Genomic DNA, 55543 nt, shown 5'->3' on the forward strand with positions numbered 1-55543 from the left:
CTGAGTTGTTCCAGCAGTTTGTTGCGCGATTCGCGGCTGTCGAGGATGCCGGCGTTCTTCACATTGGCGGGCAGTTTGGGCGGCCAGGGGTGCTGATCATCGAGTTCGACGGCCACCAGCAAGGCTCCATCGCTTTGCATCTCGCTGACGCCGCCGCTGACGTGATGCAACTGTTCGGGGGCGGCATCGTTGACCCCAAGCCGTTCGCTGCTGGGCATCAGGCGTTCGCGCAGTTGGGCGTAGCCGGGCAGGTTGAGGTCCAGGCGCAATGCCGCACGTCCGATTTTCCAGCGCCACAGGCAGAACAGGGCAAGGACCGCTCGGGGCAACAGGCCGTAGACCAGCAGCACGCCCACCAGCCAGGCGGCCCAGGCTTGGCGGGCGCTTTCGATATTCAGGGCGGAGTCGCCGCTGGCGCGGATCATGTCGACGGTCGGCACGTTGAAACCGAGCAAAGCGGGCAGGGTGCCGAGGGCCTGGGTGACAGCGATGAAGGTGTCGGCACCGAGGATGGTGGTTTCCCACACAAAGCCGTAACGCCGGGTGGCGAGCAGCATCAGCAACATCAGCATGGCGCTGAGCAACGCCAGTGACCACAGGCTGTTGACCAGGACGCCGACGGCCCAGCGATTGAGCTTCTGGCGCTGTAGCAACAGCAGCAGCGCCGGCGCCAGTTGCGCGGCCTTGGCGTCGCGGGCGAGTTTTTCACTGAGCCACAGCCACAAGCGCCCGAGGCTGGCACTGTGTTCGCCGGCAAACACCAGGCCCAGGGCCCAACTGAGCAGCAGGATCAGGTTCAGGCCGAGCAGGCTGCCCAGGGCCCAGAACACATTCACCGGGGCGAGGCCGTTGCCCAGGGCGGCAAACGCCAGGCCGGCGCCGCTGAAAATCGCGACGATCGCCAGCAGCACCAGGGCCAGGCGTGCGCCTTGCTGCCAGCGTGTGAGGGCGCCGGTCAGGCCATCGCGTTCGGCCAGGTGCAGCGCGCGATGCACGATGCGCGTCGGCAGGTCGCCACCGGCCGTGCGGGCCAGGCGGTTGGCTTCGAGATCTTCCAGAGGGCCTGCGTGTTCTTCACGCAGGCGTACGGTTTCGGTCAGCCAGAGGTTGTGCAGCGGGTTTAGTGCAGTCACGCGCCATCCTGTTGTGTTCGTGAGGTTGGAGCATAACCGCTGTGCACCCTGTTGGGGAAAGCTGCGCGGGGCTCTGGTATTCTCGTCGGCATGAAAAAAACTCTCCCTTTAAGCCTGATCGCAGCCCTCGGTGAAAACCGCGTGATCGGCGTCGACAACAGCATGCCCTGGCATTTGCCGGGGGATTTCAAGTATTTCAAGGCCACCACCCTGGGCAAGCCGATCATCATGGGGCGCAAGACCTGGGATTCCCTGGGCCGACCGTTGCCGGGGCGGCTGAACATTGTGGTCAGTCGTCAGACCGACCTGGTGCTCGAAGGTGCGCAAGTGTTTGCGTCACTGGAGGCGGCGATAGCGCGCGCGGAGGAATGGGCCAAGGCCCAGGGCGTGGACGAGCTGATGCTGATCGGCGGCGCGCAGTTGTATGCCCAGGGGCTGGAGCAGGCGGATCGCCTGTACCTGACCCGGGTGGCGTTGAGCCCTGAAGGGGATGCGTGGTTTCCGGCGTTTGATGCGAACCAGTGGAAGCTGGTGTCGAATGTGGAGAACCCGGCCGAAGGGGATAAACCGGCTTACAACTTTGAAGTCTGGGAGAAAGCTTAAAAGCATCGGGGGCAAGCCCCCTCCCACATTGGACCGCATTCTTCTGTTGGAACTCGGTCAACTGTGGGAGGGGGCTTGCCCCCGATAGCGCTCTATCAGACCTGCGCTAACTCAGCATGCTCATCGGCATCGAGCAACGCCTTGTCCGTCTGCCCCATGATCTGGCTGGTAATCGCCCCCGCCGTCATCGAGCCATTCACGTTCAGCGCCGTACGGCCCATGTCGATCAGCGGCTCCACGGAAATCAGCAGCGCCACCAGTGACACCGGCAAGCCCATGGCCGGCAGCACGATCAATGCCGCGAAGGTCGCACCACCGCCCACGCCCGCCACACCGGCCGAGCTCAGGGTCACAATCGCCACCAGCGTCGCGATCCACAGCGGGTCCAGCGGGTTGATGCCGACGGTCGGCGCGACCATCACCGCCAACATCGCCGGATAGAGCCCTGCACAGCCGTTCTGGCCGATGGTTGCCCCAAACGAAGCGGCGAAACCGGCAATGGACTGCGGGATACCCAGGCGGCGTGTCTGCGCTTCAATACTCAAGGGGATCGAGGCGGCGCTGGAGCGGCTGGTGAAGGCAAAGGTCAGTACCGGCCACACCTTGCGGAAAAAGCGCAGCGGATTGACCCCGGCCAGCGACAGCAACAGGCCATGCACCACAAACATCAGGCCCAGGGCCAGGTACGACACCACGACAAAGCTGCCGAGCTTGATGATGTCCTGCAGGTTGGAGCTGGCGACCACCTTGGTCATCAGCGCCAGAACACCGTACGGGGTCAGCTTCATGACCAGGCGCACCAGGCGCATCACCCAGGCTTGAAGGGTGTCGATGGCGTTGAGCACCTTCTGGCCTTTTTCCACGTCGTCCTTGAGCAGTTGCAGCGCGGCAACCCCCAGGAACGCGGCGAAAATCACCACGCTGATGATCGACGTCGGCTTGGCCCGGGCCAGGTCGGCGAACGGGTTGGCCGGCACGAACGACAGCAGCAATTGCGGGATATTCAGGTCGGCGACCTTGCCCGCGTAATCGTTCTGGATCACTTGCAGGCGCGCCATTTCCTGGGTACCGGCGACCAGCCCTTCGGCGGTGAGGCCGAACAGGTTGGTCAGGCCGATACCGATCAGCGCCGCGATCGCGGTGGTGAACAGCAAAGTGCCGATGGTCAGGAAGCTGATCTTGCCCAGGGACGAGGCGTTGTGCAGGCGCGCCACGGCACTGAGGATCGAGGCGAACACCAGCGGGATCACGATCATTTGCAGCAGTTGCACATAGCCGTTGCCGACCAGGTCGAACCAGCCGATGGAGGCCTTGAGTACCGGGTGACCGGCCCCGTAGATGGCGTGCAGCACCACACCGAACACCACGCCAAGCACCAGGGCGAACAGGACCTTCTTGGCCAGGCTCCAGTTCGTACGGCCGGTTTGTGCCAGGCCCAGCAGCAGGGCCACGAACACCAGTAAGTTGAGAATCAGGGGAAGATTCATTGAAGCTCCGTTGAGAAGGCAGCCAATCGCGTGAGCCTGCGATTGCGAACCGGGAAGCCTAACAGCTTGAAATATATTGATTTAATACCGATATGGAATGGTGACTGTCGTTTTTGGAATAAGCGCTTGACGCTCTGGCGTACGACCCTGGCGCGATCAGGATGCACACGGTCGGGCTCGACACGGGAACTGTCACAGGGATTTGTTAGCGTCGATGTTTTTCACTCAGGAAGAAACGCTTATGAAGCTCGCGCCGAAATTGCTTGCCGCCGCGCTTTGCCTCGGACTCGCCAGCCAGGTATTCGCCGCCACCGAGTTGAAACACTGGCCGGCGCCTGCCGCCAAACAGTTGAACGAGATGATCGCCGCCAACGCCAACAAGGGTAACTTCGCGGTGTTCGACATGGACAACACCAGCTACCGCTACGACCTTGAAGAGTCCTTGCTGCCGTACATGGAAAACAAGGGCCTGATCACCCGCGACAGCCTCGATCCGTCGCTCAAGCTGATGCCGTTCAAGGACACCGCCGATCATAAGGAAAGCCTGTTCAGTTACTACTATCGCCTCTGCGAAGTGGACGACATGGTGTGCTACCCGTGGGTGGCCCAGGTGTTTTCCGGGTTTACGCTCAAGGAGCTCAAGGTCCAGGTCGACGAATTGATGGCCTCAGGCAAACCCGTTCCCGTCAGCTATTTCGAAGGCGATACGGTGAAAAAGTCCGAGGTGCAGCCACCGAAAGTCTTCACCGGCCAGGCTGAGTTGTACAACAAGCTGATGGAGAACGGCATCGAGGTGTACGTGATGACCGCCGCCTCCGAGGAACTGGTGCGCATGGTCGCTGCCGATCCGAAGTATGGCTACAACGTCAAACCCGAGAATGTGATCGGCGTGACCACCCTGCTCAAGGACCGCAACACAGGCGAACTGACCACCGCGCGCAAACAGATTGCCGCCGGCAAGTATGACGAGAAGGCCAACCTCGGCCTGGAACTGACCCCGTATCTGTGGACCCCGGCGACCTGGATGGCCGGCAAGCACGCGGCGATCCTCACCTATATCGACGAATGGAAAAAACCGGTGATCGTCGGCGGCGACACGCCAACCAGCGATGGCTACATGCTGTTTCATGACGTGGATGTGGCCAAGGGCGGCATTCACTTGTGGATCAACCGCAAGGACAAATACATGACCCAGCTTAATGGCATGATCGCCAAGCACGCGGCGGCGCAGGCCAAGGAAGGGTTGCCGGTAACGGCGGACAAGAACTGGGTGATCGTCAAGCCGGAAGACATTCAGTAACAGGCTGGGCGCAGTAAAAAATGTGGGAGGGGCTTGCGCTAATAACGCTTTTTGTAGGAGCGAGGGGGCGCCTAGCTCTTGCTCGCGAAAAACTCACAGGCACCGCGTTCATTCAGGAAGCGCGCGTTATCGTTGACGTTTTTCGCGAGCAAGCTCGCTCCTACAGACGGCGGTTTACGCCCTTTCCTGATTTTTCAGGCAATTCAGTGCTGGGTATTTAAAAAGTACCTATAAAATCAATGCCTCGAGCGTGAAGTGTTCAATAATTTGCAGGCATCAAGCACTCTTTGATAAGCGTATTCTACTGCGTCGGCGTTATATTGGTCCGCGCCTGCCAGTTGATTGAATAATAAAGGCGTGAAGTTTTTCTGATCGTTATACGAAAACACCGTATAGGCTTCGTTAAGCGAGTGGCCTCCGCTGAAGGTGAGATAGGCCGCCGTCAGGGTTTTCGCATGCTCCATGGAAAATACCTTGCCTTCCTCGATCAGACTTTTAAATAAGTAGTTCAACACGTTGGTGCTGCCGGACATGCCGGTGCCTATTGCACGCTCAGCGTGCAGCGCGGCTCGATTGTGGGGAGTTATTTTCTGTGTGGTAAGTTGGTAGCAGTCAATCGGCCTGATGCCCTTGGTGCCCTGCAGGCGGGTCGGTTGCTGTGGTGCTGACTGATAAGGTAGCAATAGCCCGTATCGATCGCTGCGAAAGTTGCTGTTTTCAAGAGATTCAATCCGCTCTCGCTGGTTCTCGATGACATCGATATAGTGCTGCGTTGCCACCTCCGCCAGTGGCCGTAAATTGGGGGCCACCAACATATATTTCACTGCCAGCGACAAGGTCAATGGAATCGCATAAGGGTCGCGACTTTGCAGCATGGCGGTAAATTTTTGCGTATCGAAGGCTCGCAGGAATTCTTGAGTTTCCTTGATCTGTTCGCGCCATCCGGGTGGGTCGTCGCGCATCCTCTGATGGATTTCCGCGCACAGCGCGAGTTGCATGGCAGGTGGATAACTATTGAAGTCCGTTAGAAGTTTTTGCGTCAGCAATTCGTTGATGTGGTGCGATTGTGCCGTGGGATTATTAATTACATATTCTGAAAACGCAGTGTCGAAAAGCCGTCCATAGTAATTGTCATTGCGTTTGGTAATATAAAATTCCTTTTCCAGGGTATTTGATATCTCCTCTATTCTCGACAGCAACGCCTGGTTTTTTTCCGGTTCGAATGACAGGTCGCGCTGAAGCTGCGTTATAAGGTTTTGCGTAATGTCTCTTGAACTCCTGTTATCCAGCCAGCTTACTTTAAGGTGCTCGATGATGGGCGTTTTGATCGAGGTATCCAGTTCCGACTCTGCAATCGCAAGGGTCAACGCCAACAGCACTTCCTTGGGCGTCCTTATCAGCTCTTGCGCAGGCTGTGGGCGCTGAGTCAGTGGCGCAGTGATTGAATTGGAGATGTCTGTAAAGTTGCTGTTGGACAAGTGCCTGGGTTGAACTTTAGTGATCATGCCTCGGCTGTCTACCGTGACCATTTCCCTCATCCGAAACGCAGTTTCAGGGCTTATGGTTTTGCCGAGCAAGGTGTTGGCCATTTCGTCAGGACGTAAACGCCTGGTGCTGTTTTCAGAGCGCTGAGGTGCAGAGGGGGCGTAGTCCTGGGCCCGAAATTCTGCTGGAGGAACGCCGTCCGATATTTTCATCGCACCACCCTTTGGTTAAATCGATCGTCTCGCTTGGTGGGCGATTCGGTAAAAGGGTTCCAGATGGCAGTGCAAGGGACGCGGCGCGTCAGGCGGGGTAAAAAAATGCCCCGTGGGTACGGGGCATTTTTCAGGGGCAGCGATAGAGCGAAGGCAGATTAGACTTACAGCCCATCCAGCATCGCCTTGTTACGCACGGCGCCCTTGTCGGCGCTGGTCGCCAGCAGTGCATACGCCTTTAACGCGGTGGTCACCTTGCGTGGACGTTTCTCCACCGGTTTCCAGCCCTTCTTGTCCTGCTCGACCCGGCGCGCCGCCAGTTCTTCATCGCTGACCAACAGGTTGATCGAGCGGTTCGGGATGTCGATCAGCACCTTGTCGCCATCCTGCACCAGGCCAATCGCGCCACCGGCAGCAGCTTCCGGCGAAGCGTGGCCGATGGACAGGCCCGAAGTACCGCCGGAGAAACGGCCGTCGGTCAGCAACGCGCAGGCTTTGCCCAGGCCTTTGGATTTCAGGTAGGACGTGGGGTAGAGCATCTCCTGCATACCCGGGCCGCCTTTGGGGCCTTCGTAGCGGATGATCACGATGTCGCCTTCTTTCACTTCGTCGGCGAGGATGCCGCGAACCGAGCTGTCCTGGCTTTCGTAGATCTTGGCGCGGCCTTCGAAGACGTGGATGGATTCATCCACACCGGCGGTTTTCACCACGCAACCGTCGAGGGCGATGTTGCCGTACAGCACGGCCAGGCCGCCTTCTTGCGAGTAGGCGTGCTCGACGCTGCGGATGCAGCCGTTTTCACGGTCGTCGTCCAGGGTGTCCCAACGGGTCGACTGGCTGAACGCGGTCTGGGTCGGGATGCCCGCCGGGCCGGCCTTGAAGAAGTGATGCACCGCTTCGTCGTCAGTCTGGGTGATGTCCCACTTGGCAATGCCTTCGGCCAGGGATTTGCTGTGCACGGTCGGCAGGTCAGTGTGCAACAGGCCGCCACGGGCCAGGGAGCCGAGGATCGAGAAGATCCCGCCGGCGCGGTGCACGTCTTCCATGTGGTACTTCTGGATGTTCGGCGCGACCTTGCACAGCTGCGGCACGTGGCGTGACAGGCGGTCGATGTCGCGCAGGTCGAAGTCGATCTCGGCTTCCTGGGCGGCGGCCAGCAAATGCAGGATGGTGTTGGTGGAACCGCCCATGGCGATGTCCAGGGTCATGGCGTTTTCGAACGCCTTGAAGTTGGCGATATTGCGCGGCAACACCGACTCATCGTTCTCGGTGTAGTAACGCTTGCACAGATCGACGATGGTGCGGCCGGCCTGCAGGAACAGCTGCTCGCGGTCGCTGTGGGTGGCCAGTGTGGAACCGTTGCCCGGCAACGCCAGGCCCAGGGCTTCCACCAGGCAGTTCATCGAGTTGGCGGTGAACATGCCGGAGCACGAACCGCAGGTCGGGCAGGCGCTGCGCTCGTATTCGGCGACTTTCTCGTCAGACGCGCTGGAATCGGCGGCGATGACCATGGCGTCGACCAGGTCCAGGCCATGGGAGGCAAGCTTGGTCTTGCCGGCTTCCATCGGGCCGCCGGAGACGAAGATCACCGGGATGTTCAGGCGCAGGGCGGCCATCAGCATGCCGGGGGTGATCTTGTCGCAGTTGGAGATGCACACAATGGCGTCGGCGCAGTGGGCGTTGACCATGTACTCCACGGAGTCGGCGATGATCTCGCGGCTCGGCAGGGAATACAGCATGCCGTCATGGCCCATGGCAATGCCGTCATCCACGGCGATGGTATTGAATTCCTTGGCCACGCCACCGGCGCGTTCGATCTCGCGGGCGACCAGTTGACCCAGGTCCTTGAGGTGGACGTGGCCGGGTACGAACTGGGTAAACGAGTTGGCAATCGCGATGATCGGCTTCTTGAAGTCGTCATCTTTCATCCCCGTGGCACGCCACAATGCGCGCGCGCCGGCCATGTTGCGGCCGTGGGTGGATGTTTTCGAGCGGTAATCAGGCATTGGAGCACTCCGGGCGGCTAATCGGTATCAAAGGGGAGTGAGCTTCTATTGACGTCTGGAACACTCAGAAAATGGCCGTGTGTCCGGAAGTTGCCACTCGCGTCGCGGGATCGCCGCGTGCTTGGGCCTCGAGCTCATAAACCCGCCGGGGGATGACTGGCGATGAATAGGGCCGATTCTACACCGCTGACGGCTGGAGGGAATGGCCGTCTACCTGTAGGAGCGAGCTTGCTCGCGAAGATCGTCGACGATAACGCAGCGCTATCAGGTAGCCCGTGGCGTCTATTTGTTTTTCGCGAGCAAGCTCGCTCCTACAAGGACGGACATATCCAGAACAATTGTTTGAGGGCTGATTGGCGCTTCAGCTCCTACCGTTTCTCTTCCAATCACAGAAGAGGACGAAGGAATGTCCACTCAGCAAAATGCTTATCGGCTGCGTAAAGGGCGCTATTCAGAATCGGGCCGTATCTACTTGCTAACGGCTGTCACCCATCAACGGCAACGCATTTTTCAAGACTGGCTTATCGGTCGCTTGCTGGTCCGCGAATTCAGAAAGGCTCAGGAAGATGGAGATGCAACGTCACTGGCCTGGGTGGTCATGCCCGACCATTTCCACTGGCTGGTGGAGTTGCACAACGGCGATTTGCCCAGGCTCATGCAGCGAACCAAATCGCGAAGTGCCCGTGCAGTCAATAAGGCAAGACAGTCCTTCGGAGTGCTTTGGCAAAAAGGCTATTTCGACAGGGCGCTGCGTCGTGAGGAGGACTTGAAGGCAATGGCTCGCTACATCGTCGCAAACCCACTGCGCGCAGGCTTGGTCGAGCACATTGGCCAATACCCGCTATGGGACGCCATCTGGCTATAAGGCACCTCTACCTGTAGGGGCGAGCTTGCTCGCGAAGAACGTCAACGATAACGCAGCGCTATCAGGTAGCCCGTGGCGTCTATTCGTTCTTCGCGAGCAAGCTCGCTCCTACAAGGGGAAGGCGTCAGCGATGGATCCTGGCATTCGTCAGCCAACCCCACAGGCTCAAAACAATGAAGCTGACAGCAATGGTCATCAGTAAATGGGCACCGGTTTGCGCGAGGGCGGCGCTGCTGACGGCGGCGGTGAGGAACATGATGCTGTTACCCGCTGATGCCGCCGTCCCCGCGCTGCTTGAAAACAGCAACATCGCCGCCGAAATGGCGGCCGGGCGCACCAAGGTCACGGCCAGGGCGCTGATCAGCATCGGTATCAGCAGGGTCACGCTGGTGATGGCTTGCAGGCTGACGATCAGCGTCAACAACACACCGGCGCCGAGCAACAAGCCGAGGCCGATATTGATCTGCCGTGACAGCGGGATGCGTTTCTGCAGGTAGGAAGCCACCAGGCCACCCAGCAGATAGGCGACGCCGTACACCATTAACACGAGCGCGTACTCGTATTCAGAGAGTTTCAGCGCATCCATGAAGATCAGCGGTGTCACACTGATCAAGGCGAAGTAGCAGGCGAACACCAACGCTGCAATCCACCAGTAGCGCAGGAAATCGTGGTTGGCGGCGACGGCCTTGAGTGTGCCGACGATGGACACCGGTGCTCGATGCGTACTGGCGGATTTGGTGGGCAGGATGCACTGCGCATGGATCAACATGCCCGTAGCCATCAGCGCGAAGCCGTAGAAGCTGCCTTGCCAGTCGAACGTGGTTTGCAGCCAGGAGCCGATCAGCGGCGACAGCGCGACGAACGAGCCACTCAAGGTCATGTAATACAGACGAACGCGGGCGCGGTCTTGCTCGTCGAACAGGTCTTCCACCAGCGCATGGCCCAGCACAAAGAAACCACAGCCCATGGCTTGCACTGTGCGAAACAATAGGAACGTCAGGTAGTCCGGTGCCCATGCACAGCCTATCGCGCCGAGGATGGAAAGCAGGATGCACCCGAGCAGGACTTCCTTGCGCCCCCATTTATCCGACAATGGGCCGGCGATCAGTTGCGAGATCGAAAACACCAGGGTGAACAGGCTGATGGACAGCGCGATGTCTGCGCTGGGCGTGTCGAATTGGGCAGACAGGGCAGGGAACGACGGGAGCAGGATATTGATCGGGAAGAAGCTAATCAGGGAAATGCAGGTGATGAGGGTGAAGCGGGAGAGCGTGGGCCCAGACATTGTTTTTGTTTTCCGGAGTAAAACCAGAAACCGATACTAGCCTGCGAAAAATGGAATTCAATCAGAAGTGCTGTGAGCCATTTCCTTTAATGGTGTGAGCCATCACTGTAGGAGCGAGCTTGCTCGCGAAGAGCGTCAACGATAACGCGGGGTATTTGATACTCCGCGGCGTTCTCGGGTTTTTCGCGAGCAAGCTCGCTCCTACAAGGTGGTCGGCGTCAGCTATTGGGCAACAACCGGCACGTAATGCTCTTGATATACCGCGTTTCGACAATCGCCGGGTGCACCGGGTGGTCCGGGCCCTGGCCGCCGCGTTCGAGCATCTGGATATTACGGTCCAGGTGGCGGGCGCTGGTGAGCAGGATGTTCTGCAGGTCGTCTTCGGGCAGGTGCATGGAGCACGAGGCGCTGACGAGGATGCCGTCCTTGCTGAGCAGGCGCATGGCTTGCTCGTTCAGACGGCGGTAGGCGCCTTCGCCGTTTTTCATGTCTTTTTTGCGTTTGATGAAGGCCGGTGGGTCGGCGACGATCACGTCGAAGCGTTCTTCGCTGGCTTTCAGTTCTTTCAACGCTTCGAAGACGTCGCCTTCGATGCAGGTCATCTTCTCGGCCACGCCGTTGAGCGCGGCGTTGCGCTCCACGCCGTCGAGGGCGAAGGCCGACGCGTCGACGCAGAACACTTCACTGGCGCCGAAAGCGGCGGCTTGCACGCCCCAGCCGCCGATGTAGCTGTACAGGTCGAGCACGCGCTTGCCTTTGGCATACGGCGCCAGGCGTGCGCGGTTCATGCGGTGGTCGTAGAACCAGCCGGTTTTCTGGCCCTGGATCACCGGGGCTTCGAATTTCACGCCGTTTTCTTCCAGCGCCACCCATTCCGGCACCAGGCCGAACACGGTTTCGACGTAGCGGTTGAGGCCTTCGGCGTCGCGCGCGGCGGAGTCGTTCTTGAACAGGATGCCGCTGGGCTTGAGCACCTGGGTCAGGGCAGCGATCACGTCCTCTTTGTGGGCTTCCATGGTCGCCGAAGCGATCTGCACGACCAGGATGTCGCCGAAACGGTCGACCACCAGGCCCGGCAGCAGGTCGGAATCGCCATAGACCAGGCGGTAGAACGGCTTGTCGAACAGGCGATCGCGCAGGGACAGGGCGACGTTCAGGCGGTGCACCAGCAGCGACTTGTCCAGCGGCAACTTGATGTCACGCGACAGCAGGCGGGCGCAGATCAGGTTGTTCGGGCTCATGGCCACGATGCCCAGGGTCTTGCCGCCGGCCGCTTCCAGGATAGCCTGGTCGCCTGCCTGGAAGCCGTGGAGTGGGGTGGCGGCCACGTCGATTTCGTTGCTGTAGACCCACAGGTGGCCGTTGCGCAAACGACGATCGGCGTTGGCTTTGAGACGCAGGCTTGGCAGGGACATGACGTCGCTCCGGAAAAAAGAGCGGGAGTATACCGTGTTGTGCATTGCTTGGCGGCGCCGCCGGACATGTGGGAGGGGGCTTGCCCCCGATAGCGGTGGGTCAGTCAGCTCATCTTTCACTGATATACCGCAATCGGGGGCAAGCCCCCTCCCGCATTTGATCGAGTTTCAATCGGGCATTTGGGTGTCGGCCCGGTCTGCTTAAAGGGTAGAATCCACACCTAGCCCAGAGTGTGTACTTATGTCCCAAGAGCTTTCCGCCGAACAGATCCAGCAGGTCCTGCAAGGCATCAGCGTACCGCCCCAGCCGCAAATCATGGTGGATTTGCAGATGGAGCAGTACATGCCCGACCCGGACCTGGAAGTGATCGCCCGGTTGATCGCCCAGGACCCGGGCCTGTCCGGCGCATTACTGAAGATCGTCAACTCGCCGTATTACGGCCTGAGCAACAAGATCGCCTCGATTCAGCGCGCGGTGAACCTGTTGGGCAGCCGCTCGGTCATCAACCTGATCAATGCGCTGTCGATCAAGGGCGAGATGAGCGACGACACCATTGTCACGCTCAACCGCTTCTGGGACACGGCCCAGGATGTGGCCATGACTTGCCTGAGCCTGGCCAAGCGCACCGGCTCCCAGACGGTTGACGAAGCCTATGCCCTGGGCCTGTTCCACGACTGCGGCGTGCCGCTGATGCTCAAGCGGTTCCCGAACTACATGACGGTGCTGGAGCAGGCCTACGCCAATGCCGGTCCGGATTGCCGCGTGGTCGACACCGAGAACAACGCGTTCAACACTAACCATGCCGTGGTGGGTTACTACACCGCCAAGTCCTGGCGCCTGCCGGAGCATGTCACTGACGCCATCGCCAATCACCACAACGCCCTGGCGATTTTCAGCGATGAGTCGTCGCGCAACCCCGTCCTCAAGAACCTGCTGGCGATCCTGAAAATGGCCGAGCACATCTGTTCGTCCTATCGCGTGCTGGGCAACCAGACCGTTGACCATGAGTGGGATGCGATCAGCCCTCTGGTGCTCGATTACGTGGGCCTGTCGGACTACGACTTCGAAAGCATGAAGTTGTCGATCCGCGAACTGGGCGCGCACTGAGCCTTTCTTCCCGAGGTACACATGCCTGAGTTACCAGAAGTCGAAACCACCCGGCGCGGGATTGCCCCTCACCTGGAGGGCCAGCGCGTCAGCCGAGTGGTGGTGCGTGAGCGTCGCCTGCGCTGGCCGATCCCCGAAGACCTTGATGTGCGCCTGTCCGGGCAGCGCATCGTGCTGGTGGAGCGGCGCGCCAAGTACCTGTTGATCAACGCCGAAGTGGGCACCTTGATCAGCCACCTGGGCATGTCGGGCAACCTGCGCCTGGTGGAAGTGGGCATGCCTGCGGCCAAGCATGAACATGTGGACATCGAGCTGGAATCCGGCCTGGCCCTGCGCTACACCGACCCCCGGCGTTTTGGCGCAATGCTCTGGAGCCAGGACCCGCACAACCACGAGCTGCTGATCCGCCTGGGGCCCGAGCCGTTGACCGCGCTGTTTGATGGCGAACGCTTGTTCCAGCAGTCCCGTGGACGGTCGATGGCAGTGAAGCCGTTCATCATGGATAACGCCGTGGTGGTGGGCGTGGGCAATATCTATGCGACCGAAGCGCTGTTTGCGGCGGGGATCGATCCGCGTCGTGCGGCGGGCGGTATATCGCGGGCGCGTTACCTGAGGCTGGCGATCGAAATCAAGCGCGTGCTGGCTGCAGCGATCGAGCGGGGCGGTACCACCTTGCGCGATTTTATCGGCGGCGACGGGCAGCCGGGGTATTTCCAGCAGGAACTGTTCGTGTATGGCCGAGGCGGCGAGGCGTGCAAGGTCTGCGGGACCGAGTTGCGCAATGTGCTGCTGGGGCAGCGGGCGAGTGTGTTTTGTCCCAAGTGTCAGAGCTGATTGCTGTGTGATGGCTGATATCGCCATCGGGGGCAAGTCGAATCGTCGCACCGCCCCTCCCACATTCTGAATGTATTCACAAATCAAAGTGTGGGAGGGGGCTTGCCCCCGATGAGGCCTTTACAGGCGCTAAAGAACCTCAATCCTTACCGGTAATCTTCCGATACTTCTCCATCAACTGCTCTTCAGTCTCCGGATGCGCCTCATCCAGCGGAATGCAATCCACCGGGCACACCTGCTGGCACTGGGGTTCGTCGTAGTGGCCGACACATTGCGTGCACAGGTTGGGATCGATCACATAGATCTCTTCACCCTGGGAAATCGCAGCGTTCGGGCACTCGGGTTCGCAGACGTCGCAATTGATGCAATCGTCGGTGATGATCAGGGACATGAAAACTCCTGCCAGGGCTGTCAGCCAGGGCATTGAAAACGAATGCGCGCAATTGTGCCGCATTGGCGCCCGCAGTGCGAGCGGGCGCCGAGTGAGCGGTCTTACTTCTTGAAGCGCAGGGTGAGCGCGTCCGCGACGGCCGGGTGCACGAACTTGGTGATATCTCCGCCTAAAGCGGCGATTTCGCGCACCAACGTCGAGGAAATGAACGAATAACGTTCCGACGGCGTGAGGAACAGGCTTTCCACGTCCGGCGCCAATTGGCGGTTCATGTTGGCCAGCTGGAATTCATATTCGAAATCCGACACCGCGCGCAGGCCACGCAGGAACACATTGGCGTTCTGCTCCTTGGCAAAGTTCGCCAGCAGTGTCGAAAAGCCCACCACTTCCACATTAGGCAGGTGCCGGGTGACTTCACGTGCCAGCTCCACGCGTTGCTCCAGGGGAAACAACGGGTTTTTCTTGGGGCTGGCGGCAACCGCGATGATCACATGGTCGAACAGGCGAGAGGCGCGTTCGACCAGATCGCCATGGCCTTTGGTAATCGGGTCGAAGGTACCTGGGTACAACACTCGGTTCATCGCGTCGTCCTGGCGGAGTCCGTTGGGGAATCGGATGGTATCGCAGCCATCCCGGTCGGCCAAGTCGACTTATGGAGATAAATGCCGTGAATCGAACGGTTTTTCACGCTGTTTTCAGACGTTCGGCCAAGGCTGACGCCAGTTGGGCGCTCAATCCATACACCGACAACTGGGGATTTGCCCCAATGCTGGTGGGAAACAGCGAGCCGTCGTGAATCGACAGGTTGCGCAATTGGTGGTGGCGCCCAAGGCTGTCGGCCACCGCGTTTTTCGGGTCTTCGCCCATGGCACAACCGCCCATCACATGGGCGCTGCCCAGGGTGGTCCGATGCAATTGGAGGTTCAACCCGTCAATTACGCTGCGCGCCTCGGCCAAGGTGTTCACGTAGCGGGCGTCGTGATGCAGGGGCTTGACCGAGGTGGCGCCCGCCGCGAACTGAATCTCGGCCATGCTGTGAAAGGCCCGGCGCAGGCCGTCCCAGGCATAGGGCGAGACCTGATAGTCGAGCACCGGCGTACCGTCACCGCGCAGTTCTACTGCGCCGCCAGGGCTGTCGGGGTGAAACCCGTCGCGCAACAGCGCGAGCATGGCGTGGGTATGGGGCAATCGGCTCATGTCCAAGGCATTCTGCGCCCCGTAGCCGCCAAACAAGGTACTCGCCAGGCCTGGATGTAAGGGCGGTGCTTCTAGCTTGTAGGACATTTTACCGGTAGTGCCGTCCTGCCACTGGAAGTGGTCGGAATAGATCGACTGCGGCGCCCCGTAGAACGGATTGATCACCTCGTCGAACAACCCGGCGGAGAAATTCACCAGGTGCAGGAAGGTGCGCTTGCCCAGCCGTGAATGCGGGTCGGGCGCGTCCGAGCGCATCAGCAGTGCCGGGCTGTTGATGCCGCCGCCCGAGAGTACGTAATGCCTGGCCTTCACGCTGATCGTGCGCCCGGTAGGGGCTACGCAGCGTGCGTCCATGGCCACGCATTCCAGGCTGCTGATCGTGTCGCCGCTGTAGTTGAGGCGCTCGGCTCGGGCCAGGTAGAGCAGCTCGCCGCCTTTGTCCAGGGTGGCGGGGATGGTGGTCACCAGCATCGACTGCTTGGCGTTGACCGGGCAACCCATGCCGCAATAACCCAGGTTGAAGCAGCCGCGCACATTGCGCGGGATCACGTGCCAGCTGTAGCCGAGCTTTTCGCAGCCTTTGCGGATCACGTCGTTGTTGGCGTTCGGCGGCAGGGCCCACGGCGCAATACCCAGGCGCTGTTCCATGGTCTCGAACCACGGCGCCATTTCGGCGCTGCTATGGCCCTTCACCGCGTATTCGCTGGCCCAGTGGGCGAGGGTGGCATCGGGGGTGCGAAAGCTGGAGGTCCAGTTGATCAGCGTGGTGCCGCCCACTGCCCGGCCCTGCAGGATGGTAATCGCACCGTCCTTGCTCATGCGCCCGATCCCTTCCTGGTACAGGCTGGCATAGGCTTCGTCTTCCAGCAGCTTGAAATCGCTGCTGGTCTTGAGTGGGCCTTCTTCGATCAATAGCACCTTGTAGCCGGCGGCGCTGAGAATTTCCGCGGTGGTGCCGCCACCGGCGCCGCTGCCGATGATGGCCACGTCGGCTTCCAGGGTCAGGTCGCTGTCGAGGGCGGCGCCATTGTGGGTTTTCCAGCCACGGGCCAAGCCGTCGCGGAACAGATCGGGTACGGGCATCAGGGTCGTCTCTTTTTTATTGTGAGGGATGCAGATCAGATCTTCGGCGGGCCGGGGTAGCCGCAATGGGCCCAGGACTCGGGCCGGAAGTACCAGGCCATGATCACCAGCTTGAGCAGCGAGCCCTGGCCCATGCGCAGCAGGTTCAGGTAGCTGTTTTCCCAGCGGTGCAGGAAGTTGCGGATCTGCTCGCTGCCGGCGTTTTCCCAACTTCCCCAGATGCCGGTCAACGGTCCTCGGGTAATGCCCAGGCTCAACACGTCGAACAGCTGTTGGGTGAGCTTGAACATTTCCGGCGACAGGTGCTGAAGGCTGTAGTCGAGCTTTTTCAGGGTGTCTTCCAACCCGGCGCTGACGACCTGCGGGCTGGCTGCGCCTTCCAGCAGCACCGGGATGACCGCGCGCAGGAACGGCAAGTCACTGGCGCGCAACATTGCAAAACCGCTGGCCGGCGTGCTGCTCGAGCAACCGCTGAGGCTGGCGCCCAGCCCGGCGGTCGCCAGGAAGGCGCTGGCGCACAGGCCGATTTTCAAGACGCCGCGCCGCGACAGCGCAGGTGTTTCAGTCAGGCTGGGGTTCATTGTCTTTATTGTCCCGGTGGTGGCGGTTTCAGCGGATAAACAGCTTCTGGATCAACGTCTGGATGGATTTCCCGTAGGGCGGGTAGATCAACTTCGCCGCGTTCAGACGCTGTTTGACCAGTACGCCCTTGGCCTTGCTGAATGTCAGGAAACCTTCGCGACCGTGGTAATGACCCATGCCGGAGGGGCCGATGCCACCAAACGGCAGGTCATCCTGGGCCACCTGCAGCAGGGTGTCGTTCAGGCACACGCCGCCGGAGTGGGTCTCGTGGAGCACACGGTCCTGTTCGCTCTTGTTGTAGCCGAAGTAATACAGGGCCAGTGGACGCGGGCGCTGGTTGATGTAGGCGAAGGCCTCATCAATGCCGCGATAGGGCACGATCGGCAACAGCGGACCAAAGATCTCATCCTGCATCACCGTCATCTCGTCACTCACATTCAGCAGCAGGCTGTGAGGCATGCGCCGTGCCTGGCCCTGGTCGTACAGCGCAATCAGGGTGGCGCCCTTGTCGGTGGCATCCTTGGCGTAGGCATTGAGCCTGGCCAGTTGCCGTTCGTTGATGATGGCCGTGTAGTCCGGGTTGTCGGTCAGGGTCGGATAGAACCCGCGAATCGCCTCGGAGTAAGCCTCGACGAAGCCCTCCACACGATCCTCCGGTACCAGCACATAGTCGGGTGCCACGCAGGTTTGCCCGGCGTTCAACGCCTTGCCGAAGGCGATACGCTCGGCAGCATCCTTGAGCGGCACATCGGCGGAAACGATGGCTGGCGATTTGCCGCCCAGCTCCAGGGTGACCGGCGTGAGGTGTTCGGCGGCCGCACGCATCACATGTCTGCCGATGCTGGTGGCCCCGGTGAACAGCAAATGATCGAAGCGCAACGTGGAAAACGCCATGCCGACTTCGGCTTCGCCGAGCACCACGCACACCAGGTCCTCGGGGAAGATTTTCGCCAGCAATGCCTTGAGCAGTTCACCGGTGGCCGGCGTGGACTCGCTGAGCTTGAGCATCACCCGGTTGCCGGCGGCCAAGGCGCCGACCAGCGGGCCGACGGCCAGGTACAGCGGGTAGTTCCAAGGCACGATGACGCCCACTACACCCAGCGGCTGGTAGATGACTTTGGCCGACGCGGGTTGAAAGGCAATGCCTACAGCGCGGCGGGAAGGTTTCATCCAGCCTTTGAGGTGCTTGCTGGCGTAGTGAATACCCTGCAGGCTGGGCATCAGCTCGGCGAACAGGGTTTCGTCCGCGCTGCGATGGCTGAAGTCCTGGCTGATTGCGTTGATCAGCGCCTGGCGTTCGTTGCTGAGCACATCGCGCAGGGCCTTGAGCCATTGACGGCGTTGCGCGGCCGGCGGCATCGGGTTGGCGGCGTAGGCGCGACGTTGCGCTTCGAACAGGTCCTGGAGATGATCCAGCGCCTGGGATTCTGGCAGGTAGGCAACGTTGGCAGACATGGCGCGATCCCGTTTGTTATAGGTCTGCCTGGATTTTTAGAGTCATTGCTCTAAATTGTCAAATAAACATTGCAGTAACATCTGGATTTAACCTGACCGGCATAGGCCGTAAGATGCCCCATCCCGTGTTTGGAAGCTGATCCCTATGGCACCACGAGTAAAGACCAGCGAGCGCATTGTGCAAACCAGCCTGGAGCTTTTTAACCAGCAGGGCGAGCGCAGTGTCAGCACGAACCATATCGCCGCCCATATGGAAATTTCCCCGGGCAACCTGTACTACCACTTCCCCAATAAGCAGGCGATCATCGCCGTGCTGTTCCGCGAATACGAAGCGTTGGTGGACAGTTTCCTACGCCCGCCCCAAGGGCGCGCGATGAGGGTGGAAGACAAACGTTTCTACCTGCAGGCCGTACTGGCCGGCATGTGGCGCTACCGCTTCCTGCACCGCGACCTTGAACACTTATTGGAAAGCGACCCGGAGCTGGCCACTGGCTACCGACGGTTTTCCCAGCGCTGTCTGATTCAGGGCGGAGCGATCTACCAGGGCTTTGTCGACGCAGGCATTCTCACAATGGACCCGGTGCAAACCGAAGCCCTGACCCTTAATGCCTGGATTATCCTCACCTCCTGGGTACGGTTCCTGTGCACCACCAATGAAAACTCCACTCATTTGAGCGCCGAAGCGATAAAGCGTGGGGTATACCAGGTGCTGGTGTTGGAGGCGGGTTTCGTCACGCCCCAGGCCAAAGCCGCGGTGGATGCGTTGTTCAAAGAGTTTTACGTGCCATTGAACCAGGCACTGGAAGAAGTGAAGTAGGACCTTTCCCCTTTGTATGCACAGGAGTCAGTCATGCCGCTTGCCCAATTGATCAGCCCCCAGGCGTTGGCCGAGCGCCAGCAGTCGGCCGGGCTGGTGATCCTCGATTGCCGCTTTGCCCTGGAAGACCCGGATTACGGGCTGTGCAGCTATGCCGAAGGGCATATCGAAGGGGCGCAATATGCCGACCTGGAGCGCCACCTCAGCGGCAAGGTGATCAAGGGTGTGACCGGCCGTCATCCGTTGCCTGCGGCGGACACCTTCGCCGAACAGCTGCGAGCTTGGGGCATCAGTGCCGACACCGACGTGGTGCTGTATGACGACGGCGCCGGTGCCTATGCCGCCCGTGCCTGGTGGCTGCTGACCTGGCTGGGCAAGCGTGATGGCGTGTTTATTCTCGATGGTGGCCTCAAGGCCTGGCACAGCGCCGGTTTCCCCTTGAGCCTGGATGCGCCAGTGACTGAGCCGGGCACCTTCACCGGTATGCCGGATAATCGGCTGGTGCTGGATGCCGAGCATGTGCAAAAACGCCTGGGTCAGCCCGGCCTGACCTTGATCGACGCCCGCGCCCAGCCGCGTTTTCGTGGTGAAGTAGAGCCCATCGACTCGATTGCCGGGCATATTCCCGGTGCGCAGTGCGCGGCCTTCAATGAAAACCTGGGCAGTGATGGGCGCTTTTTGCCGGCTGAACAGCTCAGGCAGCGTTTTGCCGCGCAGTTGCAGGGGCGCCCGCCGGAAGAATTGGTGGCGTATTGCGGTTCGGGGGTAACGGCGTGCCATAACCTGTTTGCGCTGAGCTTGGCGGGGTATCCGTTGGGCAAGTTGTATGCGGGGTCTTGGAGTGAGTGGATTACGGATCCCAAGCGGGAAGTGGCAACAGGCGACTGAGCAATTGGCCTGTGAACTCAATCAAAATGTGGGAGGGGGCTTGCCCCCGATGGCGGTGGATCAGTAACAGATGTACTGACTGACACACCGCTATCGGGGGCAAGCCCCCTCCCACATTTTTACCTATGTTGTGCCAGTAGCCATTGGGGGATGCGGCGTTCCAGATAGTAGCCGGGGCGTTTCAGCGAACCCTCTACAAACCCCACATGCCCACCCTTGGCCAACAACTCAAACTCCGTACAGTCTGATAGCTCACTGGCTTCGGGCAGGCTGTGGGCAAACACAAACGGGTCATCGGCGGCCTGGATAATCAGGGTTGGCGTGCGTATAGCGCCCAGGTAGTAGCGACTGGAGGCGCGGCGATAGTAATCCTCAGCACTCAAGAAACCATGCAACGGCGCAGTCACTCGCCCATCGAAGTCCCAGAACGTGCGCATCTTCTCCAGGGAGCCCAGTGCCTCCAGGGTTTTCAGCCCTTCCTCACGGCCATCCTGCAAAAACTGGCGTTGCTTGACGCGGATATACGCCAGCATCTCGCGCATGAAATGCTTCTGGTAGATCCGCGAAAACCCCAGTCCGATACGATCCGCGCATTGGTCCAGGCGAAACGGCACCGACACTGCCGCCGCGCCTTGCAGCCCCGAAGCCGCACCGGTTTCGCCCAAATGCTTGAGCAACACGTTGCCGCCCAGGGAATAACCCACCGCATAGAGGGGCGCCAAAGGTCGCTTGGTGCGCAGATGAGCAATCGCCGCCGCCAGGTCTTCGCTGGCACCGGAGTGATAGCTGCGAGCCAACAGGTTCGGCTCGCCCGAACAGCCGCGCCAGTTCAATGCCGCGCTGGCCCAGCCTTGCGCGGCGAGGACTTTTTGCAGGCCGGCGACGTAAGGCGAATTGGACGAACCGGTCAGCCCGTGCAACACCAGCACCAGCGGCGCTTGCGCGTCGTGGGGGCCGTGCCAGTCGAGGTCGAGAAAGTCGCCGTCTTCCAGCCACAGACGTTCGCGTTGGCGCTCGATGTGGGTGGTCGGGCGCCACAGCGGCCCCCACAGTGTTTGCAGGTGGGGGTTGCCGAGGCCGAAGGCGGGTTTGAAGCGGTCCACAGAGGGAGTCATGAAATACTCGCTGCCGGACGAGCTTGCCACGCCCCCCGTAGGAGCGAGCTTGCTCGCGAAAAACGTTAACGATGACGCAGCGCTATCAGGCAGCCTGTGCCGCCTGTTCGACCTTCGCGAGCAAGCTCGCTCCTACAGGGCGCGGTGCCACAGCGCGTAATACACCCGCCCGGATTTCTGCTCCCGGTGCAGGCGCCAGCTGCCCGGCAGGCCGAGCGTCGACGGCGCGGTCTCGCTTTCAGTGTAGATCCACGCATCCGGCGCCAGCCACTGGCGTTCTTCCAGCAACGCACACACGGTCGGCAGCAGGTTCTGGTTGAACGGTGGGTCGAGGAACACCACGTCGTATTCGCTGGCGGCCTGGGTTTCCAGGTAGCGCAAGGCGTCGGCGGTCTGGACCTGGCCATTGGTGCAGCGCAAGGTACCCAAGTGTTCCTTCAGGCTGGACACCGCCACATTGCTCGCATCCAGCGCCTGTGCCTGGGCTGCGCCACGGGACAGCGCCTCCAGGAACAACGCGCCACTGCCGGCAAACGGGTCGAGTACCTTGGCGCCGCCGATGTACGGCGCCAGCCAGTTGAACAGGGTTTCGCGCACGCGATCCGGGGTCGGACGCAGGCCCACGACATCGGGGAAGCTCAGCTTGCGGCTGCCCCATTCACCGCCAATGATGCGCAGTTGGCCCACACCGTTATGCACGTTGTGGACAGGTTTTTTCGGGCGAGATGAACTGGCCATTAATGCTCCGGAACCCCGAGCGGCTGCTCGGCGGGTTTATCAGTGGGGGGCGGTAGTGGCTTTTGCGCAATCGTCGGGCCGGCGGTCACGATGACCATCTTGTCGGCGCTCAAGTGTTTGTTCATTGCAGCCTTGACCTGCTCTACGGTCAGGGCCTGGGATTGTTTCATGAAATCTTCCAGATAGCTCAGCGGCAGGTTGTAGAAACCCATGGCCCCCAACTGCCCGACGATATCGGCGTTGCTGGCGGTGGACAGCGGAAAGCTGCCGGCCAGTTCGCGCTTGGCGTCATCCAGTTCTTTCTGGGTGGGGCCGTTTTTGAGGTAGCCAGCCACCACGTCTTCGACCAGACGCAGGGTGCCGCCGCTCATTTCGGCGCGGGTCTGCAGGTTGATCATGAACGGGCCGCGCACCTGCATCGGCGAGAAACCGGAGTACACGCCGTAGGTCAGGCCGCGTTTTTCGCGCACTTCGCTCATCAAGCGGGTGCCGAAGCCTCCGCCGCCGAGAATCTGGTTGCCCAGGGACAAGGCTGCGTAATCCGGGTCTGCACGGTCGATGCCCAACTGGGCGAACAGCAGGTGGGTTTGCTTGGAGGGAAACTCGATACGGCTCAGGCCGGCCTTGGGCTCCGTCGGCTGGGCAATCTTCGCCAGGGCCGGGCCCTTGGGCAGCGCGGCAGAAACCTTGGCGGTCATGGCTTCGGCTTCGGCACGGGTCAGGTCGCCGACCACCGCGATCACCGCATTGCCCGCCGCGTAGGCCTTGGCGTGGAAGGCCTGCATCTGTTGCACGGTAATCGCCGGAACGCTTTCAGGCGTGCCTTCGCTTGGGTGTGCGTACGGGTGGTCGCCGTACAGGCGCTTGAACAGTTCGATGCTCGCCAGCTTGGCGGGGTTCTGTTTCTGGTATTCGAAGCCGGCCAGGATCTGGTTCTTGATGCGCGCCAGTGAATCGGCGGGGAACGTCGGCTTGCCGATCACGTCATCGAACAGCGCCAGTGCGGCCTCGCGCTTGTCGCTATCGCTCAGGCTGCGCAGGGACACCAGGGCCATGTCGCGGTAGGCGCCATTGCCAAAATCGGCGCCCAGGCCTTCAAAGCCGCTGGCGATCTGGCTGACGTCCTTGCCCGGCACGCCTTCGTTGAGCATGGCATTGGTCATCAAGGCCAGCCCCGGCACGTTGCCGTCCTGGCTGCTGCCGGCGGCGAACAGGATGCGCACGTCGAACATCGGCAATTCATGGGCTTCGACGAACAGCACCTTGGCGCCTTCGGCGGTGGTCCAGGTCTGCACATCGAGCTTGCGGTTGGTCGGTGCTTTACCGTCCAGATCAGCCAGCGATTGCAGCTTGCTGGCCGATTGAGCCTTGTCCAGCGCCGGGCTGGCAACCGATTCGCTCGGGCGCAGGAAGTACACGGCACTGGCCGCGCAGAGGGTAACGGCGATCAGGCCGGGCAGAATCAGGCGGCTGCTTTTGCGGTCACTCATGAGCGGTCTCCTCGGGCAAAACATGGGCGACGCTCAGACGTTCGCGGGTGAAATAGGTGCGCGCAGCCTTTTGGATATCTTCCGGGGTCACGCTTTGCAGGTCGGCAAGCTCAGTGTCCATCAGCTTCCACGACAGACCGACGGTCTCCAGCGAGCCAATGGCCGTGGCCTGGCTGGTGATGGAGTCGCGCTGGTAGACCACGCCCGCTATCACCTGGGCGCGGATGCGCTCGAGTTCTTCGGCGGTGGGCGGCTTGGCCTTGAGCTCTTCCAACAGGCGCCACAGGCCGGCTTCGGCTTGGGCGACGGTCTTTTTCTTCTGCTGGTTAGGCGTGGCGCTCAGCATGAACAGGGTATCGCCGCGGGTATAGGCGTCGTAATTGGTGGAGGCGGCGGAGACCAGTTCTTCACCGCGCTCCAGCTGCTCGGAGATACGCGCGCTGTAGCCGCCGTCGAGCAGGGCCGAGATCAGGCGCAGGGCTTGTACCGAGCGCTTGTCCTCGGCAGTCGCAAGGCCCGGCACGTTGAAACCGAGCATGACGCTTGGCAACTGGGTTTGCACGTGCAGGGTCAGCAGGCGCTCGCCGGGCTCGGCCAGCTCCAGCGGAATCTTGGCGGGCGGGACGTCACGCTTGGGGATCGGGCCGAAGTAGCGCTGGGCCAGGGTTTTCACCTCGTCCGGCGTGACATCGCCGACCACCACCAGGGTGGCGTTGTTCGGTACGTACCAGGCCTGGTACCAGTGGCGCAGTTCCTCGACCTTCATGCGTTCCAGGTCGGCCATCCAGCCGATGGTTGGCGTGTGATAGCCGCTGGCCGGGAAAGCCATGGCCTTGAAACGTTCAAAGGCCTTGGACATCGGGTTGTCGTCGGTGCGCAGGCGGCGCTCTTCCTTGATCACCTCGATTTCGCGGCTGAACTCATCGGCCGGCAGGCGCAGGCTGGCCATGCGGTCGGCTTCCAGCTCGAAGGCCACGCCCAGGCGGTCACGGGCCAGCACCTGGTAGTAAGCGGTGTAGTCGTCACTGGTGAACGCGTTTTCTTCGGCGCCCAGGTCGCGCAGGATCAGCGAGGCTTCGCCGGGGCCGACCTTGGCGCTGCCCTTGAACATCATGTGTTCCAAGGCGTGGGACAAACCGGTCTGGCCCGGGGTTTCGTAGCTCGAGCCCACTTTGTACCAGACCTGGGAAACCACCACCGGCGCACGATGATCTTCGCGCACGACGACCTTGAGGCCGTTGTCGAGGGTGAATTCGTGGGTGGGTTGTGGATCGGCAGCCAAAGCTGAAAGGGGCAGACAAACTGTGCTGAGCAGCAGGCCTGCGGCGCGGCGGGCTAGAGCATTCATTCGTTTTTTAACCTGTTGGACTGCCCGCTTGGTCTTAGCGTCGGCGGGCGAGGAGGTGCTAGGATACTGATCCGACTCAGGGACGGCCACTGTGGCTGTCCTGTTAAGGCTCTATTTAGGCCTTCAAAATGTTGCGCATGAACGAGCTGGCTAAAAAACAGTCTGTTACGCATCGAATTTTATTTACCGAAGCGCCCCTTGGCGCGTCGCTACCTTGAGATAGCCGTCTCCATGTTTGGTTCCAACGACGACAAGAAGACCCCAGCTGCGGCTGGCGAGAAGAAAGGCCTGTTCGGATGGCTGCGCAAAAAACCGCAGGAAACCGTCGTCGAACAGCCGCAGGTTCAACCCGAACCTACCCCTGAGCCTATAGTAGAAGCCGAACCGGTTGCCGAAACGCCGGCACCGGTGGTGTTGCCTATCGCGGAGCCGGTGTTGCAGCCGGTGGTCGAGGCAGAACCTGCGCCTGAACCTGAACCCGAGCACAAACCGTGGCTGGAGCTGCCGGTAGCCGAGGAGCCGGTGGCACTGGTTGAGGATGTGCAGGCTGAACACGTGACGCCGCCCATTCCTGTGGCGCCGCCGGTAGAGGTTGTCGTCACGGCGCCCCCAGCAGTCGAAATGCCTGCTGAAATCCCTGCTCAAGTGCCAGCTGTAGCTGCCGTGCCTGCGGTCATCGAAGAGCCCGCCGCACCCGCCGAAACCAGTAAAACCGGCTTCTTCGCCCGCCTCAAGCAGGGCCTGAGCAAAACCAGCGCCAGTATCGGCGAAGGCATGGCCAGCCTGTTCCTCGGCAAAAAGACCATCGATGACGAGCTGCTGGAAGACATTGAAACCCGCCTGCTTACCGCAGACGTGGGCGTCGAAGCCACCGCCGTGATCATCCAGAGCCTGACCCAGAAAGTCGCGCGCAAGCAGTTGACCGACGCCGACGCGTTGTACAAGTCTCTGCAGGCCGAGCTGGCCGCCATGCTTAAACCGGTTGAAGCGCCGCTGGTGATTACGCCGAAGAAGCCTTTCGTGATCCTGGTCGTGGGCGTCAACGGCGCCGGCAAGACCACCACCATCGGCAAGCTGGCCAAAAAGCTGCAGGGTGAGGGCAAGAAAGTCATGCTCGCCGCCGGCGACACCTTCCGTGCCGCTGCCGTCGAGCAGCTGCAAGTGTGGGGTGAGCGCAACAAGATCCCGGTGATCGCCCAGCACACGGGGGCCGACTCCGCTTCGGTGATCTTCGATGCCGTGCAGGCCGCCAAGGCCCGTAACATCGATGTGTTGATCGCCGACACCGCCGGTCGCCTGCACACCAAAGACAACTTGATGGAAGAGCTGAAGAAAGTCCGCCGCGTGATCGGCAAGCTCGACGCCGATGCCCCCCATGAAGTGCTGCTGGTGCTCGACGCCGGTACCGGCCAGAACGCCATCAGCCAGGCCAAGCAATTCAACCAGACGGTGCAACTGACCGGCCTGGCCTTGACCAAGCTGGACGGCACGGCCAAGGGCGGTGTGATTTTCGCCCTGGCCAAACAGTTCGGGTTGCCGATTCGTTACATCGGCGTCGGTGAAGGCATCGACGACCTGCGCACCTTTGAAGCCGAACCCTTTGTACAGGCACTGTTTGCCGAGCGGGAGCGTTCATGATTCGATTCGAACAGGTCGGTAAACGCTACGCCAACGGGCATGTGGGCTTGCATGAGCTGAGCTTTCGAGTACGGCGGGGCGAGTTTTTGTTCGTCACCGGTCACTCCGGCGCCGGTAAGAGCACCTTGTTGCGTCTGCTGCTGGCGATGGAGCGTCCCACCACCGGCAAGCTGTTGCTGGCGGGCCAGGACCTGGCCACCATCAGCAATGCGCAGATCCCCTTCCTGCGCCGTCAGATCGGCGTAGTGTTCCAGAACCACCAGTTGCTGTTCGATCGCACGGTATTCAACAACATCGCCTTGCCCCTGCAGATCCTCGGGCTGTCCAAGGCCGAGATCGTCAAGCGGGTGGATTCGGCCCTGGAGCGCGTGGCGTTGTCGGACAAGACCGACCTCTACCCCGGCGACCTGTCCACCGGCCAGCAACAGCGCGTGGGTATCGCCCGCGCCATCGTCCACCGTCCGGCCTTGCTGCTGGCGGACGAACCCACCGGTAACCTCGACCCGCGCCTGGCGGCCGAGATCATGGGGGTGTTCGAAGACATCAATCGCCTGGGCACCAGCGTATTGATCGCCAGCCACGACCTGGCCCTGATTGCCCGTATGCGTCACCGCATGCTGACCCTGCAACGCGGCCGCCTGATCGGCGACGGGGAGGCCGGCGTATGAGTGCGACACGCAGTCCTAAAGTATCCGAACGCGTGGCGCCGAAACCGGCCGACCCGCAACCGAAAAAGAAAAAACGCGACGATGACGACGGTCCGGACTTCGGCACCCTGTTGCGTGCCTGGATCGAAAGTCACCGCGCCAGCTTGCTCGACAGTCTGCGCCGCCTGGGCAAGCAGCCGATCGGCAGCTTTTTCACCTGCCTGGTGATGGCCGTGGCCCTGAGCCTGCCGATGGGCTTGTCGTTGCTGCTCAACAATGTCGAGCGCCTGGGCGGTTCCTGGCAGCGCGCAGCGCAGATTTCGCTGTACCTGAACCTGGATGCCAGCACCCAGCAAGGCGAAGCGCTGCGCGACGAAATCAAGAACATGCCGGGCGTGGCGGAGGCCGAATACATCAGCCGCGACCAGGCGCTTGAGGAGTTCCAGCAACAATCCGGCCTGGGCGAGGCGCTCAAGGAGCTGCCGCAGAACCCGTTGCCGGGCGTGGTGCTGGTGACGCCGGACGAAGTGGACAAACCGGCCCTGGAAGCCCTGCGCCAGAAACTTGCAGAGATGCCCAAGGTGCAACAGGCGCAACTTGATCTAGTCTGGGTAGAGCGCCTGGCCGCGATCCTCAAGCTGGGCGACCGCTTCGTGTTCGGTTTGACGGTGTTGCTGGTGTCTGCATTACTTTTGGTGATAGGTAATACCATTCGTCTTCATATTGAAAACCGCCGCACCGAGATAGAAGTGATTAAACTGGTCGGCGGCACGGACAGCTATGTGCGTCGTCCTTTTCTGTACATGGGCGCGCTTTATGGCTTCGGTGCCGGGGTTTTGTCCTGGGGATTGCTGGCTTTTGGCCTGGACTGGCTGAACGATGCGGTTATCGGGCTGGCCGGCTTGTACGGCAGCGATTTTGCCCTGGCCGGCGTGCCGGTGGCCGATGGCCTGAGCCTCTTGCTTGGCGCGGTGCTGTTGGGGTATATCGGTGCGTGGATTGCGGTCGCACGGCATTTACGTGAGCTGGCACCGAAGTAGTTAATGTCAGGGTAATGTAGTTTCGTTTGTATTGACCTTGTCAGCAGTTTAGGGAACTTGTCCTACGGTTCCCCGGTCAATTTTCGCAGTGCTGAACTGCACGAGTTATGTGAGTCGGAGGTTTTTTCGTATGACCACTTCTTTGCAACCTGCTTATGCCTTGGTCCCGGGTGCGAACCTGGAAGCCTATGTGCACACGGTAAACAGCATTCCGTTGCTGACGCCCGAGCAGGAGCGTGAACTGGCCGAGAGTCTCTACTATGAGCAGGATTTGGGGGCGGCTCGGCAGATGGTGCTCGCCCACCTGCGTTTTGTCGTACATATCGCCCGTAGCTATAGCGGCTACGGCCTGGCCCAGGCTGACCTGATCCAGGAAGGCAACGTCGGCCTGATGAAGGCTGTAAAGCGTTTCAACCCCGAGATGGGTGTGCGCCTGGTGTCGTTTGCCGTGCACTGGATCAAGGCGGAAATCCACGAGTTCATCCTGCGCAACTGGCGCATCGTGAAAGTGGCGACCACCAAGGCCCAGCGCAAGCTGTTCTTCAACCTGCGCAGCCAGAAGAAACGCCTGGCGTGGCTGAACAACGAGGAAGTCCACCGCGTGGCCGAAAGCCTCGGCGTGGAGCCCCGTGAAGTGCGCGAGATGGAAAGTCGCCTGACCGGCCATGACATGGCCTTCGACCCGGCTGCCGAGGCAGACGACGACAGCGCCTTCCAATCGCCGGCCAACTATCTGGAAGACCACCGGTACGACCCGGCGCGTCAACTGGAAGATGCCGACTGGAGCGACAACTCCAATCACAACCTGCACGAAGCGCTGGAAGTGCTGGACGACCGCAGCCGTGACATTCTCTACCAGCGCTGGCTGGCGGAAGAAAAAGCCACGCTGCACGACCTGGCGCAGAAGTACAACGTGTCGGCCGAGCGGATTCGTCAGCTTGAGAAAAGCGCGATGAACAAGCTGAAGTTGTCGATCGCTGCCTAACGCTACTGGCAGCACTGGGTAAAAAATGTGGGAGGGGGCTTGCCCCCGATAGCAGAGTGTCAGTCATTACATACAGTGACTGGTCCATCGCTATCGGGGGCAAGCCCCCTCCCACAGTTGTTTTGTATTGTGTCAGTTGGACCAGGGGGCCTTGCGGGCGTTGTTCAGCTCAAGCAGGTAGCCATCGCCACCCAACTGACTCATCTGCTGGCGAATCCACGCCGCCCGCCGCGCTACATAGGCGGTCGGGTGGCTGGCACTCCAGACTCGCGGGTTAGGCAACACCGCTGCCAGATAGCTGGCCTGTTGCCGTGACAGCCCCTTGGCGCTCACGCCAAAGTGATGCCGCGCCGCCGCCTCTGCGCCAAACACGCCCTCATCCCACTCCACGCTGTTGAGGTACACCTCAAGAATGCGCTGCTTGGGCCATAGCACTTCGATCAACCCGGTAAACCAGGCCTCCAGGCCCTTGCGCAGATAGCTGCGGCCGGCCCACAGGAACAGGTTCTTCGACACCTGCTGGCTCAATGTACTGGCGCCCCGGATCGAACCGCCACGTTCGTTGTGCACGATCGCTGCCTGGATGGCGCCAAAGTCAAAGCCCCAGTGCTGCGGGAAACGCTGGTCTTCACCGGCCATCACCGCCACTTTGAGGTCATCGGAAATCTCGTCCCACGGCACCCAGCTGCGCTGCAGGTCAATGGGCTCGCCGTCGATCCACGATTCGATCTTGCGTTCCACCATCAGCGCGGTGAACGGCGGCGGTACGACGCGAAACAGCAGCACCAGCAGCACACTGCCGATGGCGAACCATTTCACCACGTTGAGAAAGCGTTTGAAGAAGATACGCAGCATAGAGATGGCTTGGCCGAACCCGTTGAGCGGGCCATTATACAGACCCTGCCCGATGAGTCTGACTGGAGTTCCTCATGCTGCGTAGCTTTCTGATGCTGGCTGCCTTTTTCGGTTTCACCGGTGTCGCCCTGGGCGCCTTCGCCGCCCACGGCCTGAAGAACCGCCTGAGCGCCGATTACCTGGCGATCTTCCACACCGGCGTGACCTATCAACTGGTGCACGCCCTGGCCTTGTTTGGGGTGGCCCTGCTGGCCGCGCATATTCCCGGCCGACTGGTCACCTGGGCGGGCATTTCGTTTGTCGTCGGTATTTTGCTGTTCTCCGGCAGCCTGTATGTGTTGACCATGACCGGCATCAGCAAACTGGGCATCATCACCCCATTTGGCGGCCTGGCCTTCCTGCTCGGCTGGTTCTTCCTGGGCTTGACGGCGTGGCGCTTGCAGGTTTGACCGCTTGACGCCTGGAGCTGACCTTCAGGTGCCAATCGCGTTAGAATGCCGGCCCCTAAAAACGATGGCGGCCCGTGGCATGCGCATTCAGTTGAACGGCGAACCCCTTGAACTGCCCGACGGTGAAACCGTTGCGGCCCTGCTGACCCGCCTGGATTTGACCGGGCGTCGTGTCGCAGTGGAGCTCAACCTGGATATCGTCCCGCGCAGCCAGCACGAAGGCACCGCGCTCAGCGAGGGTGACCAGGTCGAAGTGGTCCACGCCATCGGCGGCGGCTAGTCGCGCCGGCGGTAACGCATTCTGCAGAACCTCACCCCATTACGAGGATTTCCCATGAGCATCGTTCGTAGCGACAAGCCCTTTGTCCTGGCCGGTCGTACCTACCAGTCCCGTCTGCTGGTTGGCACCGGCAAGTACCGCGACATGGAAGAAACCCGTCTGGCCATCGAAGCCTCGGGCGCCGAAATCGTTACCTTCGCCGTGCGCCGTACCAACCTCGGCCAGATCGCGGGCGAGCCGAACCTGCTTGAAGTGCTGTCGCCGGACCGTTACACCTTTTTGCCGAACACCGCCGGGTGCTATGACGCCATCGAGGCCGTGCGCACCTGTCGCCTGGCCCGCGAGCTGCTCGACGGTCACAACCTGGTGAAGCTGGAAGTGCTGGCCGACCAGAAAACCCTGTTCCCGAATGTGATCGAAACCCTCAAGGCTGCCGAGACTCTGGTCAAGGAAGGCTTTGACGTGATGGTCTACACCAGCGATGACCCGATCATCGCGCGCCAGCTGGCGGAAATCGGCTGTATCGCGGTGATGCCGCTGGCCGGCCTGATCGGCTCCGGCCTGGGTATCTGCAATCCGTACAACCTGCAGATCATCCTTGAAGAAGCCAAGATCCCGGTGCTGGTGGACGCGGGCGTGGGCACGGCCTCCGACGCCACCATCGCCATGGAACTGGGCTGCGACGCGGTGCTGATGAACTCGGCCATCGCCCATGCCCAGCAACCGATCATGATGGCCCAGGCCATGCACCATGCAATCGTCGCGGGCCGCCTGGCCTATCTCGCCGGGCGCATGCCGAAAAAACTCTATGCCAGCGCCTCTTCGCCGCTGGATGGTCTGATCAAGTAAGAGCTATTGATGACTGAATCAAACGAAACGCCGAACACCCTGGAAGCAGGCGACGAGTCCAAGCACCGCCGCATCAAGAGCTTCGTGATGCGCGCCGGCCGCATGACCGAAGGCCAGCAAAAGGGCCTGGAGCAAGGCACGCCGCTGTTCGTATTGCCGTTGGCCGACGCGCCGGTGGATTACGACCAGGTATTCGGCCGTTCGGCCCCGCGTTCCCTGGAAATCGGCTTTGGCATGGGGCACTCCCTGCTGGAAATGGCGGCGGCCGCGCCGGATCAGGATTTCATCGGTGTGGAAGTGCACCGCCCAGGCGTCGGTGCGTTGCTTAACGGCGTGCTGACCCAGGGCCTGACCAATCTGCGCGTCTACGATTGCGACGCGATTGAAGTGCTCAACCGCTGCATCGCCGATAACAGCCTCGACCGGCTGATGCTGTTCTTCCCCGACCCCTGGCACAAGGCCCGTCACCACAAGCGTCGCATCGTCCAGGCTTCCTTCGCGGAACTGGTGCGCAGCAAGCTGAAAGTGGGCGGCATCCTGCACATGGCCACCGACTGGGAACCCTATGCCGACTACATGCTGGAAGTGATGAACGTCGCCCCCGGCTACCGCAACCTGGCCGAAGACGGCAAATGCGTACCGCGCCCTGCGGAGCGCCCGATCACCAAGTTCGAACGCCGTGGCGAGCGGTTGGGGCATGGGGTGTGGGACTTGAAGTTCGAGAAGCTGGCTTAACTCACCCCTGACTTGAAATGCAATCAAATGTGGGAGGGGGCTTGCCCCCGATAGCGGAGTGTCAGTCGACATCTATGTGACTGATCCACTGCTATCGGGGGCAAGCCCCCTCCCACATTGGTATCTGTGTTGGGCTGAGGTCAGCGGCGGTCGGCGACTACGCCAATCAACACCAGCACCACCACCAAAACCGGCGCCAGGCTGTAGTTATTGAACTGGCTCAGCCCCCGCACAATCCACGGTGTGGCATAGATCAGCGCCGCGCCGCTGCCGATCATGCACAGCAGGGCCATCAAGGGCACGCGCAACGCACCGGCGATGCTGCCCAGGCGAGCTTCGACCCAGCCCTTGATATCGGCGCCGAACAGCACCAGCAGACAGCCGACCAGGGCCAGGGAGATTTCCGACAGGTTGCTACGGCTCCAGCGGGACACGGTGGCGAGCAGGTCGAGTACCAGATCCATTTGATTTCCTTAAAAAGCGTCAGCTCAAAAACGTCTGCAACAGGTCATTGAGAAAGAGTTGCCCGCGGTCGGTCGCCGCCAGGCGTGACGGTTCGACCTGCATTAAGCCACTTTGTTCTGCCTCGCGGCGGCCTTCGTCAAGGCTCGCCAGGTCAAGCCCGGTGCGCTCGGCATAGAGCCTGGCATCCACCCCTTCGGTGAGGCGCAGGGCGTTCATCAGGAATTCGAACGGCAGCTCTTCGTTGGTCAGCTCTTTCGCCCCGGCCTGGAAGCTTTTGGCCGGGTTGAGGTAGTCCTTCGGTGCGCGGGTTTTCCAGGTGCGCACGATGCGCCCGTCCGGGTGGCTGAGCTTGCCATGGGCACCGGCGCCGATACCGATGAAATCGCCAAAGCTCCAGTAATTGAGGTTATGCCGCGCCGGCCGCCCCGGTTGGGCGTAGGCCGACACTTCGTATTGTGCGTAACCGTGCTCGGCAAGCAGCGCCTGGCCGGCTTCCTGGATATCCCACAGCGTATCGTCTTCGGGCAGCGCGGGCGGCTGGTTCCAGAAGACGGTATTGGGTTCCAGGGTCAGCTGGTACCAGGACAGGTGCGTCGGCTTGAGCGCAATGGCTTGGCGCAGGTCGCCCAACGCATCGTCCAGGGATTGGTTGGGCAAGCCGTGCATCAGGTCCAGGTTGAAGTTGTCGAACCCGGCCTGGCGTGCCATATCCGCTGCACGTACGGCTTCGTCGCCATTATGAATGCGACCCAGCGCCTCGAGTTTTTCCTGCTGGAAGCTCTGGATGCCGATGGACAGGCGATTGATCCCCAGCTTGCGATAAGCGACGAACTTCTCTTGTTCAAAGGTGCCCGGGTTGGCTTCCAGGGTGATCTCGATATCGTCGGCAAACGGGATGCGCGCTTGCACGCCTTCGAGCAGGCGCCCCAAGGCTGCGGCGCTGAACAGGCTGGGGGTGCCGCCGCCAAAGAAGATCGAACTCAGCGCTCGGCCGTAAACGGCGTGCAGGTCCTGGTCGAGGTCCGCCAGCAGGGCGTCCACGTACTCTTCTTCCGGCAGCACGTTGCTTGCGGTATGGGAGTTGAAGTCGCAATACGGGCATTTGCGCACGCACCACGGAATGTGAATGTACAGCGCCAGGGGCGGCAGCACCTGCAGAGCCGCCCGGGGTGTTTGCGCGCCACCGTGGATCAGCGGCTGCGCAGAGGTGTTCTGGGTCATTTCAGGCCCAGACGCTGGCGCAGCAATGCCATGGCGCGGGCGCGGTGGCTGATCTGGTTCTTGTCGGCCGGGCTCAGTTCGGCGCTGGAGACGTTGCGCTCCGGTACCCAGAACAGCGGGTCATAGCCAAAGCCATGCTCACCGCTGGCCGCATGCAGAATGCGACCGTGCCACAAGCCTTCGCACAGGATCGGCAGCGGGTCATCGGCGTGCCGCACCAGCGCCAGCACGCAGACGAACTGCGCGCCACGGTCGGCATCGGGCACGTCCTTGAGGGCGTCGAGCAGCTTGGCGTTGTTAGCCGCGTCGCCCTTGCCATCGGCGTAGCGTGCGGAATAGATGCCCGGCGCGCCGCCGAGGAAATCCACCGCCAGGCCCGAATCATCCGCCAAAGCCGGCAGGCCGGAGATCCGTGCAGCGTTGCGTGCCTTGAGGATGGCGTTCTCGACGAACGACAGGCCGGTTTCCTCCGGCTCTACCTGGCTGAACTCGCCAATGGAGCGCAGTTGCACGGACTCACCGAGCATGGCCTGCAGTTCCTTGAGTTTGCCGGCGTTGTGGCTGGCCAGTACGAGTTGGGTAAGGTTCATCATTCGGCCGGGAACAGTTCTTGGTTGAATTGGAAACCATGGGCCTTGCCACCGGTTTCAACGTTGATGGTGAACGTCTTGTATTCCCGTTGCGTCACCGAGTAGGGCGCGAGGTAGCTGATGCCGCCTTTCTCTTCGATTTGCTTGAAGGTGAGGATTTCGCTCTTGCCGCCCAGGTCCTTGATGGTACCGGTTACCTGGGCTGCGACCGGGGTGACGCCCTTGATCACGGTCACATTGATCAAGCCCTTTTCCTTGCTGCGCACGATGCCGACGTTCTGGGCGGTCTCGGGTGGCAGGAAGCTGGAGGTGAAGGTGTTGTAATGAACGGTGATATCGCCGAAGTCTTTTTTGCGGTTAGCGTCGATAGCGTCCGCAGCCATGGCGTTGGCGCCCAGGCAGGCGGTCAGTAGAAAAACAGCCAGACGATTCATGAGCGTCCCTCTTGATAATGATTAGACGGCAATCTTGTGGTCGGTCAGGCCAGGACTGCTGACCCGGTAGATACCAATTTCGCCCAACAGGTTGGGCCATAGCTTACTCGCCCAGCCGTGGCGGTGCTGTTGATCGACGGCAAGGCGGTTGATGACCTTGGCTTCACGCTCGCCACACAGGGCTTCGAAGTCTTCGAAGGTGCAAAAGTGGATGTTCGGCGTGTTGTACCAGGTGTACGGCAGGAAATCCGACACCGGCATGCGGCCTTTGGTGGCCAGGTACCAGCGGCAGCGCCAGTGACCGAAGTTGGGGAAGGTGATGATGCACTGGCGGCCGACCCGCAGCATTTCATCGAGGATACGGTCCGGGTAGTGCACCGCTTGCAGGGCCTGGGTCATCACCACGATGTCGAAGCTGTTGCTGGCAAAGTTGCCCAGGCCCTTGTCCAGGTCCTGCTCGATCACGTTGATGCCCTTGGCCACGCATTGGGCGATGTTGTCCGGGTCGTTTTCCAGGCCGTAGCCGGTGACTTGCTTGTTGTCGCGCAGCCAGCTCAGCAACTCGCCATCACCGCAGCCCAGGTCGAGCACGCGGCTGCCGGCGGGGATCCAGTCTTGGATGATTTCCAGGTCGGCTCTCATGGCGTTCTCCAAAAGCGTAAGCAATTCATATAAGCGCGATTCGGTTCATGTAATTGCTGAACGCCTGCAGATAACGGGGGATCGGAATCAGGAAGGCGTCGTGGCCCTGCGGCGCATCGATCTCCAGGTAGCAGACGTCTTTCTTGGCGGCCATCAGGGCGTCCACCAGCTCACGGGAGCGCGCCGGTGAGAAGCGCCAGTCGGTGGTGAATGACATCACGCAGAACTTGGCCGTGGCGTGCTCGAAGGTTTTCGCCAGGTCGTCGTCATGGTTCGCGGCCGGGTCGAAGTAGTCCAGCGCCTTGGTCATCAGCAAGTAGGTGTTGGCGTCGAAACGCCCGGAGAACTCCTCGCCCTGATAACGCAGGTAGCTTTCCACCTGGAACTCGACGCTGTGGAAGTCGTAGTTGAGCTTTTCGCTCTTGAGCCCACGGCCGAATTTTTCGCCCATGGAATCATCGGACAGGTAGGTAATGTGCCCGACCATCCGTGCCAGCATCAGGCCGCGCTTGGGGATCACGCCGGCTTCCTGGAACGAACCACCGTGGAACTCGGGGTCGGTGAGGATGGCCTGGCGCGCTACTTCGTTGAAGGCAATGTTCTGCGCCGACAACTTGGGGGCCGAGGCGATAGCCAGGCAATGACGCACGCGATCCGGGTAGGTGATGGTCCATTGCAGGGCTTGCATGCCGCCCAGGCTGCCGCCGATCACGGCCGCCCACTGGTTGATGCCGAGCAGGTCCGCCAGACGCGCCTGGCTGTGCACCCAGTCTTCCACGGTCAGCACCGGGAAGTCGGCGCCGAACGGCTTGCCGGTTTCCGGGTTGAGGCTGCTGGGGCCGGTGGAGCCGTTGCAGCCGCCGAGGTTGTTCAGGCTGACTACAAAGAACTTATGGGTGTCGATAGGTTTGCCGGGACCGATGCAGCTGTCCCACCAGCCGGGCTTGCGCTCGTCGACGCTGTGGAAGCCTGCGGCGTGATGGTGGCCGGACAACGCGTGGCAGATCAGCACGGCGTTGCTCGCCGTGGCGTTCAATTGGCCGTAGGTTTCGTAGATCAGGTCGTAGGCTGGCAGCGAGCGGCCACAGGCCAGGGCCAGCGGTTCGCTGAAGTGCGCCACTTGGGGCACGACCAGTCCAACGGAATCGGGGGGGAAGGCAGTTGGCATCGACCCTGCTCTCGTTTAAATGAGGCGTAAGTCTAAAGAGCGGGGGACCCAGCGGCAAGCAATGGTCTGCGCGCATTGATCGTTCCCACGCTCCGCGTGGGAATGCAGCCGATGACGCTCCGCGTCGCACCCCGCATGGGGGGACGCAGAGCGTCCCAAGAGGCATTCCCACGCAGAGCGTGGGAACGATCATGCGGTCAGATCAGGCCGAACAGCTCTTTAGGCATGAACGCATAGAACGCCAGACGCGGAATCACCCAGCTCTGAATCAGCTGGATCGCGATAAACGCGAAGATCGGCGAGATATCCAGCCCGCCCAGGTTCGGGATCAGGCGACGGAATGGTGCCAATACGGGCTCGGTGATCTGATACACCAGCTCGGCACCCGGGCTGCGGCTGCCCGGTGCGACCCAGGAGAGGATCACGCTGATGATCATCGACCAGAAGATGATCTTCAAAAACAGCGAGAAAATGCCGATCAGCGCCCATGGCAGCAGCAGCACCGTAAAGGCCTGGTAGCCGTTGAGCATCAGGATCACCACAAACAGCAGAATCTGCAGCAGCAGTGCCAGTACCAGCGACGACATGTCCAGCCCGAACAGGCTCGGGATCACGCGGCGCAGCGGCTTGAGCAGGGGTTGGGTGGCCTTGACCACGAACTGGCACAGCGGGTTGTAGAAGTTCGCCCGCACCAGTTGCAGGATAAAGCGCATCAGCACGATCAGCAGGTACAGGCTGCCCAGGGTCTGGATGATGAAGACGGCAGCGTCATTGATTCCGAGCATGTTTGATTACCTTGGTAAGGGACGACTATTTGCCCAGTTGTTCGGCCATCTCGGCTGAACGATGTGCCGCAGCACCCAGTGCTTTTTCCACCAGGGCTTCAAAGCCCCCGGCCTGGAACGATTCGATGGCGGCTTGCGTGGTGCCGCCCGGAGACGTTACGCGACGGCGCAACTCGGCCGCATCCACCTCGCTGGACACCGCCATCTTCGCGGCGCCCAGGGCGGTCTGCTCGGCCAGTTGCTCGGCAACGTCGGCGGGCAGGCCCAGTTTCACCCCGGCGGCGGTCATGGCTTCGATCAACAGGAAGAAGTACGCCGGGCCACTGCCGGAAACGGCGGTGACCGCGTCCAGTTGCTGCTCCTGTTCGAGCCACAGGGCGATGCCCACGGCGGATAACAGTTGCTGGGCTTGATCACGCTGCGCGGCGCTGACTTCGGCGGTGGCGTACAAACCGCTCACGCCCTGGCGCAATAACGACGGGGTATTCGGCATGCAGCGAACGATCGGTTGGGCGCCGAGCCAGTTGTTCATGCTGGCGCAGGTGATGCCGGCCGCGATGGACACCACCAGTTGATGGGCCTGCAGGCTCGGGCGCAGGCTTTCGCACACGGCTTTCATGGCCTGGGGCTTGACCGCCAGCAGGATCACGTCGACGCCTTCGATGGCCTCGGCGTTGTCGGCAAAGGTTTCAATGCCGTGTTCGGCGCTGACACGGGCGCGGGTCTCGGCGCCCGGGTCGCTGGCGCGAATCTGCGCAGCGTCCAGGCCCTTGGCCCGCAGGCCGCCGATCAGGCTGGCCGCCATGTTACCGGCGCCGATAAAGGCAATACGCATGTCTTTCATGACAGGTCCTTAGCTAAATGAACGTCAGCCATTTCACGGCTGGCCGTAGTCACGGGCGCCAAACAGCGCGGTACCGATCCGCACCCAGGTGGCGCCTTGAGCGATGGCCGACTCGAGGTCGTGGCTCATGCCCATGGAAAGTGTGTCCAGTGGCAGGTTCAGGCTGCCTTGCAGCTCGCGCACCGTGGCGAACGCGGCATCCTGCGCAGCGCGATCTTCAGTCGGTTCGGGGATCGCCATCAAGCCCCGCAGCTTCAGGCGCGGCAGGGCGCTGATGGCGTTGGCCAGGGCCGGCAGGTCGGCGGGCGTACAGCCGGACTTGCTGGCTTCGCCACTGACATTGACCTGAATGCAGATATTCAGCGCAGGCAGGTCGGCAGGGCGTTGTTCGGACAGGCGTTGTGCGATTTTCAGGCGGTCCACGGAATGCACCCAGGCGAAGTTCTCGGCGATCGCGCGAGTCTTGTTCGATTGAATGGGGCCGATGAAGTGCCAACTCAAGGGCAGGTCGGATAATTGCGCCTGTTTGCCCAGGGCTTCCTGCAGGTAGTTTTCACCAAAATCATGCATCCCCGCGGCATAGGCTTCACGTACCGCTTGCGCCGGTTTGGTCTTGCTCACGGCCAGCAGGTGGATGCCGCTTGCGTCACGCTGCACGGCGTCGGCGGCGGCGCGGATGCGCTGGCTAACCAGGCCGATGTTGTCTGCTATCGTCGACATTCAAGTTGCGCCCGTGGATATGGAGTCCGCGGCATTCTACTGGAAATGGAAAGCCCTATGGATATCACTGAATTACTGACGGCCAGCGTGCGCCGTGGCGCCTCCGACCTGCACCTGTCGGCCGGCCTGGCGCCGATGTTGCGCATCGATGGCGAGGTCTGGCCGCTGGATGGCCCGGTGCTGGCCGGGTCGCAGGTAGCGGATTTATTGAGCCCTTTGCTCAACCAGCACCAACAAAAGGATTTCGAAACATCTCTTGAAACAGACTTTGCCTTCGAACTGCCCGGCTTGGCGCGCTTTCGCGTGAATGTGTTCCAGCAGGCGCGGGGCGTGGGGGCGGTGTTTCGCACCATCCCCAGCGACATCCAGAGCCTGGAAAGCCTTGGCCTGGGTGAGGTGTTCCAGCGTATCGCGCAGCTGCCGCGCGGCCTGGTGCTGGTGACCGGGCCCACCGGCTCGGGCAAGTCCACCACCTTGGCGGCGCTGATCGATTATCTGAATCGGCATCGACGCCAGCACATCCTTACGCTGGAAGACCCCATCGAATTTATCCACCGGCCGAAAATGGCGCTGATCAACCAGCGGCAGGTGCATCGCGATACCCACAGCTTCTCGGTGGCGCTGCGCTCGGCATTGCGCGAAGACCCGGACGTCATCCTGGTGGGCGAGCTACGTGACTTGGAAACCATCCGCCTGGCGCTGACGGCCGCTGAGACGGGGCATCTGGTATTCGGCACCCTGCACACCACTTCGGCGGCAAAGACGGTAGACCGGCTGGTGGACGTGTTCCCGGGCGGGGAAAAGGCCATGGTCCGCTCGATGCTGTCGGAGTCGCTGCAGGCGGTGGTGTCCCAGGTGCTGGTCAGGAAGATCGGCGGCGGACGTGTCGCGGCTCACGAAATCATGCTGGGCACGCCGGCCATTCGTAATCTCATCCGTGAAGACAAAGTGGCGCAGATGGTCTCGGCGATCCAGACCGGCGGGGCGCTGGGGATGAAAACGCTGGATATGAGCTTGAAGGCGCTGGTGAGCGAGGGGCTGATCAGCCAAGAGGAGGCGCGAGGGAAGGCGAGGGTGCCGGCAGACATTTGAGATTCAGCAAACAATGAAACCAAATGTGGGAGGGGGCTTGCCCCCGATAGCGGTGTATCAGCCAATGAATCTGTTGACTAATACTCTGCCATCGGGGGCAAGCCCCCTCCCACATTTACTGCATTTCAGCCTCGAATCAGCGCTGCACGATCCGCAGGGTGTTGTTCTGCTCTTTGGGCAGCACCCGCTTGGCGATCACGTAGTTCTTGTCCCAGAACGGCTTTTTCAGTGTATCGATGCTCACCGACTTGCCACGACGCGGCGCGTGGATAAAGCGGTCGTTACCCAGGTAGATGGCAACGTGGTTGACCTGGCGGCTCTTGAGCTTGAAGAACAGCAAATCGCCCGGCTTCAGGTCTTTGCGATCAACTTTCAAGCCGTGGCCGGCCGCCATGGCGTTGGACGTACGCGGTAAATCCACCGCCTTGACGTCGTTGAACGCATATTTTACCAGGCCGCTGCAGTCGAACCCTTTACTTGGGCTGCTGCCGCCCCAACGATAAGGAGTACCGAGCACGTTCACGGCGCGGCTGAGGACATTGCTGCTCTGCTTGGTGTTCACGGCCAACTGGGTGGAAAGCACTTTGCCGTGGGCCTTGCTCAGTTGAGTCGGGCGGCTGACGGTGGGCTTTGCCGATTTGGCGGTGCTGGGTGTGCTATGGACTTTAGGGGTAAAACCGTTAACGTTTGGAAGACGTTGCTCACGATTGGTGGCGTGGGCGGCCAGTGGCATTAATAGGCAAATGGTTAGCCATGTCTTGATAAATGGTCGCATTAGGCGTGGCTCATATGGGTTTGCGCGCAACTTTATAACAGCTTTTTGTGCTGTTCTCAGGCCGTTTGTCGACTGAACCTTGGGGTCAAATTCGGAAAAAACGCGACGATTAGCCGCAATTGTCCGACACAAGTCAGGTGGCATAAGGGTTTGAGGGCAGAACGATACCATTTACCGTGCGTCGGGCGCCCGTAAAAAAGTCACAAAAAAAATGAACAAATTTATCTATTGAGTGAAAAGAGGTCCTTCATGAACACCTATCAACAGGTTGCTTCGCAGCAAGACACCCACAGCAAGGTGATCGGTTACCTGCTATGGATTTTCGGTTTCACCGGCGCGCATCGCTTCTATTACGGCAAGCCGGTCACCGGGACGATCTGGTTTTTCACCTTCGGCCTGCTGGGTATTGGCTGGCTGATCGACCTGTTCCTGATCCCGGCCATGGACCGTGAAGCCGACCTGCGTTTTACCGCCGGGCCGATCGAATACAACGTGGCCTGGATTCTGTTGGCGTTTCTGGGCGTGTTCGGCGTGCACCGGATGTACCAGGGCAAATGGATCACCGGCCTGATCTACTTGCTGACCGGCGGTTTGTTCCTGATTGGGGTGCTGTATGACTTCTGGACATTGAACAGCCAGGTTTCGCTCCGCAATGCCGAGCGCAATGGCGGGCGCTGATCTCCCGGCCAAATAGAGAACCACATGTGGGAGGGGGCTTGCCCCCGATTGCAGTGTGTCAGCCAATAGATTTGGTAGCTGACACTCCGCCATCGGGGGCAAGCCCCCTCCCACATTTTTTTACCGTGCCCGCTTCAAGCCTGGTAGCTGATCCGCCCATCCATCAGGGTGTAGCGCACCGTGGCCGGCAGGCTGTGACCAATAAACGGGCAGTTTTCGCCCCTGGACAGCCAGTGTTCCCCGGCAACGGTGGAACTGGCCGGGTCGAACAGCACCAGATCCGCCGCCGAACCCACCGCCAACTTACCCGCCGGCAGGCGCAAGGCCTCGGCCGGGCCGGCGCTCAGGCGTGCCAGCAGCGTAGGCAGGTCCAGCAGGCCATCCTCCACCAAGGTCATTGCCAGCGGCAGCAGCAACTCGACGCTGCTGATGCCGGGCTCGGTGGCGCCGAACGGCGCCAGCTTGGCATCGCGTTCGTGGGGCTGGTGATGGCTGGAGATCGCCGAGACCACGCCTGACTTCACCGCCGCACGCAAACCTTCACGGTCGGCCAGGGTACGCAGCGGCGGTTGCACGTGGTACAGGCTGGAGAAGTCAATCAGCGCCTCATCGGTCAGGATCAACTGGTACAACGCCACGTCCGCCGTCACCGGCAAGCCACGGGCCTGGGCCTGGGCGATCAGCGCGACGCCGCGGGCACTGGTCAACTGGCTGAAATGCGCGCGTACGCCGCTTTGTTCCACCAGCAACAGGTCACGGGCCAGGGCCACGGTTTCTGCGGTTTCCGGGATGCCCGGCAAGCCGAGGAAGCTGGCCACCGCGCCTTCATGGGCCAGGCCGCCTTCAGCCAGGTCGCGGTCCTGGGAATGAAAGATCACCGTCAGGTCGAACGTGGCCGCGTATTCCAGGGCCCGGCACAGGGTGCGCGTGCTGCGAAAGCTCTCCAGGCCGTTGCTGAACGCCACGCAACCGGCGTCGCGCAAGGCGATCAGCTCAGCCAACTGCTCGCCCTCCAGGCCTTTGCTCAGCGCGCCCACAGGGAACACTTTGCAGTTGCCCGCTTCACGGGCGCGGTCGAGGATCAGCTCGGTGACCGCCGAGGTGTCCAGGACTGGCTTGGTGTTCGGCGGGCAGCACAGGCTGGTCACGCCACCGGCGGCGGCGGCGCGGGTTTCGCTGGTGATGTTGCCTTTGCGACTGTAGCCCGGCTCACGCAGGGCGACGTTGAGGTCCACCAGCCCGGGCGCGGCGACCAGGCCTTTGGCGTCGATGCTTTCGACTGCGCTGAAGCCTGCGGGCGCGGCCCCGATGGCGATAATCTTGCCCGCGTCCAGGTGAAGGTCGGTGACTTGATCCAGGCCGCTGGCCGGATCGATGACTCGGGCGCCGAGAATGCTGAGCTTCACTGGGCGTTCTCCTGCTCGAATTGACGTTGCGCGGTTTGCCCGCTCATGGCCATGGACAGCACGGCCATGCGGATGGCGATGCCGTAGGTCACCTGATTGAGAATCACCGATTGCGGGCCGTCGGCGACCGCCGATTCGATTTCCACCCCTCGGTTGATCGGGCCCGGGTGCATCACGATGGCATCCGGCTTGGCGCCGGCCAGGCGCGCGGTGGTCAGGCCGAACAGGCGATAGAATTCGCCCTCGCTCGGCAGCAGGCCGCCGGCCATGCGTTCGCGTTGCAGGCGCAGCATGATCACCACGTCCACATCCTTGAGGCCTTCTGCCATGTTGGTGTAGACCTTCACGCCGTACTGCTCGATGCCGATGGGCAGCAGGGTTTTCGGGGCGATCACGCGGATGTCCGGGCAGCCCAGGGCTTTGAGGGCCAGCATGTTCGAGCGCGCAACCCGCGAGTGCAGGATGTCACCGACGATGGCCACCGAGAGGTTTTCAAAGCCGCCCTTGTGCCGACGGATGGTGAGCATGTCGAGCATGCCCTGGGTCGGGTGGGCGTGGCGACCGTCGCCGCCGTTGATGATTGCCACATTCGGGCACACGTGTTCGGCGATGAAGTGCGCGGCGCCGGAGTCACCGTGGCGCACCACGAACATGTCGGCGGCCATGGCTTCCAGGTTGCGCAGGGTGTCGAGCAGGGTTTCGCCTTTGCTGGCCGACGAGGTGGACACGTTCAGCGTGATCACGTCAGCCGACAGCCGCTGGGCCGCCAGTTCAAAGGTGGTGCGGGTGCGCGTAGAGTTCTCGAAGAACACGTTGCAGATGGTCTTGCCGCGCAGCAGCGGGACCTTCTTCACCGCCCGGCCACCGACTTCGAGGAACGAGTCGGCGGTGTCGAGGATTTCGGTGAGCAGTTCGCGGGGCAAACCATCGAGGGACAGGAAGTGTTGCAACTGGCCCTGAGCATTGAGCTGCAGCGGGCGCTTGGCATCTAGAGGCGTCATCGCGGGGACTCTGTACAAGGCGGTTTAAAGGGCAAGGTCTTGCAGTTCGAGTTCGAGCGGCGTGGGACCGGACAATTTTACCCGTTGGTGGGCTTCCAGGGACAGTGTCGCGCCGACCACATCCGGGCTGATCGGCAATTCGCCGGCGTCCAGGTCCAGCAGGCATACCAGCGTGATACTGGCCGGGCGGCCGTAGTCGAACAATTCATTCATGGCCGCGCGGATGGTACGACCGCTCATCAGCACGTCGTCGATCAGCACCAGGTGCTGGCCTTCAACCTCGAACGGCAGCGCCGAGGGTTGCACTTGCGGGTGCAGGCCGTTCTGGCTGAAATCGTCACGGTAGAAGGACACATCCAGCGTACCCAGGGGCGAATCACTGCCCAGCGCTTCCAGCAAGGCCTGGGCCACCCACACACCGCCGGTGCGGATGCCAATGAAGCGCGGCTCGCTGATGCCACGGTGTTCCAGGTGCGCGTTGAGGCGTAACGCCATCTGACTGATCAGTTCGGCGGGATTGGGCAGGCTCATGGTGGCTCCTCATTAAGTGTGCAGGAGCGAGCTTGCTCGCAAAAAACCTCAACGATAACGCGTGAAGCCTGGATGTACGCGGTGCCTGTGAGTTCTTCGCGAGCAAGCTCGCTCCTGCAAAAGCGGCATAGCAACAAGCCGCGTCAGTCAGGATTCAAATAAAGCGGTGTTTTCATCCAGCCAGCCCTGCAACAACAGGGCGGCGGCGATGGCATCCACGGGGTTGTCGCGGTAGCTGCCTTTCTGTCCGCCACGGTCGCGTCGTTCGCCCTTGGCTTCAAAGGTGGTCAGGCGTTCATCGTGGGTATAGAAGGGCAGGTTGTAGCGGCCGTTGAGGCGGCGGGCGAATTTTTCGGCGCGCAGGCACATGTCGCTGGGCGTGCCGTCCATGTTCAAGGGCAGGCCGACCACCACTGCATCGGGCTTCCATTCCTTGATCAGCGCTTCGACCTGGTTCCAGTCCGGCACGCCGTTCTGGGCCTTCAATGTGCACAGCTCGCGGGCCTGGCCGGTAATGACCTGGCCGACTGCCACGCCGATCTGCTTGGTGCCGTAGTCAAACCCGAGAATCAAACGCAAGGCCATCAGGCGTGCCCCGCCTGGCTGGTCAACAGGCTGAGGTTGACCCGCAGCTTGGCGGCGGCGGCTTCCAGGCGCAGTTCGCTGGCGGTGTTGAACAGGATGTCGGCGTCGAAAGGGCAGGTCAGCCAGGCATTGCTGGCCAGTTCGGCCTCCAGTTGCCCGGCCTCCCAACCGGCGTATCCCAGGGTGATCACACTTTGTTCAGGGCCGACGCCGTCGGCAATCGCGAACAACACGTCCTGGGATGTGGACAGGGATACGCCCTCAAGGTCCACCGTGGCCTGGAATTTCGGCCCGGTGGGGTGCAGCACGAAACCGCGATCGGTCTGCACCGGCCCGCCGATATAGATCGGCACGCCCTGGCAACTGGCGGGAGGGTCGATTTCCGGGCGCAGTTGCTCGAGGATATCGGCCAGGTTCAGCTCCTGCGGGCGGTTCACCACCAACCCCATGGCACCATTGGCCGTGTGCTCGACGATGTAGGTCAAGGTCTGCGCAAAGTTCGGGTCGGCCATGTGGGGCATGGCGATCAGGAAATGGTGCTTGAGGTAGGTCGGGCTGACATTTTTCATGTCCGCTAGTGTGGCGTTGGAGGGGCGAACTGACAAGCTGAGCGTGACCCGAATAGAGCGCCGTCTGCTTTTCTGTAGGAGCGAGCTTGCTCGCGAAGGTCGTTAACGATGACGCAGTGCTATCAGGTAGTCCGCGCCGCCTATGCGTTTTTCGCGAGCAAGCTCGCTCCTACAGTGAAGGAAAGTGCCGGAGTCAGTTGCTGGACAGCCGATCGCCCCTGGCGAATTTCCAGGTACGGATGATTTCCAGGCGGTCCACGTCGTTCAAATCGCCGGTAAAGGGCGCAAAGGGTGCGGCCAGGCGCACGATGCGCTGGGCGGCCTGGTCCAGCAGGGGCTGGCCGGATGACTCCAGCACCTGCACTTCATAGAGCGAACCGTCGCGGTTGATCGACACCAGCAGGCGCAGATTGCCGTAGATCTGCTGGCGGCGTGCCTCTTCCGGATAGTTGAGGTTGCCGATGCGCTCGACCTTCTTGCGCCATTCATCTTTATACCAGGCGCCTTTGTCGCGCATGGTCGAGGCGGCGTTCAAGCGGTAGATGCGCGGGCGTTTGGCGTAGAGCTGTTGTTCGTGGGCCAGTTCGGCTTCCAGGCTGGAAATTTCGTCGGACAGCGTCGAGCTGTCGAATGTCGGCGCAGGCTTGACGGGCTCGGGGTTGGGCTCGGTTTTGGTCTTTTCGCGCTGGGTCGGGGCTTTTTGCGGCTTGGGCGCGACGGTGGTCACGGCAGCCTTGGGCGTCGCCTGTTTGACTTCCGGCCTGGCGGCCGGTGGCGGGGTGACTTTGTTGACCTTGTTGTCCTGGAACGGCGCCACTTCTGTGGTCTTGGGTACGGCTTTCTTGTCGAGGGTGCCGCTGCCTTGCTGGTTTTCCTGGGCGAGAAAGTCGGCCTTCTCGGGCTTTTTATCGCTCTTGAAGGTGGCGAGCGTGATTTCCAGGGTCTTGGTGATCTGTTTGGGTTCGACCAAGGTGAAACCCACGCCGAGAATCAGTGCAAGGTGAACCAGCGCCGCCAGGAACAGGGTAAATCCGAGCCGATCAGCCGGGCGCACGCCGCTGTGGGAGAGTTCGGGGGGCAGATCGGACGGGAGCGTCATGACAAAAAAACCAACATCGCGCGTTTCACAGGTGGCGCATGATAACGCAATGTTGGTGTGTGTCTGGCTGTTCTATGTCACTTGGCTTGTAGCTTGCGCTCAATGGCCGCCATCAGCATTTCGCCGATGTTCGTGCCAAATGCGTTATCAATCTCGCGAATACAGGTCGGACTGGTGACGTTGATTTCGGTGAGGTTCTCACCGATTACGTCAAGTCCTACAAACAGCAGGCCTTTTTCGCGAAGGGTCGGGCCGACTTGGGCGGCGATCCAGCGATCCTTGTCCGACAGCGGTCGCGCTTCACCACGGCCACCGGCGGCCAGGTTGCCACGGGTCTCGCCGGCCGCCGGGATGCGCGCCAGGCAGTAATCCACCGGCTCGCCGTCGATCATCAGGATGCGCTTGTCGCCGTCCTTGATCGCCGGCAGGTAGGCCTGGCCCATGATCTGCTGGGTGCCCAGCGCGGTCAGGGTTTCCAGGATCACCGACAGGTTCGGATCGCCCGCGCGGTGACGGAAGATCGAGGTGCCGCCCATGCCGTCCAGCGGCTTGAGGATCACATCGCCATGTTTGGCGGCGAATTCACGCAGCACGTCGGCGCGGCGGCTGACCACGGTCGGCGGCGTGCACTGCGGGAAGAGGGTGGCGAACAGTTTTTCATTGCAGTCGCGCAGGCTTTGCGGCTTGTTGACGATCAACACCCCGGCGCGCTCGGCCTGCTCCAGCAGGTAGGTGGAATACACGAATTCCATGTCGAACGGCGGGTCCTTGCGCATCAGGATCACGTCCAGATCGCTCAGGGGGCTGTCGATTTCATCCTGCAGCTCGAACCACTTCTCGGGGTTGGCGAATACCTGCAACGGACGCATCCGCGCACGGGCCTCGCCGTCGCCCTGGTAAAGGTCGCGCTGTTCCATATAGAACAGGCTCCAGCCGCGGGCCTGGGCGGCCAGGAGCATGGCCAGCGAGCTGTCCTTTTTATAGGAGATGCTGGCAATAGGGTCCATGACAATGCCGACGCGAACGCTCATGGGTTATTTCCTCTGGCAAATAGGGCGCATAAAAGTGGCGTCAGAGTGGCGCTGCGGCTGTTGCGGGTCAAGGAAAAACCACCAGGCGAGTGCCTCGATAGATTGCGCCCGGAGACTGTGCTAAAAAGACTGCCACAGCGCAGCAGCCCTTGAATTCCAAGGCCTGCGGGGCTCATCCTTTGACACATCAGGCAGTACACACCGAAAACCGATTCGCTGTGGCGATGGTAGAGCAACTATGGAACAGCATTCCAACGCCTTGAGAGTGATGGTGATCGACGATTCGAAAACGATCCGCCGCACCGCCGAGACGCTGTTGAAGAACGTGGGGTGCGAGGTCATCACGGCCATCGACGGTTTCGATGCCCTGGCGCGAATCGTGGATCATCACCCGCACATTATCTTTGTCGACATCATGATGCCGCGCCTGGATGGCTACCAGACCTGTGCGCTGGTGAAGAACAACCCGGCGTTCAAGTCGATCCCGGTGATCATGCTGTCCTCCAGGGACGGCCTGTTCGACAAGGCCAAGGGGCGTACCGTGGGGGTCGATCAGTTTTTGACCAAGCCTTTCAGCAAGGAAGAACTGCTGGGTGCGATCAAGGCCTATGTGCCTGCCTTCGCCGCAGTAGAACAAGCACACTGACGCCGCCCCCGAGGGCCGGCGCCGACCAATGTAGTGGGGAAAACCATGGCACGTGTTCTGATCGTCGACGATTCGCCGACTGAAATGTACAAACTGACCGGCATGCTGGAAAAGCATGGCCACCAGGTCTTGAAGGCCGAAAATGGCGCGGACGGCGTGGCCCTGGCCCGCCAGGAAAAGCCCGACGCAGTGTTGATGGACATCGTGATGCCGGGCCTCAATGGCTTCCAGGCCACGCGCCAGTTGTCCAAGGAGCCGGAAACCAACGGCATCCCGATTATCATCATCACCACCAAGGACCAGGAAACCGACAAGATCTGGGGCGCGCGCCAGGGTGCCAAGGATTACCTGACCAAGCCGGTGGACGAAGAAACCCTGATCGCCACGCTGAACAAGGTGCTGGCCGGTTGACGGCACGCCATCATGACCGAGTCGCAAACCGCCTTTGAGCTGCTGCTGGACATTGACCGCCGCTGCCGCCTGCTGGCCGCCGACCTGCCGTCCCAGGAAACCCGCCTGCAACGCTGGAGCGGGATTGGCTTTCGCCTGGGGCAGCACTGGTATGTGGCGCCCATGGGCGAAGTCGCCGAGGTGTTGCATGAGCCGCGCTGCACCCTGATGCCTGGCGTAAAGCCTTGGGTCAAGGGCGTGGCCAACCTGCGCGGGCGCTTGTTGCCGGTGATGGACCTGGGCGGGTTTCTCGGCCGGGAACTGTCCAAGGCGCGCAAGCAGCGGCGGGTGCTGGTGGTGGAATACAACGATCTGTTTGTCGGGTTGCTGGTGGACGAGGTGGTGGGCATGCAACATTTTGCACTCGACGCGTGGATGGCGAGTACCGCCTCCGGCGCGCCGTTTATACAGGGCCAGTTCGATGGCGACCCGCAGTGGCAGGTCTTCAGTCCCTTCGCCCTGGCCCAGGCTCCAGGCTTCATGGATGTGGCCGCATGAGCACCGTGACCCCGCCCAAGCCCCAGGCGGCCTCGCGCAGCCGCTCGCAGATCATCGTGCTGTTTATCGCACTGATCGTGTTCATCATGCTGTTGTTCGCCAACTTCGCGTACCTCAACACCCAGTCCACCTACGACAAACAGTACATCGGCCACGCGGGCGAACTGCGGGTGCTGTCCCAGCGCATCGCCAAGAATGCCACCGAAGCCGCCGCCGGCAAGGCGGCCGCGTTCAAGCTGCTGGGCGAGGCGCGCAACGACTTTGCCCAGCGCTGGGGCTACCTGAAAAAAGGCGACCCGCAAACCGGCCTGCCGGCCGCGCCCACTGCCGTACGCGCCGAGATGCGCGCGGTGCAGACCGACTGGGAAGCCCTGCTGAAAAACACCGACGCCATTTTGGCCAGTGAACAGACCGTACTGTCGTTGCACCAGGTGGCCGCCACCCTCGCCGAAACCGTGCCGCAATTGCAGATAGAGTCGGAAAAAGTCGTCGACATCCTGCTCCAGCGCGGCGCCCCCGCAAGCCAGGTGGCGCTGGCCCAGCGCCAGTCACTGCTGGCCGAGCGCATCCTGGGTGCGGTCAATACCGTGCTCGCCGGCGACGAAACCGCCGTGCAGGCCGCCGATGCCTTTGGTCGCGACGCCAATCGTTTTGGCGTGGTGCTCAATGGCATGCTCAACGGCAACCCCGGCCTGCGCATCACCCAGGTCGAAGACCCTGACGCCCGCGCGCGGCTGGGGGAAATTGCCGAACTGTTCGAATTCGTCTCGGGCTCCGTGGATGAAATCCTCGAAACCTCGCCGCAGTTGTTTCAGGTACGCGCGTCGGCGAGCAATATTTTCAACCTGTCGCAAACCCTGCTCGATGAAGCCTCGCACCTGGCCACCGGCTTCGAGAACCTGGCCGGCGGGCGCAGCCTGGATACCCTCGGCGGCTATGCGCTGGGGCTGCTGGCGCTGGCCTCGATCATCCTGATCGGCCTGGTAATGGTGCGCGAGACCAACCGCCAGCTGCGCGAAACCGCCGAAAAGAACGAGCGCAACCAGAACGCGATCATGCGCCTGCTGGACGAAATCGAAGACCTGGCCGACGGCGACCTGACCGTCACGGCCTCGGTCACCGAAGACTTCACCGGCACCATTGCCGACTCGATCAACTATTCGGTGGACCAACTGCGCGACCTGGTGGCCACCATCAACCTCACCGCCGGGCAAGTCGCCGGCGCGGTGCAGGACACCCAGGCCACCGCCATGCACCTGGCCCAGGCCTCGGAGCATCAGGCCCAGCAGATCGCCGAAGCCTCCACCGCGATCAACCAGATGGCCCAGTCCATCGACCAGGTGTCGGCCAACGCCGCCGAGTCCTCGGCGGTGGCGGAGCGTTCGGTGGAGATTGCCAACAAGGGCAACGAGGTGGTGCACAACACCATCCACGGCATGGACAACATCCGCGAACAGATCCAGGACACCGCCAAGCGCATCAAGCGCCTGGGTGAATCGTCCCAGGAGATTGGCGACATCGTCAGCCTGATCGACGACATCGCCGACCAGACCAACATCCTTGCCCTGAACGCGGCTATCCAGGCGAGCATGGCCGGCGATGCCGGGCGCGGTTTTGCGGTGGTGGCCGATGAAGTGCAACGGCTGGCCGAGCGCTCCTCGGCCGCCACCCGGCAGATCGAAACCCTGGTGCGGGCGATCCAGGCCGACACCAACGAAGCGGTCATCTCCATGGAGCAGACCACCACCGAAGTGGTGCGCGGCGCGCGGCTGGCCCAGGACGCCGGAGTGGCGCTGGAAGAGATCGAAGGCGTGTCGAAAACCCTGGCGGCGCTGATCCAGAGCATTTCCAATGCGGCGCAGCAACAGACCTCGTCGGCGGGGCAGATTTCGCTGACGATGAATGTGATTCAGCAGATCACCACGCAGACGTCGTCGGGTTCCACGGCGACCGCCGAAAGCATTGGTAACCTGGCGAAAATGGCCAGCCAGTTGCGCCGGTCGGTGTCGGGGTTCACGCTCCCGCCGCCCAAGCAGGTCGAAGAGTGAAATGAGCTCCAAAAATCACCACAGTCCAAATGTGGGAGGGGGCTTGCCCCCGATAGCGGTCTGACAGTCAATAAGTGGGTCGCCTGACACACCGCTATCGGGGGCAAGCCCCCTCCCACACTTAATCTCCATGTGTTTCAAGAACACCAGCAACCCATGAATTCCAAGCGGAGCAGTTATGGTTGATCGGCACGACTACGTGGCCCTCGAATGGGTCAAGGGCGATATTGCCGAAACCCTGAAGCAGGCCCGTTCGGCGCTGGACGTTTACGTTGAAACCGGCGACGCCATTGAGGCGTGCCTGGCCGGTATCCACCAGGTACATGGCGCGCTGCAGATGGTCGAGTTCTACGGCGCGGCGCTGCTGGCTGAAGAGATCGAAGCCCTGGCCCTGGCGCTGCAGGCCGGGCACGTCGGCCAGCGCGACGAAGGTATCCGCCTGCTGCAACAGGCCCTCGGCCAATTGCCGCTGTACCTGGACCGCGTGCACAGCGCCCGTCGCGACCTGCCGCTGGTGGTGTTGCCGCTGCTCAACGACCTGCGCAGCGCCCGCGGTGAAAGCCTGCTGTCGGAGACCAGCTTGTTCAGCCCGCAGTTGTTGACCATCGCGGCGCTGCCCGACGAGGCACTGGCCCAACGCACACCGCCGGACCTTCACCCGCAACTGCGCCAATGGCACGCGCTGCTGCAACAGGCCCTGGCCGGGTTGCTGCGCGAGGACCACGGGCCGAGCAACCTGGAAGACATGGCGCGGGTCTTCGCGCGCCTGGAAGCGCTGTGCCAGGGCGCGCCGTTGTTGCCGCTGTGGCAGGTCGCCTCGGCGCTGGTCGAAGGCATGCTGACGGGTGTGATCGCCAACAGCCCGGCACTGCGCAGCCTGCTCAAGGCCAGCGGCAAGCAACTCAAGCGCCTGCTGGCGCAGGGCATCGGCGGGATCAACCAGCCGGCGCCGGATGAATTGCTCAAGAGCCTGCTGTTCTACGTCGCCAAAGTCACTCGGCCGACGCCGCGCATGCAAAGTCTCAAGGAACGCTACGGTCTGGATGAGGCCTTGCCCGACAGTGCCGTGGTCGATGCCGAGCGTGCGCGCCTGGCCGGGCCGGACCGCAACGCCATGGGCTCGGTACTCGGCGCATTGTGCGAAGAGCTGGTACGGGTCAAGGAGCGCCTCGATCTGTTCGTGCGCAGCGACCGCCAGCATTCCCAGGACCTGGACCCGCTGCTGGCACCGCTGCGGCAGATCGCCGACACCCTGGCGGTGCTCGGTTTCGGCCAGCCGCGCAAAGTCATCATCGACCAGCTTGCCGTGGTATTGAGCCTGGTCCAGGGGCAACGCGAACCCAGTGACGCCGTATTGATGGACGTCGCCGGGGCGTTGCTCTACGTCGAGGCCACGCTGGCCGGAATGGTCGGCACCGTCGAACCGCAAAGCCGTGAAGACAGCCGCCTGCCGACCACCGACCTGACCCAGATCCACCAATTGGTGATCCGCGAATCCTGTCAGTGCCTGCGCCAGGCCAAGGAATTGGTGATCGACTGCATCGAGGCCGACTGGGACCGCCAGCGCCTGGAATCCCTGCCTGAGCTGTTGAGCCAGGTGCGCGGCGCCCTGGCGATGATTCCACTGCCGCGCGCGGCGAGCCTGATGCGCGGGTGTACCGATTATGTTGATGAGCAACTGATGGTCAATGACACCGCGCCCGCTGAGGCGCAGTTGGCGCGCTTTGCCGACGTGATCAGCAGCCTTGAATACTACCTGGAACGCATGCTCCAGGACCCCGACGCTGCGGGCGAAAAAGTCCTGGAACTGGCCACTCAGGCCCTGAGCGAGCTGGGCTATCTGCCGCAGGAAAAACCCTGGCGCCAGGCATTGGCTGCACCCGAGGGTGTCTTGTCCGGCGATACCGCGCCAAGCCAATCCCGGTTCGATGCGCTGGCCAGCCCCACCTCGCGCCTCAACCCGCCGGCGCTGCAACGTCCGGGCAGTCTGCTGCCGCCTCCCCGCGATGAAGCGCCGATTGACGACGAGTTGCGTGAAGTCTTCCTCGAAGAGACCGATGAAGTCCTTCAGGTGCTGCACCGTTACTTGCCCGACTGCGCGGACAAAACCGCCCAGGGCGAAATGCGCCGTGCCTTCCACACCTTGAAAGGCAGCGGTCGCATGGTCCGCGCCCTGGTCGTGGCCGAACTGGCCTGGGCCGTGGAAAACCTGCTCAACCGCGTGCTGGAGCGCAGCGTGGCGATCGGTCCCGAGGTGCGGCAGGTGCTGGATGAGGCGGTGGCGCTGCTGCCGGAGCTGATCGCCGACTTCGCCACCGGCCAACAGCGTCAGCGCGATGAGGTCGACGCCCTCGCTGCCCGCGCCCACGGGTGCGCCAGCGGCGCCCAGGTAGCGGTTGTCGAGCCGCACGACCCGATGCTGCTGGAGATTTTCCGCAACGAAGCCCAGAGCCATCTGGACAGCCTCAACCACTTCCTGCAACAGGCCGCCGAACACATGCCGTTGCAGGTCAGTGATGAACTGCAACGCGCCCTGCACACCCTCAAGGGCAGCGCCTACATGGCCGGCGTGTTGCCGATGGCCGAACTGGCGCGTCCCCTCGACCACCTGACCCGCGAATACAAGGCCCATCGCCTGCCGCTGGACCTGGATGAAGTCGAGTTGCTGCTGGAAGCCGAAAGCGTGTTCCAGCGCGGGCTGCGTGAACTGGACAGCCATCCCCTGGCGCCAATCAAGGGCGCGGCGGACTTGATCAAGCGCACCCAAAGCCTGTTGGACCAACAGCTTGAAGCACTGCTCAACGGCCCCGGCACCGGCCCGCACGTCAAGCGCGATCCGCACCTGATCACCAACTTCCTGGCCCGGGGCATGGACATCCTGCTCGACGCCGAAAGCCTGCTGCGTCGCTGGCAGCAACACCCCGGCGAGCGCCAGGAGCTCACCGCGCTGCTGGACGAACTGACCACCCTGGGCGAGGGCGCGCACCTCGCCGATCTGCACCCTATCGATCAATTGTGCGAAGCCTTGCTCGACCTGTATGGCGCGGTGGAAGAGAGCAGCCTGGCGGTCAGCGAACGGTTTTTCCATGAGGCCGAGCAGGCCCATGAAGCGTTGATCACCATGCTCGACCAACTGGCAGCCGGGCAGGAAATCAGCCCGGCGCCGGCACGGGTCCAGGCCCTGCGCGAATTGCTCGATGACGCCCTCGATCCGTCCGCCACCGGCCTGATCACACGTGACGGCAACCGCGCCCCGCGCATCGCCGAGCTGGGCGCGGCGACCGAGCAACTGAGCCGGCACACCGCGATGGACGACGAGATCGTCGACATCTTCCTTGAAGAGGCCGTGGATATCCTCGACAGCGCCGGGCAGTCCCTCAAGCGCTGGTTGCTGGAGCCCGAGGGCATGGCGCCGTTGTCCTCGTTGCAGCGCGACTTGCACACCCTCAAGGGCGGCGCGCGCATGGCCGAAATCGACGCGGTGGGCGATCTGGCCCAGGAGCTCGAATGCGTCTATGAAGGCCTGGTGGACCGTCGCTACAGCTACTCCACCGAGCTGTCCCAGGCACTGATGGCCAGTCATGAACGTCTGGCCTTGCAACTTGACGAGCTGCACGGGCAGCAGCCGTTGAGCGACAGTGTCGAGCTGGTCGCCAGGTTGCGCGAACTGCGCCAGAGCAGTCTGCCGACGGCCCCGGTTGCAGCGCCGCAACCCTCGGGCGCCGACCCCGAGCTGCTGGATATTTTCCTCGAGGAAGCAGCCGATATTCTCGACAGTTCAGGCAGTGCATTGCTGCGCTGGCAGGCCGAGCCCGGCAACCGCCAGGAGGTCGAAACCCTGCTGCGTGACCTGCACACCCTCAAGGGTGGCGCACGCATGGTCGAGATCGGCCCGATTGGCGACCTGGCCCACGAGCTGGAGTTTCTCTACGAGGGGCTGTCCGCCGGGC

54 protein-coding genes and 1 pseudogene (1 of these 55 cut by a window edge) are annotated in these 55543 nt (G+C 61.7%); 22 read left to right on the forward strand and 33 right to left on the reverse strand.

All coding sequences use genetic code 11. The annotated features are described in order from the left end of the window. A partial coding sequence (locus BFP90_RS04940; RefSeq protein ID WP_065896126.1) for a DUF2868 domain-containing protein occupies positions 1–1133 on the reverse strand: 1133 nt, incomplete at its 3' end. 90 nt (positions 1134–1223) lie between these two features. Here BFP90_RS04940 and BFP90_RS04945 point away from each other — a divergent pair. Beyond that, entirely contained in the window at positions 1224–1736 is a 513-nt protein-coding gene (locus BFP90_RS04945) for a dihydrofolate reductase (protein ID WP_065896127.1), read from the forward strand. 95 nt (positions 1737–1831) lie between these two features. On the opposite strand, the gene BFP90_RS04950 is transcribed toward BFP90_RS04945, so the two are convergent. Beyond that, on the reverse strand, positions 1832–3223 hold the full coding sequence (locus BFP90_RS04950) for an L-cystine transporter (protein ID WP_065891596.1): 1392 nt from the start codon (positions 3221–3223) through the stop codon (positions 1832–1834). 241 nt (positions 3224–3464) lie between these two features. Between BFP90_RS04950 and BFP90_RS04955 the strand changes: the two genes are divergently transcribed. Next, positions 3465–4523: a phosphorylcholine phosphatase gene (locus tag BFP90_RS04955; protein WP_065896128.1), complete on the forward strand. Its 1059-nt coding sequence runs from the start codon at positions 3465–3467 to the stop codon at positions 4521–4523. A 236-nt stretch (positions 4524–4759) separates the two neighbouring features. Here BFP90_RS04955 and BFP90_RS04960 read toward each other — a convergent pair whose 3' ends face one another. Further along, positions 4760–6220, reverse strand: a complete 1461-nt coding sequence (locus BFP90_RS04960; RefSeq protein ID WP_141688927.1) for a hypothetical protein — start codon at positions 6218–6220, stop codon at positions 4760–4762. Between the two features lie 164 nt (positions 6221–6384). Beyond that, the gene (gene ilvD, locus BFP90_RS04965; protein WP_065896130.1) at positions 6385–8226 is read right to left on the reverse strand and encodes a dihydroxy-acid dehydratase; all 1842 of its coding nucleotides are present in this window, start codon (positions 8224–8226) and stop codon (positions 6385–6387) included. 406 nt (positions 8227–8632) lie between these two features. Between ilvD and BFP90_RS04970 the strand changes: the two genes are divergently transcribed. Next, positions 8633–9091: an REP-associated tyrosine transposase gene (locus tag BFP90_RS04970; protein WP_065896131.1), complete on the forward strand. Its 459-nt coding sequence runs from the start codon at positions 8633–8635 to the stop codon at positions 9089–9091. Between the two features lie 124 nt (positions 9092–9215). On the opposite strand, the gene BFP90_RS04975 is transcribed toward BFP90_RS04970, so the two are convergent. Next, a complete protein-coding gene (locus BFP90_RS04975; RefSeq protein ID WP_065896132.1) occupies positions 9216–10376 on the reverse strand; it encodes an MFS transporter in 1161 nt (386 codons plus the stop codon). Between the two features lie 218 nt (positions 10377–10594). After that, positions 10595–11791, reverse strand: coding sequence for a class I SAM-dependent rRNA methyltransferase (locus tag BFP90_RS04980; RefSeq protein WP_015886370.1), 1197 nt, complete (start codon positions 11789–11791; stop codon positions 10595–10597). Between the two features lie 241 nt (positions 11792–12032). On the opposite strand from BFP90_RS04980, the gene BFP90_RS04985 reads away from it, so the two are divergent. Both BFP90_RS04985 and mutM read left to right on the forward strand, forming a co-directional pair. Then, positions 12033–12899: an HDOD domain-containing protein gene (locus BFP90_RS04985; protein ID WP_065896133.1), complete on the forward strand. Its 867-nt coding sequence runs from the start codon at positions 12033–12035 to the stop codon at positions 12897–12899. A 21-nt stretch (positions 12900–12920) separates the two neighbouring features. After that, on the forward strand, positions 12921–13733 hold the full coding sequence (gene mutM / locus BFP90_RS04990; RefSeq protein ID WP_065885331.1) for a bifunctional DNA-formamidopyrimidine glycosylase/DNA-(apurinic or apyrimidinic site) lyase: 813 nt from the start codon (positions 12921–12923) through the stop codon (positions 13731–13733). Between the two features lie 139 nt (positions 13734–13872). On the opposite strand, the gene BFP90_RS04995 is transcribed toward mutM, so the two are convergent. The 5 genes and pseudogenes from BFP90_RS04995 to BFP90_RS05015 all read right to left on the reverse strand — a co-directional run. Then, positions 13873–14124 (reverse strand): YfhL family 4Fe-4S dicluster ferredoxin, encoded by a 252-nt coding sequence (locus BFP90_RS04995; RefSeq protein ID WP_065885332.1) that lies wholly within the window; start codon positions 14122–14124, stop codon positions 13873–13875. Between the two features lie 101 nt (positions 14125–14225). Continuing rightward, the gene (gene coaD / locus BFP90_RS05000; protein ID WP_065896134.1) at positions 14226–14705 is read right to left on the reverse strand and encodes a pantetheine-phosphate adenylyltransferase; all 480 of its coding nucleotides are present in this window, start codon (positions 14703–14705) and stop codon (positions 14226–14228) included. Positions 14706–14808: 103 nt separating this feature from the next. Further along, positions 14809–16404, reverse strand: coding sequence for a GMC family oxidoreductase (locus tag BFP90_RS05005; RefSeq protein WP_065896135.1), 1596 nt, complete (start codon positions 16402–16404; stop codon positions 14809–14811). A gap of 35 nt (positions 16405–16439) precedes the next feature. Beyond that, a complete protein-coding gene (locus BFP90_RS05010; RefSeq protein WP_065896136.1) occupies positions 16440–16985 on the reverse strand; it encodes a twin-arginine translocation pathway signal protein in 546 nt (181 codons plus the stop codon). A gap of 28 nt (positions 16986–17013) precedes the next feature. Continuing rightward, positions 17014–18456 (reverse strand): annotated as a pseudogene (locus tag BFP90_RS05015) (coniferyl aldehyde dehydrogenase); the annotation flags it as partial. Between the two features lie 130 nt (positions 18457–18586). Between BFP90_RS05015 and BFP90_RS05020 the strand changes: the two are divergent. After that, complete coding sequence (locus BFP90_RS05020; protein WP_065891586.1) at positions 18587–19258, forward strand: TetR/AcrR family transcriptional regulator; 672 nt, start codon at positions 18587–18589, stop codon at positions 19256–19258. Between the two features lie 33 nt (positions 19259–19291). Then, positions 19292–20146, forward strand: coding sequence for a sulfurtransferase (locus tag BFP90_RS05025; protein WP_065896138.1), 855 nt, complete (start codon positions 19292–19294; stop codon positions 20144–20146). A gap of 119 nt (positions 20147–20265) precedes the next feature. Here BFP90_RS05025 and BFP90_RS05030 read toward each other — a convergent pair whose 3' ends face one another. The 4 genes from BFP90_RS05030 to BFP90_RS05045 form a co-directional block, all read right to left on the reverse strand. Further along, positions 20266–21261 carry a hydrolase gene (locus BFP90_RS05030; RefSeq protein ID WP_065896139.1) on the reverse strand — a complete coding sequence of 332 codons (996 nt, stop codon included), beginning with the start codon at positions 21259–21261 and terminating at the stop codon, positions 20266–20268. Positions 21262–21393: 132 nt separating this feature from the next. Then, positions 21394–21999: a 16S rRNA (guanine(966)-N(2))-methyltransferase RsmD gene (rsmD, locus tag BFP90_RS05035; protein ID WP_057723500.1), complete on the reverse strand. Its 606-nt coding sequence runs from the start codon at positions 21997–21999 to the stop codon at positions 21394–21396. Further along, a complete protein-coding gene (locus BFP90_RS05040) occupies positions 21999–23489 on the reverse strand; it encodes a M16 family metallopeptidase (RefSeq protein ID WP_065896140.1) in 1491 nt (496 codons plus the stop codon). Before BFP90_RS05040 ends, rsmD begins: the two co-directional genes overlap by 1 nt. After that, complete coding sequence (locus tag BFP90_RS05045; RefSeq protein ID WP_065885340.1) at positions 23482–24837, reverse strand: M16 family metallopeptidase; 1356 nt, start codon at positions 24835–24837, stop codon at positions 23482–23484. Before BFP90_RS05045 ends, BFP90_RS05040 begins: the two co-directional genes overlap by 8 nt. A 231-nt stretch (positions 24838–25068) precedes the next feature. Here BFP90_RS05045 and ftsY point away from each other — a divergent pair, with 231 nt between their 5' ends. The 4 genes from ftsY (at position 25069) to rpoH (ending at position 29147) form a co-directional block, all read left to right on the forward strand. Beyond that, positions 25069–26475, forward strand: coding sequence for a signal recognition particle-docking protein FtsY (ftsY, locus tag BFP90_RS05050; protein ID WP_065891582.1), 1407 nt, complete (start codon positions 25069–25071; stop codon positions 26473–26475). After that, positions 26472–27143: a cell division ATP-binding protein FtsE gene (ftsE, locus tag BFP90_RS05055; RefSeq protein ID WP_003213784.1), complete on the forward strand. Its 672-nt coding sequence runs from the start codon at positions 26472–26474 to the stop codon at positions 27141–27143. Before ftsY ends, ftsE begins: the two co-directional genes overlap by 4 nt. Then, positions 27140–28162 carry a permease-like cell division protein FtsX gene (gene ftsX, locus BFP90_RS05060; protein WP_065885342.1) on the forward strand — a complete coding sequence of 341 codons (1023 nt, stop codon included), beginning with the start codon at positions 27140–27142 and terminating at the stop codon, positions 28160–28162. Before ftsE ends, ftsX begins: the two co-directional genes overlap by 4 nt. 130 nt (positions 28163–28292) lie before the next feature. Further along, positions 28293–29147, forward strand: a complete 855-nt coding sequence (rpoH, locus tag BFP90_RS05065; RefSeq protein ID WP_003176698.1) for an RNA polymerase sigma factor RpoH — start codon at positions 28293–28295, stop codon at positions 29145–29147. Between the two features lie 132 nt (positions 29148–29279). On the opposite strand, the gene mtgA is transcribed toward rpoH, so the two are convergent. After that, positions 29280–30002, reverse strand: a complete 723-nt coding sequence (mtgA, locus tag BFP90_RS05070) for a monofunctional biosynthetic peptidoglycan transglycosylase (RefSeq protein WP_065891581.1) — start codon at positions 30000–30002, stop codon at positions 29280–29282. Between the two features lie 74 nt (positions 30003–30076). Here mtgA and BFP90_RS05075 point away from each other — a divergent pair, with 74 nt between their 5' ends. The 4 genes from BFP90_RS05075 (at position 30077) to trmB (ending at position 32315) form a co-directional block, all read left to right on the forward strand. Further along, entirely contained in the window at positions 30077–30451 is a 375-nt protein-coding gene (locus tag BFP90_RS05075; protein WP_065891580.1) for a DUF423 domain-containing protein, read from the forward strand. A gap of 79 nt (positions 30452–30530) precedes the next feature. Then, positions 30531–30731, forward strand: coding sequence for a sulfur carrier protein ThiS (gene thiS, locus BFP90_RS05080; protein ID WP_065885539.1), 201 nt, complete (start codon positions 30531–30533; stop codon positions 30729–30731). Between the two features lie 54 nt (positions 30732–30785). Beyond that, entirely contained in the window at positions 30786–31580 is a 795-nt protein-coding gene (locus BFP90_RS05085) for a thiazole synthase (RefSeq protein ID WP_065896141.1), read from the forward strand. Between the two features lie 9 nt (positions 31581–31589). After that, positions 31590–32315: a tRNA (guanosine(46)-N7)-methyltransferase TrmB gene (gene trmB / locus BFP90_RS05090; protein WP_065885346.1), complete on the forward strand. Its 726-nt coding sequence runs from the start codon at positions 31590–31592 to the stop codon at positions 32313–32315. Between the two features lie 140 nt (positions 32316–32455). On the opposite strand, the gene BFP90_RS05095 is transcribed toward trmB, so the two are convergent. The 9 genes from BFP90_RS05095 to BFP90_RS05135 all read right to left on the reverse strand — a co-directional run bounded on the left by BFP90_RS05095 (position 32456) and on the right by BFP90_RS05135 (position 39184). Beyond that, entirely contained in the window at positions 32456–32779 is a 324-nt protein-coding gene (locus tag BFP90_RS05095; RefSeq protein WP_003176691.1) for a DUF3392 domain-containing protein, read from the reverse strand. Between the two features lie 19 nt (positions 32780–32798). Further along, complete coding sequence (gene hemW / locus BFP90_RS05100; protein ID WP_065896142.1) at positions 32799–34001, reverse strand: radical SAM family heme chaperone HemW; 1203 nt, start codon at positions 33999–34001, stop codon at positions 32799–32801. After that, positions 33998–34594, reverse strand: a complete 597-nt coding sequence (rdgB, locus tag BFP90_RS05105; RefSeq protein ID WP_065891577.1) for an RdgB/HAM1 family non-canonical purine NTP pyrophosphatase — start codon at positions 34592–34594, stop codon at positions 33998–34000. The genes hemW and rdgB overlap by 4 nt, the downstream gene beginning before the upstream one ends. Further along, the gene (locus tag BFP90_RS05110; RefSeq protein WP_065891576.1) at positions 34591–35025 is read right to left on the reverse strand and encodes a DUF4426 domain-containing protein; all 435 of its coding nucleotides are present in this window, start codon (positions 35023–35025) and stop codon (positions 34591–34593) included. Before BFP90_RS05110 ends, rdgB begins: the two co-directional genes overlap by 4 nt. 21 nt (positions 35026–35046) lie before the next feature. After that, positions 35047–35667, reverse strand: a complete 621-nt coding sequence (gene metW / locus BFP90_RS05115; RefSeq protein WP_016972957.1) for a methionine biosynthesis protein MetW — start codon at positions 35665–35667, stop codon at positions 35047–35049. A 25-nt stretch (positions 35668–35692) separates the two neighbouring features. Further along, positions 35693–36835 carry a homoserine O-succinyltransferase MetX gene (locus BFP90_RS05120; RefSeq protein ID WP_065891575.1) on the reverse strand — a complete coding sequence of 381 codons (1143 nt, stop codon included), beginning with the start codon at positions 36833–36835 and terminating at the stop codon, positions 35693–35695. 197 nt (positions 36836–37032) lie between these two features. After that, the gene (locus BFP90_RS05125; protein WP_057723513.1) at positions 37033–37620 is read right to left on the reverse strand and encodes a YggT family protein; all 588 of its coding nucleotides are present in this window, start codon (positions 37618–37620) and stop codon (positions 37033–37035) included. A gap of 25 nt (positions 37621–37645) precedes the next feature. Further along, positions 37646–38464 (reverse strand): pyrroline-5-carboxylate reductase, encoded by an 819-nt coding sequence (proC, locus tag BFP90_RS05130; protein ID WP_065885350.1) that lies wholly within the window; start codon positions 38462–38464, stop codon positions 37646–37648. A 33-nt stretch (positions 38465–38497) separates the two neighbouring features. Beyond that, entirely contained in the window at positions 38498–39184 is a 687-nt protein-coding gene (locus BFP90_RS05135) for a YggS family pyridoxal phosphate-dependent enzyme (RefSeq protein ID WP_065885351.1), read from the reverse strand. 57 nt (positions 39185–39241) lie between these two features. Between BFP90_RS05135 and BFP90_RS05140 the strand changes: the two genes are divergently transcribed. Next, positions 39242–40276 carry a type IV pilus twitching motility protein PilT gene (locus BFP90_RS05140; RefSeq protein ID WP_065896143.1) on the forward strand — a complete coding sequence of 345 codons (1035 nt, stop codon included), beginning with the start codon at positions 39242–39244 and terminating at the stop codon, positions 40274–40276. A gap of 136 nt (positions 40277–40412) precedes the next feature. Here BFP90_RS05140 and BFP90_RS05145 read toward each other — a convergent pair whose 3' ends face one another. Further along, positions 40413–41051, reverse strand: coding sequence for a C40 family peptidase (locus BFP90_RS05145; protein WP_065885353.1), 639 nt, complete (start codon positions 41049–41051; stop codon positions 40413–40415). Positions 41052–41300: 249 nt separating this feature from the next. Here BFP90_RS05145 and BFP90_RS05150 point away from each other — a divergent pair, with 249 nt between their 5' ends. Further along, positions 41301–41729, forward strand: coding sequence for an NINE protein (locus tag BFP90_RS05150; protein WP_065896144.1), 429 nt, complete (start codon positions 41301–41303; stop codon positions 41727–41729). A 134-nt stretch (positions 41730–41863) separates the two neighbouring features. Here BFP90_RS05150 and BFP90_RS05155 read toward each other — a convergent pair whose 3' ends face one another. The 7 genes from BFP90_RS05155 to gshB all read right to left on the reverse strand — a co-directional run bounded on the left by BFP90_RS05155 (position 41864) and on the right by gshB (position 47951). Continuing rightward, positions 41864–43135 carry a dihydroorotase gene (locus BFP90_RS05155; protein ID WP_065891572.1) on the reverse strand — a complete coding sequence of 424 codons (1272 nt, stop codon included), beginning with the start codon at positions 43133–43135 and terminating at the stop codon, positions 41864–41866. Then, positions 43132–44136, reverse strand: coding sequence for an aspartate carbamoyltransferase catalytic subunit (locus tag BFP90_RS05160; RefSeq protein ID WP_057723520.1), 1005 nt, complete (start codon positions 44134–44136; stop codon positions 43132–43134). Before BFP90_RS05160 ends, BFP90_RS05155 begins: the two co-directional genes overlap by 4 nt. Positions 44137–44160: 24 nt before the next feature. Next, positions 44161–44667, reverse strand: a complete 507-nt coding sequence (gene pyrR / locus BFP90_RS05165; RefSeq protein ID WP_065891571.1) for a bifunctional pyr operon transcriptional regulator/uracil phosphoribosyltransferase PyrR — start codon at positions 44665–44667, stop codon at positions 44161–44163. A gap of 147 nt (positions 44668–44814) precedes the next feature. Next, the gene (gene ruvX / locus BFP90_RS05170; RefSeq protein ID WP_003195067.1) at positions 44815–45252 is read right to left on the reverse strand and encodes a Holliday junction resolvase RuvX; all 438 of its coding nucleotides are present in this window, start codon (positions 45250–45252) and stop codon (positions 44815–44817) included. Then, complete coding sequence (locus tag BFP90_RS05175) at positions 45252–45821, reverse strand: YqgE/AlgH family protein (RefSeq protein WP_065891570.1); 570 nt, start codon at positions 45819–45821, stop codon at positions 45252–45254. The genes ruvX and BFP90_RS05175 overlap by 1 nt, the downstream gene beginning before the upstream one ends. A gap of 193 nt (positions 45822–46014) precedes the next feature. Continuing rightward, complete coding sequence (locus tag BFP90_RS05180; protein WP_065885359.1) at positions 46015–46920, reverse strand: energy transducer TonB; 906 nt, start codon at positions 46918–46920, stop codon at positions 46015–46017. A 77-nt stretch (positions 46921–46997) separates the two neighbouring features. Then, positions 46998–47951, reverse strand: coding sequence for a glutathione synthase (gene gshB / locus BFP90_RS05185; protein ID WP_065896145.1), 954 nt, complete (start codon positions 47949–47951; stop codon positions 46998–47000). A gap of 238 nt (positions 47952–48189) precedes the next feature. Between gshB and pilG the strand changes: the two genes are divergently transcribed. The 5 genes from pilG to BFP90_RS05210 form a co-directional block, all read left to right on the forward strand. Beyond that, positions 48190–48597 carry a twitching motility response regulator PilG gene (pilG, locus tag BFP90_RS05190; RefSeq protein WP_065885361.1) on the forward strand — a complete coding sequence of 136 codons (408 nt, stop codon included), beginning with the start codon at positions 48190–48192 and terminating at the stop codon, positions 48595–48597. Between the two features lie 45 nt (positions 48598–48642). Then, positions 48643–49008, forward strand: a complete 366-nt coding sequence (pilH, locus tag BFP90_RS05195; protein ID WP_014720320.1) for a twitching motility response regulator PilH — start codon at positions 48643–48645, stop codon at positions 49006–49008. Between the two features lie 12 nt (positions 49009–49020). After that, positions 49021–49545 (forward strand): chemotaxis protein CheW, encoded by a 525-nt coding sequence (locus tag BFP90_RS05200; protein WP_065885362.1) that lies wholly within the window; start codon positions 49021–49023, stop codon positions 49543–49545. After that, positions 49542–51593 carry a methyl-accepting chemotaxis protein gene (locus BFP90_RS05205; protein ID WP_065891568.1) on the forward strand — a complete coding sequence of 684 codons (2052 nt, stop codon included), beginning with the start codon at positions 49542–49544 and terminating at the stop codon, positions 51591–51593. The genes BFP90_RS05200 and BFP90_RS05205 overlap by 4 nt, the downstream gene beginning before the upstream one ends. Before the next feature lie 178 nt (positions 51594–51771). Further along, positions 51772–55543, forward strand: the 5' portion of a protein-coding gene (locus tag BFP90_RS05210) for an Hpt domain-containing protein (RefSeq protein WP_065896146.1). Its footprint extends 2042 nt past the window's final position; only the first 3772 of its 5814 coding nucleotides appear in the window; its start codon is at positions 51772–51774; its stop codon lies off the right edge, out of view.

The sequence above is a fragment of the Pseudomonas sp. 24 E 13 genome (genome assembly GCF_900004715.1).
In the GTDB taxonomy this organism is placed as follows: Bacteria; Pseudomonadota; Gammaproteobacteria; order Pseudomonadales; family Pseudomonadaceae; genus Aquipseudomonas; species Aquipseudomonas orientalis_A.

Coding starts and splice junctions, on each gene's coding strand:
- BFP90_RS05150 (WP_065896144.1), top strand. CDS start 41,301: ATGAACACCTATCAACAGGTTGCTTCGCAGCAAGACACCCACAGCAAG.
- rsmD (WP_057723500.1), bottom strand. CDS start 21,999: ATGGCCAGTTCATCTCGCCCGAAAAAACCTGTCCACAACGTGCATAAC.
- hemW (WP_065896142.1), bottom strand. CDS start 34,001: ATGACCCAGAACACCTCTGCGCAGCCGCTGATCCACGGTGGCGCGCAA.
- BFP90_RS05160 (WP_057723520.1), bottom strand. CDS start 44,136: ATGACGCCTCTAGATGCCAAGCGCCCGCTGCAGCTCAATGCTCAGGGC.
- ilvD (WP_065896130.1), bottom strand. CDS start 8,226: ATGCCTGATTACCGCTCGAAAACATCCACCCACGGCCGCAACATGGCC.
- BFP90_RS05205 (WP_065891568.1), top strand. CDS start 49,542: ATGAGCACCGTGACCCCGCCCAAGCCCCAGGCGGCCTCGCGCAGCCGC.
- BFP90_RS05095 (WP_003176691.1), bottom strand. CDS start 32,779: ATGGATCTGGTACTCGACCTGCTCGCCACCGTGTCCCGCTGGAGCCGT.
- BFP90_RS05110 (WP_065891576.1), bottom strand. CDS start 35,025: ATGAATCGTCTGGCTGTTTTTCTACTGACCGCCTGCCTGGGCGCCAAC.
- BFP90_RS05125 (WP_057723513.1), bottom strand. CDS start 37,620: ATGCTCGGAATCAATGACGCTGCCGTCTTCATCATCCAGACCCTGGGC.
- BFP90_RS05140 (WP_065896143.1), top strand. CDS start 39,242: ATGGATATCACTGAATTACTGACGGCCAGCGTGCGCCGTGGCGCCTCC.
- mutM (WP_065885331.1), top strand. CDS start 12,921: ATGCCTGAGTTACCAGAAGTCGAAACCACCCGGCGCGGGATTGCCCCT.
- BFP90_RS04970 (WP_065896131.1), top strand. CDS start 8,633: ATGTCCACTCAGCAAAATGCTTATCGGCTGCGTAAAGGGCGCTATTCA.
- BFP90_RS04980 (WP_015886370.1), bottom strand. CDS start 11,791: ATGTCCCTGCCAAGCCTGCGTCTCAAAGCCAACGCCGATCGTCGTTTG.
- BFP90_RS04945 (WP_065896127.1), top strand. CDS start 1,224: ATGAAAAAAACTCTCCCTTTAAGCCTGATCGCAGCCCTCGGTGAAAAC.
- BFP90_RS04995 (WP_065885332.1), bottom strand. CDS start 14,124: ATGTCCCTGATCATCACCGACGATTGCATCAATTGCGACGTCTGCGAA.
- rpoH (WP_003176698.1), top strand. CDS start 28,293: ATGACCACTTCTTTGCAACCTGCTTATGCCTTGGTCCCGGGTGCGAAC.
- ftsX (WP_065885342.1), top strand. CDS start 27,140: ATGAGTGCGACACGCAGTCCTAAAGTATCCGAACGCGTGGCGCCGAAA.
- BFP90_RS04950 (WP_065891596.1), bottom strand. CDS start 3,223: ATGAATCTTCCCCTGATTCTCAACTTACTGGTGTTCGTGGCCCTGCTG.
- BFP90_RS05175 (WP_065891570.1), bottom strand. CDS start 45,821: ATGAAAAATGTCAGCCCGACCTACCTCAAGCACCATTTCCTGATCGCC.
- rdgB (WP_065891577.1), bottom strand. CDS start 34,594: ATGATGAACCTTACCCAACTCGTACTGGCCAGCCACAACGCCGGCAAA.
- BFP90_RS05200 (WP_065885362.1), top strand. CDS start 49,021: ATGACCGAGTCGCAAACCGCCTTTGAGCTGCTGCTGGACATTGACCGC.
- thiS (WP_065885539.1), top strand. CDS start 30,531: ATGCGCATTCAGTTGAACGGCGAACCCCTTGAACTGCCCGACGGTGAA.
- mtgA (WP_065891581.1), bottom strand. CDS start 30,002: ATGCTGCGTATCTTCTTCAAACGCTTTCTCAACGTGGTGAAATGGTTC.
- ruvX (WP_003195067.1), bottom strand. CDS start 45,252: ATGGCCTTGCGTTTGATTCTCGGGTTTGACTACGGCACCAAGCAGATC.
- pyrR (WP_065891571.1), bottom strand. CDS start 44,667: ATGAGCCTGCCCAATCCCGCCGAACTGATCAGTCAGATGGCGTTACGC.
- BFP90_RS04955 (WP_065896128.1), top strand. CDS start 3,465: ATGAAGCTCGCGCCGAAATTGCTTGCCGCCGCGCTTTGCCTCGGACTC.
- trmB (WP_065885346.1), top strand. CDS start 31,590: ATGACTGAATCAAACGAAACGCCGAACACCCTGGAAGCAGGCGACGAG.
- BFP90_RS05045 (WP_065885340.1), bottom strand. CDS start 24,837: ATGAATGCTCTAGCCCGCCGCGCCGCAGGCCTGCTGCTCAGCACAGTT.
- BFP90_RS05085 (WP_065896141.1), top strand. CDS start 30,786: ATGAGCATCGTTCGTAGCGACAAGCCCTTTGTCCTGGCCGGTCGTACC.
- BFP90_RS05005 (WP_065896135.1), bottom strand. CDS start 16,404: ATGCCCGTACCCGATCTGTTCCGCGACGGCTTGGCCCGTGGCTGGAAA.
- BFP90_RS05020 (WP_065891586.1), top strand. CDS start 18,587: ATGGCACCACGAGTAAAGACCAGCGAGCGCATTGTGCAAACCAGCCTG.
- metW (WP_016972957.1), bottom strand. CDS start 35,667: ATGAGAGCCGACCTGGAAATCATCCAAGACTGGATCCCCGCCGGCAGC.
- BFP90_RS05040 (WP_065896140.1), bottom strand. CDS start 23,489: ATGAGTGACCGCAAAAGCAGCCGCCTGATTCTGCCCGGCCTGATCGCC.
- BFP90_RS04975 (WP_065896132.1), bottom strand. CDS start 10,376: ATGTCTGGGCCCACGCTCTCCCGCTTCACCCTCATCACCTGCATTTCC.
- BFP90_RS05010 (WP_065896136.1), bottom strand. CDS start 16,985: ATGAACCCCAGCCTGACTGAAACACCTGCGCTGTCGCGGCGCGGCGTC.
- BFP90_RS05075 (WP_065891580.1), top strand. CDS start 30,077: ATGCTGCGTAGCTTTCTGATGCTGGCTGCCTTTTTCGGTTTCACCGGT.
- BFP90_RS05145 (WP_065885353.1), bottom strand. CDS start 41,051: ATGCGACCATTTATCAAGACATGGCTAACCATTTGCCTATTAATGCCA.
- BFP90_RS05120 (WP_065891575.1), bottom strand. CDS start 36,835: ATGCCAACTGCCTTCCCCCCCGATTCCGTTGGACTGGTCGTGCCCCAA.
- BFP90_RS05025 (WP_065896138.1), top strand. CDS start 19,292: ATGCCGCTTGCCCAATTGATCAGCCCCCAGGCGTTGGCCGAGCGCCAG.
- BFP90_RS05030 (WP_065896139.1), bottom strand. CDS start 21,261: ATGACTCCCTCTGTGGACCGCTTCAAACCCGCCTTCGGCCTCGGCAAC.
- gshB (WP_065896145.1), bottom strand. CDS start 47,951: ATGAGCGTTCGCGTCGGCATTGTCATGGACCCTATTGCCAGCATCTCC.
- ftsY (WP_065891582.1), top strand. CDS start 25,069: ATGTTTGGTTCCAACGACGACAAGAAGACCCCAGCTGCGGCTGGCGAG.
- coaD (WP_065896134.1), bottom strand. CDS start 14,705: ATGAACCGAGTGTTGTACCCAGGTACCTTCGACCCGATTACCAAAGGC.
- BFP90_RS05180 (WP_065885359.1), bottom strand. CDS start 46,920: ATGACGCTCCCGTCCGATCTGCCCCCCGAACTCTCCCACAGCGGCGTG.
- BFP90_RS04960 (WP_141688927.1), bottom strand. CDS start 6,220: ATGAAAATATCGGACGGCGTTCCTCCAGCAGAATTTCGGGCCCAGGAC.
- BFP90_RS05135 (WP_065885351.1), bottom strand. CDS start 39,184: ATGTCGACGATAGCAGACAACATCGGCCTGGTTAGCCAGCGCATCCGC.
- pilH (WP_014720320.1), top strand. CDS start 48,643: ATGGCACGTGTTCTGATCGTCGACGATTCGCCGACTGAAATGTACAAA.
- BFP90_RS04985 (WP_065896133.1), top strand. CDS start 12,033: ATGTCCCAAGAGCTTTCCGCCGAACAGATCCAGCAGGTCCTGCAAGGC.
- pilG (WP_065885361.1), top strand. CDS start 48,190: ATGGAACAGCATTCCAACGCCTTGAGAGTGATGGTGATCGACGATTCG.
- ftsE (WP_003213784.1), top strand. CDS start 26,472: ATGATTCGATTCGAACAGGTCGGTAAACGCTACGCCAACGGGCATGTG.
- proC (WP_065885350.1), bottom strand. CDS start 38,464: ATGAAAGACATGCGTATTGCCTTTATCGGCGCCGGTAACATGGCGGCC.